The organism is Oscillatoria sp. CS-180 (assembly GCF_028330965.1).
GTDB lineage: Bacteria > Cyanobacteriota > Cyanobacteriia > Phormidesmidales > Phormidesmidaceae > Halomicronema.
Genome location: NZ_JAQMUB010000048.1, coordinates 1 through 50,288, shown reverse-complemented (window position 1 = coordinate 50,288; position 50,288 = coordinate 1). Strand labels below are relative to the sequence as shown.

43 protein-coding genes and 1 pseudogene are annotated in these 50,288 nt (G+C 51.5%); 19 read left to right on the top strand and 25 right to left on the bottom strand.

Annotation, left to right across the window (positions count from 1 at the left end):
* Window positions 1-465 precede the first annotated feature (465 nt).
* Both PN498_RS28505 and thiO read right to left on the bottom strand, forming a co-directional pair.
* Window positions 466-1,311: a thiazole synthase gene (locus PN498_RS28505; protein ID WP_334312250.1), complete on the bottom strand. Its 846-nt coding sequence runs from the start codon at window positions 1,309-1,311 to the stop codon at window positions 466-468.
* 102 nt (window positions 1,312-1,413) lie between these two features.
* Window positions 1,414-2,436: pseudogene (gene thiO / locus PN498_RS28500) on the bottom strand (glycine oxidase ThiO); the annotation flags it as partial.
* A 419-nt stretch (window positions 2,437-2,855) separates the two neighbouring features.
* On the opposite strand from thiO, the gene PN498_RS12280 reads away from it, so the two are divergent.
* On the top strand, window positions 2,856-3,491 hold the full coding sequence (locus PN498_RS12280) for a dioxygenase family protein (protein ID WP_272063082.1): 636 nt from the start codon (window positions 2,856-2,858) through the stop codon (window positions 3,489-3,491).
* 27 nt (window positions 3,492-3,518) lie between these two features.
* On the opposite strand, the gene PN498_RS12275 is transcribed toward PN498_RS12280, so the two are convergent.
* The 3 genes from PN498_RS12275 to pheT all read right to left on the bottom strand — a co-directional run bounded on the left by PN498_RS12275 (window position 3,519) and on the right by pheT (window position 6,782).
* Window positions 3,519-3,878 (bottom strand): hypothetical protein, encoded by a 360-nt coding sequence (locus tag PN498_RS12275; RefSeq protein WP_272063081.1) that lies wholly within the window; start codon window positions 3,876-3,878, stop codon window positions 3,519-3,521.
* Window positions 3,879-3,953: 75 nt separating this feature from the next.
* Window positions 3,954-4,295, bottom strand: a complete 342-nt coding sequence (locus PN498_RS12270; protein WP_272063080.1) for a 2Fe-2S iron-sulfur cluster-binding protein — start codon at window positions 4,293-4,295, stop codon at window positions 3,954-3,956.
* A gap of 39 nt (window positions 4,296-4,334) precedes the next feature.
* Window positions 4,335-6,782, bottom strand: a complete 2,448-nt coding sequence (pheT, locus tag PN498_RS12265) for a phenylalanine--tRNA ligase subunit beta (protein WP_272063079.1) — start codon at window positions 6,780-6,782, stop codon at window positions 4,335-4,337.
* Between the two features lie 819 nt (window positions 6,783-7,601).
* On the opposite strand from pheT, the gene PN498_RS12260 reads away from it, so the two are divergent.
* Entirely contained in the window at window positions 7,602-9,227 is a 1,626-nt protein-coding gene (locus PN498_RS12260; protein ID WP_272063077.1) for a serine/threonine-protein kinase, read from the top strand.
* Between the two features lie 37 nt (window positions 9,228-9,264).
* On the opposite strand, the gene PN498_RS12255 is transcribed toward PN498_RS12260, so the two are convergent.
* The 3 genes from PN498_RS12255 to PN498_RS12245 form a co-directional block, all read right to left on the bottom strand.
* Complete coding sequence (locus PN498_RS12255) at window positions 9,265-10,275, bottom strand: WD40 repeat domain-containing protein (protein WP_272063075.1); 1,011 nt, start codon at window positions 10,273-10,275, stop codon at window positions 9,265-9,267.
* A gap of 293 nt (window positions 10,276-10,568) precedes the next feature.
* Window positions 10,569-10,811, bottom strand: coding sequence for a helix-turn-helix domain-containing protein (locus PN498_RS12250; RefSeq protein WP_334312249.1), 243 nt, complete (start codon window positions 10,809-10,811; stop codon window positions 10,569-10,571).
* Window positions 10,812-10,940: 129 nt separating this feature from the next.
* Window positions 10,941-11,426: a 2TM domain-containing protein gene (locus PN498_RS12245; RefSeq protein WP_272063074.1), complete on the bottom strand. Its 486-nt coding sequence runs from the start codon at window positions 11,424-11,426 to the stop codon at window positions 10,941-10,943.
* Between the two features lie 193 nt (window positions 11,427-11,619).
* Between PN498_RS12245 and PN498_RS12240 the strand changes: the two genes are divergently transcribed.
* Entirely contained in the window at window positions 11,620-13,029 is a 1,410-nt protein-coding gene (locus tag PN498_RS12240) for an amidase (RefSeq protein WP_272063072.1), read from the top strand.
* An 18-nt stretch (window positions 13,030-13,047) separates the two neighbouring features.
* On the opposite strand, the gene PN498_RS12235 is transcribed toward PN498_RS12240, so the two are convergent.
* Window positions 13,048-13,524 carry a Uma2 family endonuclease gene (locus tag PN498_RS12235; protein ID WP_272063070.1) on the bottom strand — a complete coding sequence of 159 codons (477 nt, stop codon included), beginning with the start codon at window positions 13,522-13,524 and terminating at the stop codon, window positions 13,048-13,050.
* 35 nt (window positions 13,525-13,559) lie between these two features.
* Between PN498_RS12235 and PN498_RS12230 the strand changes: the two genes are divergently transcribed.
* Window positions 13,560-14,186: a type I restriction endonuclease gene (locus tag PN498_RS12230; protein WP_272063069.1), complete on the top strand. Its 627-nt coding sequence runs from the start codon at window positions 13,560-13,562 to the stop codon at window positions 14,184-14,186.
* 45 nt (window positions 14,187-14,231) lie between these two features.
* Here PN498_RS12230 and tadA read toward each other — a convergent pair whose 3' ends face one another.
* The 3 genes from tadA to PN498_RS12215 all read right to left on the bottom strand — a co-directional run bounded on the left by tadA (window position 14,232) and on the right by PN498_RS12215 (window position 17,161).
* Complete coding sequence (gene tadA / locus PN498_RS12225; RefSeq protein ID WP_272063085.1) at window positions 14,232-14,729, bottom strand: tRNA adenosine(34) deaminase TadA; 498 nt, start codon at window positions 14,727-14,729, stop codon at window positions 14,232-14,234.
* Between the two features lie 64 nt (window positions 14,730-14,793).
* The gene (locus tag PN498_RS12220) at window positions 14,794-16,281 is read right to left on the bottom strand and encodes a DEAD/DEAH box helicase (protein WP_272063067.1); all 1,488 of its coding nucleotides are present in this window, start codon (window positions 16,279-16,281) and stop codon (window positions 14,794-14,796) included.
* Window positions 16,253-17,161, bottom strand: a complete 909-nt coding sequence (locus PN498_RS12215) for a tetratricopeptide repeat protein (RefSeq protein WP_272063066.1) — start codon at window positions 17,159-17,161, stop codon at window positions 16,253-16,255. The genes PN498_RS12220 and PN498_RS12215 overlap by 29 nt, the downstream gene beginning before the upstream one ends.
* Before the next feature lie 828 nt (window positions 17,162-17,989).
* Between PN498_RS12215 and PN498_RS12210 the strand changes: the two genes are divergently transcribed.
* From PN498_RS12210 to PN498_RS12200, 3 genes are all read left to right on the top strand, one after another.
* Window positions 17,990-19,600 carry an ATP-dependent DNA ligase gene (locus PN498_RS12210; protein WP_272063064.1) on the top strand — a complete coding sequence of 537 codons (1,611 nt, stop codon included), beginning with the start codon at window positions 17,990-17,992 and terminating at the stop codon, window positions 19,598-19,600.
* A gap of 389 nt (window positions 19,601-19,989) precedes the next feature.
* On the top strand, window positions 19,990-21,066 hold the full coding sequence (locus PN498_RS12205; protein ID WP_272063062.1) for a glycosyltransferase: 1,077 nt from the start codon (window positions 19,990-19,992) through the stop codon (window positions 21,064-21,066).
* On the top strand, window positions 21,063-22,148 hold the full coding sequence (locus PN498_RS12200) for a glycosyltransferase (RefSeq protein ID WP_272063060.1): 1,086 nt from the start codon (window positions 21,063-21,065) through the stop codon (window positions 22,146-22,148). Before PN498_RS12205 ends, PN498_RS12200 begins: the two co-directional genes overlap by 4 nt.
* Here PN498_RS12200 and PN498_RS12195 read toward each other — a convergent pair.
* Both PN498_RS12195 and PN498_RS12190 read right to left on the bottom strand, forming a co-directional pair.
* Window positions 22,102-22,956 (bottom strand): glycosyltransferase family 2 protein, encoded by an 855-nt coding sequence (locus PN498_RS12195; protein ID WP_272063059.1) that lies wholly within the window; start codon window positions 22,954-22,956, stop codon window positions 22,102-22,104. The two genes, PN498_RS12200 and PN498_RS12195, sit on opposite strands and share 47 nt — an antisense overlap.
* Window positions 22,953-23,672, bottom strand: a complete 720-nt coding sequence (locus PN498_RS12190; RefSeq protein ID WP_272063058.1) for a hypothetical protein — start codon at window positions 23,670-23,672, stop codon at window positions 22,953-22,955. Before PN498_RS12190 ends, PN498_RS12195 begins: the two co-directional genes overlap by 4 nt.
* A 771-nt stretch (window positions 23,673-24,443) precedes the next feature.
* Here PN498_RS12190 and PN498_RS12185 point away from each other — a divergent pair.
* The 3 genes from PN498_RS12185 (at window position 24,444) to PN498_RS28590 (ending at window position 28,595) form a co-directional block, all read left to right on the top strand.
* Complete coding sequence (locus PN498_RS12185) at window positions 24,444-24,923, top strand: nuclear transport factor 2 family protein (RefSeq protein ID WP_272063057.1); 480 nt, start codon at window positions 24,444-24,446, stop codon at window positions 24,921-24,923.
* 181 nt (window positions 24,924-25,104) lie between these two features.
* Complete coding sequence (locus PN498_RS12180; protein ID WP_272063055.1) at window positions 25,105-25,839, top strand: carbonic anhydrase; 735 nt, start codon at window positions 25,105-25,107, stop codon at window positions 25,837-25,839.
* Between the two features lie 1,064 nt (window positions 25,840-26,903).
* Window positions 26,904-28,595, top strand: coding sequence for an MGH1-like glycoside hydrolase domain-containing protein (locus PN498_RS28590; RefSeq protein ID WP_442951416.1), 1,692 nt, complete (start codon window positions 26,904-26,906; stop codon window positions 28,593-28,595).
* A gap of 105 nt (window positions 28,596-28,700) precedes the next feature.
* Here PN498_RS28590 and PN498_RS12170 read toward each other — a convergent pair whose 3' ends face one another.
* On the bottom strand, window positions 28,701-29,795 hold the full coding sequence (locus tag PN498_RS12170; protein ID WP_272063052.1) for a precorrin-8X methylmutase: 1,095 nt from the start codon (window positions 29,793-29,795) through the stop codon (window positions 28,701-28,703).
* A gap of 67 nt (window positions 29,796-29,862) precedes the next feature.
* On the opposite strand from PN498_RS12170, the gene PN498_RS12165 reads away from it, so the two are divergent.
* Window positions 29,863-31,845, top strand: coding sequence for a heavy metal translocating P-type ATPase (locus tag PN498_RS12165; protein WP_272063050.1), 1,983 nt, complete (start codon window positions 29,863-29,865; stop codon window positions 31,843-31,845).
* A gap of 73 nt (window positions 31,846-31,918) precedes the next feature.
* Here PN498_RS12165 and PN498_RS12160 read toward each other — a convergent pair whose 3' ends face one another.
* The 4 genes from PN498_RS12160 to PN498_RS12145 all read right to left on the bottom strand — a co-directional run bounded on the left by PN498_RS12160 (window position 31,919) and on the right by PN498_RS12145 (window position 36,067).
* Window positions 31,919-32,605 (bottom strand): response regulator transcription factor, encoded by a 687-nt coding sequence (locus PN498_RS12160; RefSeq protein ID WP_272063049.1) that lies wholly within the window; start codon window positions 32,603-32,605, stop codon window positions 31,919-31,921.
* Window positions 32,562-34,040: a sensor histidine kinase gene (locus tag PN498_RS12155; RefSeq protein WP_272063048.1), complete on the bottom strand. Its 1,479-nt coding sequence runs from the start codon at window positions 34,038-34,040 to the stop codon at window positions 32,562-32,564. Before PN498_RS12155 ends, PN498_RS12160 begins: the two co-directional genes overlap by 44 nt.
* On the bottom strand, window positions 34,037-34,471 hold the full coding sequence (locus PN498_RS12150; RefSeq protein ID WP_272063046.1) for a DoxX family protein: 435 nt from the start codon (window positions 34,469-34,471) through the stop codon (window positions 34,037-34,039). Before PN498_RS12150 ends, PN498_RS12155 begins: the two co-directional genes overlap by 4 nt.
* Before the next feature lie 279 nt (window positions 34,472-34,750).
* On the bottom strand, window positions 34,751-36,067 hold the full coding sequence (locus PN498_RS12145; protein ID WP_272063045.1) for an NAD(P)/FAD-dependent oxidoreductase: 1,317 nt from the start codon (window positions 36,065-36,067) through the stop codon (window positions 34,751-34,753).
* 853 nt (window positions 36,068-36,920) lie between these two features.
* Here PN498_RS12145 and PN498_RS12140 point away from each other — a divergent pair.
* The gene (locus tag PN498_RS12140; protein WP_272063044.1) at window positions 36,921-39,113 is read left to right on the top strand and encodes a sensor histidine kinase; all 2,193 of its coding nucleotides are present in this window, start codon (window positions 36,921-36,923) and stop codon (window positions 39,111-39,113) included.
* 69 nt (window positions 39,114-39,182) lie between these two features.
* On the opposite strand, the gene PN498_RS12135 is transcribed toward PN498_RS12140, so the two are convergent.
* The 3 genes from PN498_RS12135 to PN498_RS12125 all read right to left on the bottom strand — a co-directional run bounded on the left by PN498_RS12135 (window position 39,183) and on the right by PN498_RS12125 (window position 41,860).
* Window positions 39,183-40,787 (bottom strand): mechanosensitive ion channel family protein, encoded by a 1,605-nt coding sequence (locus PN498_RS12135; RefSeq protein ID WP_272063043.1) that lies wholly within the window; start codon window positions 40,785-40,787, stop codon window positions 39,183-39,185.
* 107 nt (window positions 40,788-40,894) lie between these two features.
* Complete coding sequence (locus tag PN498_RS12130) at window positions 40,895-41,044, bottom strand: hypothetical protein (protein ID WP_272063042.1); 150 nt, start codon at window positions 41,042-41,044, stop codon at window positions 40,895-40,897.
* A 207-nt stretch (window positions 41,045-41,251) separates the two neighbouring features.
* Window positions 41,252-41,860: a glutathione S-transferase family protein gene (locus PN498_RS12125; RefSeq protein ID WP_272063041.1), complete on the bottom strand. Its 609-nt coding sequence runs from the start codon at window positions 41,858-41,860 to the stop codon at window positions 41,252-41,254.
* Window positions 41,861-42,150: 290 nt separating this feature from the next.
* Between PN498_RS12125 and PN498_RS12120 the strand changes: the two genes are divergently transcribed.
* The 4 genes from PN498_RS12120 to PN498_RS12105 all read left to right on the top strand — a co-directional run bounded on the left by PN498_RS12120 (window position 42,151) and on the right by PN498_RS12105 (window position 44,449).
* Window positions 42,151-42,384 (top strand): photosystem I reaction center subunit IV, encoded by a 234-nt coding sequence (locus tag PN498_RS12120; protein ID WP_334312248.1) that lies wholly within the window; start codon window positions 42,151-42,153, stop codon window positions 42,382-42,384.
* A gap of 129 nt (window positions 42,385-42,513) precedes the next feature.
* Window positions 42,514-43,362 (top strand): DNA-formamidopyrimidine glycosylase, encoded by an 849-nt coding sequence (locus tag PN498_RS12115; protein WP_272063040.1) that lies wholly within the window; start codon window positions 42,514-42,516, stop codon window positions 43,360-43,362.
* A gap of 55 nt (window positions 43,363-43,417) precedes the next feature.
* Window positions 43,418-43,639, top strand: a complete 222-nt coding sequence (locus tag PN498_RS12110; protein WP_272063039.1) for an NAD(P)H-quinone oxidoreductase subunit O — start codon at window positions 43,418-43,420, stop codon at window positions 43,637-43,639.
* A 138-nt stretch (window positions 43,640-43,777) separates the two neighbouring features.
* The gene (locus PN498_RS12105; protein WP_272063037.1) at window positions 43,778-44,449 is read left to right on the top strand and encodes a YdcF family protein; all 672 of its coding nucleotides are present in this window, start codon (window positions 43,778-43,780) and stop codon (window positions 44,447-44,449) included.
* A gap of 52 nt (window positions 44,450-44,501) precedes the next feature.
* Here the strand turns inward: PN498_RS12105 and PN498_RS12100 are convergent, their stop codons facing one another.
* Window positions 44,502-44,915 (bottom strand): hypothetical protein, encoded by a 414-nt coding sequence (locus PN498_RS12100; RefSeq protein WP_272063036.1) that lies wholly within the window; start codon window positions 44,913-44,915, stop codon window positions 44,502-44,504.
* A 748-nt stretch (window positions 44,916-45,663) separates the two neighbouring features.
* Between PN498_RS12100 and PN498_RS12095 the strand changes: the two genes are divergently transcribed.
* Both PN498_RS12095 and PN498_RS12090 read left to right on the top strand, forming a co-directional pair.
* Window positions 45,664-47,619 (top strand): protein kinase family protein, encoded by a 1,956-nt coding sequence (locus PN498_RS12095; protein WP_272063035.1) that lies wholly within the window; start codon window positions 45,664-45,666, stop codon window positions 47,617-47,619.
* A gap of 49 nt (window positions 47,620-47,668) precedes the next feature.
* Window positions 47,669-48,253 (top strand): tRNA-(ms[2]io[6]A)-hydroxylase, encoded by a 585-nt coding sequence (locus PN498_RS12090; protein WP_442951415.1) that lies wholly within the window; start codon window positions 47,669-47,671, stop codon window positions 48,251-48,253.
* Window positions 48,254-48,257: 4 nt separating this feature from the next.
* Here the strand turns inward: PN498_RS12090 and PN498_RS12085 are convergent, their stop codons facing one another.
* The gene (locus PN498_RS12085; RefSeq protein WP_272063033.1) at window positions 48,258-48,878 is read right to left on the bottom strand and encodes a DNA-3-methyladenine glycosylase; all 621 of its coding nucleotides are present in this window, start codon (window positions 48,876-48,878) and stop codon (window positions 48,258-48,260) included.
* A 272-nt stretch (window positions 48,879-49,150) separates the two neighbouring features.
* Here PN498_RS12085 and PN498_RS12080 point away from each other — a divergent pair, with 272 nt between their 5' ends.
* On the top strand, window positions 49,151-49,780 hold the full coding sequence (locus PN498_RS12080; RefSeq protein WP_272063032.1) for a TetR/AcrR family transcriptional regulator: 630 nt from the start codon (window positions 49,151-49,153) through the stop codon (window positions 49,778-49,780).
* Window positions 49,781-49,845: 65 nt separating this feature from the next.
* On the opposite strand, the gene PN498_RS12075 is transcribed toward PN498_RS12080, so the two are convergent.
* Window positions 49,846-50,288: serine hydrolase (locus PN498_RS12075; protein ID WP_272063031.1), on the bottom strand; the 443-nt coding region annotated here is incomplete at its 5' end.

Here is a 50,288-nt window from a genome sequence, read left to right as displayed (position 1 = left end):
GTTTCCGTCCCCTTGCGGGGTAGTGGGAGGTTGAACCCTACACTCAGACAGCAACTGTTTTGGGTGGAGCGTTTCCGTCCCCTTGCGGGGTAGTGGGAGGTTGAACCGGCTAATGGCTGGGTTCGCATCAGTGCTGAGTCTGTTTCCGTCCCCTTGCGGGGTAGTGGGAGGTTGAACCCCCCTCGATCTAGAACCCTTGCATAGCAAGGCTTTGAACACCCCAAATCTGAGGGGGTCAATTTCGAGGCAGAATAGTTGAGAATTGCTGTCAATAACCCCTCCTCAGAAAGGGCTGAAACCCTTGCACGGAAAGCAATCTGAGGGGGTTGACGACGTTATGCGGTTTTCAAGGATCGGCAGACCCCCTCAGATTTGGAAGCCTTTGCTTAAGAATAGCCGCTTGACTGAGATTGTCAATTCCAAAGGCATCATTTCGCAATATTTTGCGGTTTTATCCCCTTGACGCTATTCAGTAATGCGGCCAGCTAGGGGGGAGCTGGCGCTGGCGTGGGATTGGATGGGGATGCGGCCTGAGCGGTAGGCGAGTCGTCCGGCGGTGGTGGCTAGGCCCATCGCGTGCCCCATGAGGACTGGATTTTGGGCTTTCGCGATCGCCGTATTGATTAACAGAGCGTCGGCTCCCATCTCCATGGCGGCGGCGGCTTCGCTGGGGGTGCCGATGCCCGCATCCACAACGACCGGAATTGTGGCATTTTCGATGATGATGCGGATATTGGCGGCATTGCGGATGCCCTGACCTGAGCCAATGGGAGACCCCAGGGGCATTACTGTCGCACAGCCGACCGCCTCTAACCGCTGCGCCAAAATCGGATCGGCATTGACGTAAGGCAACACGGCAAACCCTTCTTTCACCAGCTGTTCAGCCGCTTGCAGGGTGCCAATGGGGTCCGGCAGCAGATACTTCGCGTCGGGAATCACTTCGAGCTTGACGAAATGATTGTCTTCCTGACCCAGCAGCTTGGCCATTTCTCGGCCCAGTCGCGCCACCCGAATGGCCTCTTCAGCAGTTTTGCAGCCCGCTGTGTTGGGCAACATCCAAATGCGGGACCAGTCCAGCGCTTCTGCCAGTCCTTCGTGACCGGGGGCATTGGTTTGCACGCGACGGACGGCCACCGTCACAATTTCGCTGCCGCTGGCCGCGATCGCCTGCCGCATGGTCTCAAAATTCGCATACTTCCCAGTCCCCGTCATCAACCGAGAGCGAAACTCACGTCCCGCAATCACCAGGGGCGCATCTTCAGGGGTCGGGGTGATCTCTAAGGCCGAGGGAGACGGATCGAGAACTTGCATGGGCTGTTGAGGTAAAGGAACAGGCAAAGACGGCGACGCAGGCCGTTCAAACCGCTGCCATGAAAAAGACTCTAGCAAGGAAGACGATTTTTTGTCTAAGACCCAGTCGGCAACCATTTCAGCGGTAATGGGCATCAGCAAAATGCCATTGCGATGGTGGCCAGTCGCCAAGGTGAGATTGTCGCAGGCGCTAGGCCCCAAAATCGGTGCCTGATCAGGGGTTAGAGGCCGGAATCCCCACCAGGTTTCTTGTACGGGAAAGGTTTCGAGCCGGGGGAATAGCGTGGCGGCCTCGTGAAACAGGTGCGCCAGGCCCGCTACGGTGATGCCGGGCGTGAACCCCACGGCTTCGCAAGTGGCTCCCAAAACAATGCGACCACTGCGCCGGGGCACGATGTAAATGTTGTCCCCAAACAGGACTCGCTGTAGGGGCAGCGGATCGGGATGATGAGGGGGGACTTGAATGGCGGCCATTTGTCCCTTCAGGGGGGAGACCGGAATGGGCAGCAGCGCGTTGGACCAAGCTCCCGTCGCCAGAATGTAATGCCCTGCTTGCAGATCACCTACCGAGGTCTGCACCTGCTGCACCCGACCGTTTTGCTGCACCAAACCGTGCACGGTGACGCCTTCCTGAATCTCAACCCCGGCATCCAGGGCGGCAGCCCGCACCGCCTGCGAGAGCGCTTGAGGATCAACCTGACCCTCTTCGGGATACCACCAAGCCCCCGCGATCGCCTCACTCAGGCCAGGCTGATAGTGCCGTGCTATCTCGGGTTCTAGCCAGCGACCGTGCGCTGAAGCGCGATCGTGCCCCTCAGCAGGTCGGGTGAATTGCGGCGCGAGAATACCGCTAGGCCAATAGCCAATGTCTTGTCCCGTCAAACTTTCGAGCTTTCTAACCCAATCAGGATAGCGATACAGGCTGTGTTGGCACAGCTCCAATAGCGGACCCGGAGGCAAATGTTCGGCTCCTGGAGCCAGCATCCCCGCCGCTGCATGACTCGCCGCCTCCGCAAAATCGCGACTCATCACCGTCACGGAAACCGATCGCTGCCGTAACTTAAGGGCGATCGCTAAGCCAATAACGCCGCCGCCTACAATCAGGACATCTGAAGCCCCTGCCATGTCATTCTTCTATCCCACAATGCTGAAGTGCATTTCTCGATCGTAGTCGAACATGAGCACTTGCAGGTCTCAAGATTCCATAACTTTCTCGCTCGTAGGGTGAGCTGCATCGTCAGGCACTGTCTACCCTACCGTACTCCAGTAGGGTGGGCAGTGCTACCCCTTGGGCTTTGAGGTGGGCACTGCCCACCCTACGCCTTTTTGGAATACCGATTTTACGCAGGAAGGTAATCGTGCATCCAAACCAAAATAGTGAGCCATGTCGGTTGGGCATCGCCTACCCTACTGTGTCATTGAGTTCAGTACCTTCAGAGTAGAGCGATCGCTCCTGTAGGGCTGGCACTGCTACCCCCACCCCTAGGCTTTGAATTGTTCATCATGGTTAATGACCCAATAGCGTTATCGTCAGGACAAATAAGATGTCACACCTGAGAGTCCACCAACCCAGTCGTCGCGCCATGTTGCGAACGGGTTCGCTGATGCTGACCTCTTTTGCGTTAGCAACCTGTAGTCGTAACGTTCGGTCGGCATTGCGAGCGGTAAACCCATCGCTCCGGGGCCAAAATTTGTCACCAACCCCGGCCTGTGGCGACGAACCAACGCCATCACAAACCGCCGGGCCGTTTTACCTGCTGCATTCTCCACAGCGCACCTCACTAATAGAGCCGGGCTTGGCAGGGACGCCAATCATTCTGAGCGGACAGGTCCTGTCAACTCGCTGTGAACCGATCGCCGATGTGCTATTAGACTTTTGGCACACTGACCCTCAAGGTGAATACGACACCAGCGGCTATACCTTTCGCGGACGCCAGTTCACCGATGCCAAGGGCTACTATCGCCTAGAGACCATTCTCCCCGGCCTCTATCCAGGACGGACTCGCCATATTCATGTGCGGGTGCAGGCCCCCAATCAACCAGCGTTCACAACGCAGCTTTATTTTCCAGAAGAGCCGCTGAATCAAGACGATTTTCTCTTTCAACCCGAGCTATTAGTCGCCCTTGAAGCCAACGGCGATCGCCCACAAGCACTGTTCAACTTTGTCGTGACCGGATGATTGTCGAGGTTTGTAGATGTTCCGGGCCTACCACAGCGCAGGAATCGCCTCGCGATCGCGGGGAGGCACTGGCTGCACGGGCTCGATGGTTGGCTCAGGCTCAGGCTCAACAGCGGGCACCTCGTCATCAAAAACTTCCGGTGCGTCGTCTGGAACCTGGGCCGTTGGCGGAGCACCGATAACCTCTCCATCGGCTGAAACTTGACGGGTGACGTTCTGACCTGCGTCTTGGATACTGGCAATGTCGTCATTGTTCAGCGAGTCAGAGACAGCCCTATCCCTTGAATCATCTGTCGCTCGTTGCAGCGTTTCCTGACTGTTGCCAATGCCGTAAATCGTTGCTATGGCAACCAGTCCCAAAATAGCGGCCAATAAATACCGACTCATTTGTGAAGTCTCCTCACAGACACGCACCCATTTCCAGCAGAACTACCCTCATCATAGTTCTGATTTACTTAATGATCACGCTTTTTCAGGTGTCCAAACGGTTTCAGCGCCCTGACCCCAAAATTCATCGTACTTGGTAACGCGAATGTCCCCTAAAACCCGAGTTTGACAAGCGAGACGTAAGTCCCGATCAGGATTATGGGGCGGCAGGGCACGACGGGAGCGATCGCGCCAGTTCGCCTCTGAAACAGGACCTTCAATTTGGACAGCGCACGTGCCGCAGGTGCCAATTCCCCGGCAGTTGATGATCTTAGCCTGACCATTATGAAGATCAACGCCGTGCTTCAAAAGCTCCGTACGCAGGTTAGCGCCTGTTTCGCACTCAAAGGTTTTTCCCTGGGCCGTGATCGTAGGCATGTTCCCTCTCGCTTATTCCCTGCTATTCCTACCGAGCCACTAGCTTCTGAGAGCCACCTTGAACTGCTTCTCTAGGGTGGCTCTCACCTTTTGGTGAACGGGTTCAATGTCGTCGTCCGTCAGGGTTCGATCCAGAGCGCGATAGACCAGGCGAAAGGCCAAGCTGCGCTGTCCCTCGGGAACGGATTCTCCCCGATATTCATCAAACAAGGTGACGGAGTTCAGCAATTTGCCGCCCGCTTTGGTCATGGCTTTCTCCAGATCGGCCACCGTGACGCTGACCGGGGCATAGAACGCAATGTCGCGATCGCTAGCCGGGAACATCGAATAGGGGCTGAACTTCACCGCTTTATGCTTAGCCGTCGCCAGACAGGTCACAAGAACAGACCAGTTCAGCTGAAAGACATAGACTTCGTCGGGCAGATCCTGCTCCTGGCGCAGTTGGGGATGCAGCTGTCCGAAGGTGCCCAGCCGCGTTCGTCCCCGCACCCAGAGAGACGCCGTGCGGCCTGGATGCAGGCGCGAATCATCATGGTCAGCGCGATAGTCAACGCTGAGGCCCAGCCGCTGAAAAACGGATTCCAGCACACCCTTGGCTTCAAACCAAGTGAGGGGTTCGGGGCGATCGCTCGTCACCCACTTGCCTTGTCGCGCATCACCGCCCAAAATTCCCCCAACGACTTCCGTTTCTTGAGTTGCATCTCCCTCTATCCAGAAGATACGGCCAATCTCGAACCCGTTTAGAGGCCCGTTGCCTTGCTCCAGATTGAATTTGAACGCTTCTATCAAGCCGTTAATGAGATCGGTGCGAAGCGCAGAATATTCCGTGAACAGCGGATTGGCTAAGACGACCTGATTCTCTGTTTCGGGTTTGGTCAGCGAATAGTGAATAAGCTCCGTTAATCCCGCTCCTCGTAAGGACTGGCGGAGTCTTTGCGCTAAGTCTGCTTCTAGGGACAGCGCACCACCAATGGCCGCTTGGGGCAGGGTATTGGCAAAGTAGTTGTAGCCGTAGATGCGGGCAATTTCCTCGATTAAGTCAATCTCGCGCTCCAAGTCCCGATAGCGGAATGCCGGAATCGTCACCTGCCACACCGTGTTGTCAGCGTCCTTCTCAACGGAGCACCCCAACGTTTCCAGCACGTCCTGAATTTTCTCGGTTGGAATCGGTGCTGGGGTCTCTGTTCCCAAGTTGACCACGTGTCCTAAAACGGCGTGAACTCGCTTCAGGCGCAGGGACAGAGTGCGGGTGGGCGTGATTTCTCCGACGGGGGTCCGGTCTGTGACTTGTGAGACAATCCGTGCGCTGGCCAGGGTTTGCATGAGATGCAGGGCGCGATCGCACGCCAAATTCAGTTCTGCCGGATTGACACCGCGCTCGTAACGGGCTGAGGCTTCCGTCCGCAATCCCTGACTGCGAGCCGATCTACGGATCACGGCTGAGTCAAAATAAGCGGCTTCCAGAGTGACTGCCGTCGTATCATCAAAAACTTCAGTCTCCTCACCACCCATGACGCCCGCCAACGCCACAGGCTGATCGTTAGCGGTGATCACCAACGTTTCCGGCTTGAGCGATCGCTCCTGGCTATCCAAAGTGGTCAGACGTTCGTCGGATTGACCAAAACGGACGCTCAAAGCATAGTCGCTGCTGCCCGCCACATGAGCTAGGCGATCGCGATCAAAAGCGTGCAGGGGCTGCCCCCATTCCAGCAGCACGTAGTTGGTGATATCGACAATGTTGTTGATGGAGCGAGTTCCCGCCGACTGCAAGCGCTGTTGCAGCCATGCTGGGGACGGACCAATTTTGACGGCCTCTAAAACGGTCGCAATATAGATTGGACAGGCTTTGGGGTCCGATAGGGAGACCGTGACGGCTGCTGAGGAGGTCTGAGGTTCTGGGCTGGGAGCGATCGGCATTTTCAGCTCGGCTCCCGTGATGGCGGCCACTTCCCGCGCTAGTCCGACCATGCTCAGGGCGTCGGCTCGGTTTGCCGTTGAGGTGACGTCTAGCACCACGTCGTCCAAACCCAACAGGGGCCGAACGTCGCTGCCCAAGGCTAAATCTGCTTCTTCAAAGATATGAATGCCTTCAGACTCTTTCGCCAAACCCAACTCGGCCAAGGAGCAAATCATGCCGGCTGAGAGCACACCCCTGACTTCTCGGGGTTTGATTTTAAGATCAGGCGTGGGCAAATAGGTGCCAACTTTAGCGACTGGAACGTAGGCATCCGCCCGGACATTGGCCGCACCGCAGACAATCGTTGAAGGCTCATCTGCGCCAATATTGACCGTACAGAGGCTGAGTTTGTCTGAATTAGGATGAGGCTGTCGGTCCGTCACGTAGCCAATAACGACACCCTCGGCCCAAGTTCTCCTATCCTCAATATCTTCGACCTCAAAACCAGCCATCGTCAGAGCATCAGCTAGCTCCTCTGGCGATAAGGTGATGGAAACTAGGTCTTTTAGCCAGTTCAGAGAAATCCGCATCGTTTCTTTTGCGTGTCGTTAACAGTTGTCAAACCTTAGTCCTGAGGCGATCGTCTCCTCAGACTTCACCTCAATGATAGGTATTCTTTAAGGACTCTTCATACTCAGGCCCCCAAGTCCCAGCAATCACGCTGAGATAGAGGCTGTTTCCACAGTTCTTGCCTCACCTAATTTACACCTTTCGTCAACCTATCGATGCTGGCAATAAGCCCCAACGGTCACGTCCTGGCTCCTGGACTCCCAACGACTAGTACCGCTACGCGGAATTCAAAGTTTAAAGTTCAAAATACTCTGCGAGAAGAGCAAAGCTCTACAAAACTAAGGCAGATAAGCTTTCCCAGGGTTTTGAATGGTGAGCCTATTGCTGCCACAGCGTTGTGGACAAAGCGGCTTACATCAATAGAAATCCAGCGAACTGTGTGTTTTTTGAAACTAAAGCCCCGTAAAACAACGGAACTCAGAGTATTGTTGAAGACCCCAGGAACTTCATCGAACAAATTTTTCAACTTCTCAAAAAATACATGTTCATACTGTCAATCTCACAGTTGTGAAAATCTTGCAGTTTCTGGTATTCAAACTTCACCGGAAACTTAGGAAGGGCATAGACCCCCTCTAGGAACATGGGAATAATTGAGTTAATGTAACGACACTTACGTTAGTTTTCATGATGAGGCTATTTACACCGCGTATAGATAGTTGTGTAGATAGCATGGAGTTGAGGGTGAATCGTATACAGTTGAGTATTATTCGTTTGAGTATTATTTGTTCAACGAAGACTCCTGGTTATGTTAGACGGGCAAACATTGCACCTCGGGTCGCATGAGTAGTTATTGCACCAATCTGGACTGCCCAAAGCCCAAAAACCCCCCCCGCGTTACCCATTGTCAGGCCTGCGGCTCTTTGTTGCGTCTGCGCGATCGCTACCGTGCTTTGCGGGCGCTGGGTCGGGGTGGATTTGGTGCGACTTTTTTGGCCCGCGACGAGTCTCTTCCAGGTCATCCGCTGTGTGTCATTAAACAACTGCGTCCCTCTGCCGATGCCCAGCACATCTTAGATATGGCTCGGGATCTGTTTCAACGAGAAGCGAAGATTCTCGGCAAAATTGGCAATCATCCTCAGCTGCCTCGACTGCTGGATTACTTTGAAACCAATCAAGAATTCTTTCTGGTTCAAGAGTTTATCAACGGTAAGACACTACAACAGGAAGTCAGGCAAGGCGGTCCCTTCAGCGAAGCGGGCGTGCGCCAGTTTTTAAGTGAAGCCCTGCCGCTGATTCAATACGTTCACGAAAGCAAAGTCATCCACCGCGACATCAAACCCGCAAACCTAATCCGTCGAGATGAAGATAAAAAGCTAGTCTTGATTGATTTTGGAGCGGTTAAAGACAAGGTCAATCCCTCTTCTGAAACGTTGGACCAGACGACGCTTACGGCCTACGCAATTGGGACTCCGGGCTATGCGCCTCCTGAACAGATGGCAATGCGTCCTGTCTATGCTAGTGACCTATATGCCATTGGGGTGACCTGCATTTATCTGCTGACCGCAAAGTCACCTAAAGACTTGAACTATGACCCTACGACTGGGGAAATGATGTGGCGCGGATTAGTCCATGTGAGTGATCACTTCGCTCAAGTGCTGCAAAAGATGCTGGAAATTTCGGTTCGTCATCGCTACCAGTCTGTCGAGGCCATCCTGCGAGATCTTGACCTAGAACCGTATATGGACAGTCTGGCCCAGAACATGGCCTTCCCTAATTCTGGCAATGGACGAAACGACCCCACTGCTGACGGCAATCCAGCTTACCGAAATCTGCGAGAGAAGCGATCGCCGGTACAGAAGGAGTCTCCATCGTCTCGTATGGCTGCTGCTATCCGAGCGCGACGAGAACGGGCTAGTTCACGCAGTTCGTCTAATTCTAGAAATCTCAATACGGTTAATGGGTATGGCATGAACAGCGTCATTCGGTCTAGGGGCGATCGCACGACGGGCAACACCCGTTCTGGAGGCACAGGAAAGCTGAGTGCCGACGCGCTCAAAGATTCCTACGGCAAGGGCAGACGCGACTTTTCCATGTTGACGCTCACCTCAGTGGATCTACAAAGGGTGTCTTTGAGCGATGGTAACTTTTCTGATGCCAAGCTCCAGAAAGCTAATTTTCAAAATTCGGACCTGAGCAATGTCAACTTTGGTCGTGCTGACCTAACGAAAGCCTCTCTACGAGGCGCTAACTTAGGCCGAGCCTATTTCAGTAGTGCTAATCTCCAGAATGCCGACCTCAGAGGCGCAGACTTGAGCTACGCTACCCTCCTAAAAGCCAACCTTAAGGGAGCTAATCTCTGCGGTGCTGATTTGACGGGTGCTCGCATCACCGACGATCAGTTAGCCGTTGCTCGAACCAACTGGTCCACCGTATATCCCAATGGCAAACGTGGACTCATGCGTTGATTCCCATCTCCATGTCTGTGCTGCTGTCTTTCCCACGTCACGTCCGTGTCCAGATCCTGACCTCGCCGTTCCAGCCACCACTCACGATAGTGCGACTGTCTTGGGCAAAGACCGCTGACCAGACCCAGCCTTCATGACCTTCCAAAAGGCCCACTAAGCGACCACTGTCGATGTGCCAAATGCGGACCGTCTTGTCATTGCTAGCGGTGACTAGCAGCTCACCATCGGGGCTGAACGTGACGCAATTGATGGGGGCAGAATGGGCCTTGAACGCCGTGATTTGACGACCGCTATTCAGTTTCCAAAATCGGACAGTGCGGTCTGCTCCTGCGGTTGCCACTAGCCAATTGTTAGGGCTGATTGCCACAGAGTGAACCTCTGCTGTATGACCCACTAGATTGTGGTTCGTCCCCCGACCCGTCAATCGATGAATCCTAACTTGATGATCCTGTCCGCCACTGACCAACGTTGAACCGTCTGGGCTAATCGCGATCGAGCGGACCCAGTGCTCGTGCCCTATCAGTGTTTTGAGCGGATTTGACTGTCCGATTTGCCAAACCCGTACCGTCTTGTCTTGACTGCCGCTAAAAAGATAGCGACCGTCTGGGCTAAAGGCGATCGCTCGAATCCAATTGGTGTGCCCTTTCAGAACATCCACCAGCGATCGAGTTTCTACATCCCACAGTCGAATAACGTCATCGTTGCAGGCCGTGGCTAACAGCTTGCTATCAGGACTAAAGGCAACACAGCGAACCCAGGCGGTGTGTCCTTCCAGCAGAGTCACCAATTCCCCTTGGGGATAGCGCCATAGAGCGACTTTAGTATCGCCGCTACCGCTGGCAACATATCGGTTATCAGAACTAACGGCTATGGTTCGGACCCAGCTCCGATGCACGTCCAGCGTTTTTGTGCAGCGCCATCCTCCCAAGGCCAATAAGTTGAGCGATGACGACGATAGGGATTGTTGCCTCAGAGAACCGGTCTCTGAAGAGACAGTATGAGTTTCAGGAGAGGTGGGCGCTAGCTTTGTTGAATGAGGCAGCATCATGGCGGATGAGTTCACTTAAATACAGAGAGCTGTAGCCATCTAGGCCTGTGCACCCAATAGCATCCGAGTGCTTAGCGCCTGGCCAGATGGTTCACCGTCTGGTCCTAACGGAACTGCGACGGCTACATCAACGTTTCGAATAAGCAAAAGTCATCAACAAGCCGAGTCTGGGAAACCCACAAAATACAGTTTCACCAATTAACGGGGATACGAATCTACTTTCATGGGAAAACTACACAATCCCAGAAGACGATTCCGTAATTTTTGCCAAGCTAAATTAAAACTGAGCCTGTCTACGCTTCGTTCAGAATAGGAACCAGATAGAGCGCAATGAAGGCTTTGGCTGCATTTGGATCGAGCTGGTTAAGCGATCGCACAATCTCTACAATGGTTTCTCCGGTGGGGTCTGTGCGTTCGTGTACCCAACGATAAACGACAGTGCGTTCCATCCCCATCGTGACGGCTAGTTTATTTTGACTAATGGAGTACGTCTCCAAAGTTTCCTTCAGAGCGCGTCCAGCTCGTCCCATTCTCATCAATTGCCTCTACGTGGATCTATTACAGTCAGTCAAGTCTCTGTATATGTATTACAGATTAACTCTTTATAGAGGTTATTGGTGGTTAGCATAGATAAAAGACAATAGAAACGGCTAAGCCTTAGGCAATTAAGTTCCTATCAGCCAATCCATAAAGCGACTAAACGAGCGCTTGATTTGTTCTCGTCGCCGCCATTTTTCAAAGCTACGGCGATGCTGTTGAGTGTTGGGGTAATACGTTTGCCAAGCATGTAGGCTGAGTGCTGTTCCCCAGAAGAGAAGACAGTAGAGTGCCCAAGAGAGACTACCGTCTGCCAGCCAGTTCAATCCCAGCAGCATGAGATTGACAATCACAAACCGAATGAGGTGGCTTTGAAATCGCTGTCGTTGAAATTGGTTAAAGGCTTCTAAGTCGTCACTTTCGACCCGCTGAAGCTGCCACTGCTGCTCTGCTTCAGTCAGCGTGCCCGCCGATATTCCAAGCTCTTCTGCAATTTCAAATAGCTGGGTACGGGTCAGTTCACCTTCTTCGGTATGGCGGGCGATCGCAATTTGGAGAATGGCCTGAGCGTCTTCGGCCTGGTAAATAGCTTGCTCGTCTTGGGTTGGGGACATTGTCATCAGGTCAGTCGTGCCGATGAATAGTGGCGAACTTACGTACACCTTCAGTTATAAATAATTTTGATAGAAATGGGGGAAAGACAACATCGATTCTTTAACTCTTGAGTCATAGCGTTCCAGGATGCCTAGCTCCCGTGTTACCGTTTGGCGGTCGATTGTTGTTCCTATCTACATCTGAACTTCATTCATGAACAGGATAGATCTCGCGTTCGCACCAGCACTAGAACAGGCTCGCTTAATCCGAAACAAAACCGTTTCTCCCCTAGAGCTGACTCAACTCTATCTAGAACGCATTGATCGCCTGAATCCTATTCTGGGCAGCTATTTCACAGTGATGACCGAAGCTGCGATCGCAGATGCTCAAGCCAAAACTGAACTGCTGGCTACTACGACAGAAACGCTGCCGCCTTTTTTCGGGGTACCACTTTCAGTGAAAGACTTAAATCCGATTGCCGGAGTCCCCTGTTCTTACGGTATTGCCGCTGCCCGTAACCGCATTGCGGAAAGAGATGATGGCCTGATTTGCCGCCTGCGAGAGGCTGGATTCGTCATTTTGGGTAAGACAGCGACCTCTCAGCTCGGCTCCTTTCCCTACACGGAACCCCCAGGCTTTCTCCCGACCCGCAATCCTTGGAACCTAGCCCATACGCCGGGGGGGTCCAGCGGTGGGGGCGCATCGGCATTGGCAGCAGGATTATGCGCGATCGCTCAGGGGTCTGACGGTGGTGGTTCTGTTCGTGGCCCAGCCTTTTGCTGTGGTCTGGTCGGCCTCAAGCCTTCCCGTGGGCGAGTCAGTTTTGCTCCAGTGGGTGAACGGCTTGAGGGTCTGGCCACTAACGGCCCTATTGGCAGGACAGTAGCCGACACAGCAGCCTTTTTAGACGTTATGGCCGGTTATGTCACTGGGGATCCCTATTGGCTGCCGCCGCCTGAAACCTCTTTTTGGGACGTCACCCAAACGGATCCGCCATCGCTCAAAGTGGGCGTAGTGACCGCAGTGAATCCGATTGGTGAAGCAGATGCTGATTGCAAGCAGGCAGTGCTCGACACAGCTCAGCGTTTAGAAGCGCTGGGTCATGCGGTTGAGTCACTTCCGCCTCCCGACCTGACAGAGCTGATTGAACCCTTCACCATCGCCTGGCAGTGTGTCCTAGCAGAGGCAAATGTGCCCTTCTTCGTTCTAGAGAAGATGAATCGTTGGCTCTGGTGGCGAGCTTGGCGTATCCGTAGCGGTCAGTACCTACGGGCTATCAGCAAGCTTCAGGTTGTCTCTCGCAGAATCGTGGAGACCTTTCAGGACTATGACATTATTTTGCTGCCAGTCTATCTGAATCCGGCCATTCGGGTCGGCGAGTGGCAATCCCTTCGGTGCGGACAGATTTTGGAAAACATCATCAATTGGATTGCGCCCTGTCCTCCCTTTAACGCCAGCGGTCAGCCGGCGATCGCCATTCCTACAGGCTTTACTTCAGCCGGTCTGCCCCTTGGCGTCCAACTGGTCGGGCAGCCTGCCGCCGATGATACCGTATTGGCGCTGGCCGCTCAGCTAGAGCGAGCCAATCCCTGGCAACATCACCGCCCCAAGCTGGCTCTATGACTGTGTTCTGGACTTTCGCTACTGGCTAGCCCATGCTCTCAAGGCCCGTCGCAGAGCCAACCGGCCTTGATGGCGGTGTTGCTCAATGAGGGCTGGCAATGCTCGAATATCCAACCCACAGTTATCAGGCTCAATCCCAGCTTGTACGGCGTGCCGTCGCCAGGTCGTGGAGCCATAGCTTTCGTAGCTGCGTTCTAGCGACTCAGCAATATCCTTGACGGCATCCTCAATGGTTTCTTTGAAATACTCGTGTTCTGGTGATGGAGCCATGATTTCCAGAATGCCATTGTCGTATGCAATGCGTGTACCGCGATGCGGTCCGAGTTCATCTAGAACAGACTCAAACTCCGCCCAGTCCACATCATGGAGCAGCAAGCGCTGACCGATAGGCACTTCTAATTGGCGAAGCTGTAGCGTGACCATTGCTGTTGTCGCCGACGAAAGGATGCCTTTATCATAAGGGACTCGCCAATTAGCCAGCGGCGATTGGTTCATTGCGACGGCCAACCTCCTCCTATTTGTCAGCTGCCATGCAAGTTCAGCAAATTTCGTCTCAAATTAACCTGCGTGCTCTTCAGCAAGACTTTGGACTTGTGAAAACAACCCACGCCAGTTTCTTTACTGAATGGCAAACGGAACTTCCCGCTTTGACAGAACCCTCAAAGCTAGCACTCGCCCATATCCGACAGAATTTCACGTATCAGTTGGAGTGGGGGCAGCTCTCCGAGAACCTCGTCAAAATGGTAGTGCTGTCACCACTGCTTGATTTGGCAGACTTTTATCAAAGTGAATTTCGAGTGCAGGATGAAGCGAGCGTTGATCTCACGGTTGAAGATCAAGATGTGGTCTATCGTGGCAAGATTGATGTCCTAGTTTGTAGTGGTCAACTCTGGATCTTGGTCCTGGAATCGAAGCATGCTCGGTTCTCGCTGATTAATGCCATTCCTCAATGCCTTACTTACATGCTGGCTAACCCTAACGGGCAATCTCCCGTATATGGATTAGTAACGAATGGTAGTAACTTTCGCTTTCTTAAGCTACAACGCACTCATTCGCCAGAATATGCTCTATCGGATGAACTCCTATTTGATCGAGGGGATGATTTTGAACAAGTGCTCCAGATTCTCAAGAAGCTAAAAACCTCTGTCACAGGCTAGTCAGAGTGGCAGAGCACTTTGATCTGTCTGTTTCGTAGAGGCAAGCTATAGCCTTTCACCGTTGGTGTTCCGGCGTCGCTGAGTAAACCACTGCTGAAGTTGTTCTCGGCAGCGCGACTCTAAGACGCCACTTAGCACGGCTAAACGGTGATTCGATGCGGGGCTGTCAGGAATATTCAGCACTGATCGAATGGCTCCTGTCTTTAGGTCATCCGCTCCGTAGACCAGCAAACTAACGCGGCTAAGGGCGATCGCACCGGCACACATGGGACAAGGCTCCAGCGTCACATACAGCGTACAGCCCGTAAGATTCCAGTTGCCCCTTATCTGCCCTGCCTGCCGCAGAGCTAACACCTCAGCGTGAGCCGTCGGATCATGCCCCCGCTGCCGATAGTTTGCCGCCTCTGCCACCAGGGTGTTCTCGTCATCTACTACAATCGCCGCCACAGGCACCTCTCCCGCCTGCCCTGCCTCATCCGCCAATGCTAGCGCTCGTTCCATCCAGGCGCAGTGTCGCTCGTAGGTTGGGTCAACGTAGTGCATGAGCCGATTGGTAGCCAAGGTATTGCCCTGAGAAGTGGTAAACGTCATTCACTTATCCGTTCATCTACTCTTTCTGCTCGTCTACCCAATCCCCTTCCTGCTCAGCTGCTTTGGGTAATGGGTCCGATGCCTTAGGATAGGGCTTCCGAGAGGGTAATAGCTCCAGCTGTCCTATTTTGCGTTGGGGCGGCTGACTGCGGCGGCGGCGGGAAATACCTTCCTCGGTAGTTTCTTCCGCAATCACTTCGTAAAGAACAGCCTGCTTTTGCCCAGAACCTTTACGAAGAATGCGACCTAATCGCTGAATGTATTCCCGGGTGGAGCCTGTACCCGACAGCATGATGGCAATTCGCGCATCGGGCACATCGACCCCTTCGTTGAGCACTTGGGAGACAACCAAGGTCGGATAGTCGCCGCTGCGAAATTTCTCCAAAATTGACTGACGTTCCTTGACGGGGGTCTGGTGGGTGATTGCGGGAATGAGGAAATCTTGAGAGATGCGGTAGACGGTAGCGTTATCTGCTGTGAAAATCAGGCAGCGCTCAGGATAGTGTTCCGCCAAAAGGTTGCCTAATACGCGGAGTTTGCCTTCGGTCCCCAAGGCGATCGCTCGTGATTCTCGATGAGCCAGCATTGCCCGTCTGCCTGCCTGAGACTTAGCGCTGGCTTGAACAAACCGCTGCCATCCCTCCAGACTACCCAGCCAAATGTTTGCATTCTGCAAGAATTCGTTTCGCTGCTGAATCAAAGCCTCATAGCGCTTTTGCTCCTCGTCATCAAGAGCAACCTTAATTTGAACAATCTCGTAGGGCGCAAGGGTGCTTCCGGCTAAGTCTTGGGGCTGCTTCTCATACACAATGGGACCCAGCAGCTGATCCAGATCTGCGTGGCGACCATCAGCACGATCCGGCGTTGCTGTGAGTCCCAGTCGGTAGGGCGCAATGGAATACTCGGCGATGACGCGGTTGAAATCACTCGGCAGATGATGGCATTCGTCGCAGATGAGCAGCCCATACTGGTTGCCCAGGGTCTCCGCGTGAATGGCTGCACTATCATAGGTCGCGACCAGAATAGGAGAGCGATCGCGCGATCCTCCCCCTAACAGCCCAATCTCGATATCTGGAAACGTTTTTAGTAGCTGGTCATACCACTGATGCATGAGATCCAGCGTTGGCACGGTGATCAAGGTGCTGCGTGGTGTTGCCTGCATGGCTAAATGAGCGAGGTACGTCTTTCCTGCAGCGGTCGGCAATACCACAACACCGCGCCAGCGATTAGTTACCCAAGCGTCCAGAGCGGCCTGCTGATGGGGATAGGGTTTGTAAGGGGTTGTTAGTTTGAGGGGAATCGGCTCAAATTGAGTCACTTTGTCCGCAAAGTTGACTTGCTCTGCTCGCAGCGCTTCCACCAGAGGACGATACTGGTGTGCCGGAATGCGGAATCGCTCAATGCGATCGTCCCACGTGGCAAAATCAATCCACGCTCTACCTTTAGGAGGCGGATGCAGAATTAAGGTGCCACGGTCAAACGTTAAATGCGGAGTTCGGGCCATCGACCAGCAAAGAATACTGCCGATATTCTAAAGAGTCTTTGGCACTCTCTTTGCGTTCAATACCGTTTTGTAGCAAAGACTGCATGGCTTTACTTTTAAGTACAGCGCTGAAGCTGGGGTCATTTCGCATCATTACCCGATAAAGGCTTGGGTTAACAGCCATCGCGTTCCGCAACCACCGCGCCGCCTGCTCTGATTTTCCCTGTAGGGCATACGTCGCTGCTTTGCCATACCAGGCATTGGCATTGGGCACCCGATATCGCAAAGATTGCTCAAAACTCAGAAGCGCGTCGCTGAAGCGGTAGAGTTTGTTGAGCATGAGGCCACGATAGGTCCAAGCATAGTGACAATCTGATTGGATGGAAACCGCAGTATCCAGACAGCTCAAGGCATCGTGATAGCGACGCATGGCGGCCAGCGCGATCGCTCTGTCATACCAAGCGCGATAGTTATTCGGCTCTAACTGAATGAGCTGGTCAAAACTATCAGCTGCTTCCTGATACTGATTGAGTCGTAACAGAGCATTACCTCGGTTCGCCCAAATGGAGGGATTGTTATCATCCAGCGTGATGGCCTGATTAAAGCTGTCTAGAGCCGATTTAAAGTTGTATTGCTTAGCCTGCACAATCCCTTGCCCATGCCACGCCGAACACTCTTCCGGCGAAAGCTGAATGGCTTTTCGGAAGCTATTCAAGGCCGAATCATAGCGTTTCAGAATGCATAGGGCATAACCGTGATTAATCCAAGTAGACGTGTCCAGAGGATCAGCATCAAGCACGCGATCGTACTTCTCAACAGCCGCTTGATAGTGTTGGATATCATCGGATGTGCTGGCTTGGGTGTGCCAAATTTGAGAGACCTGAGTACGGAAAACAGTCACGGGAATAAATAGGGATAACACTAGATTTAGTCGGGATTAGGATCAACCTCCCTTGGCTGTTGTCATAAATCCTCGCAATCATAGGTTCTGACCCATTTCTTGCAACAGAATAGACGCCAATGAGGAGTGACTAAGCTGTATTCGAGTATCGATCACAATTTAGCCTCAAACCCTAAGCTGCGAGTCGGTTTCGAGAAAGTCTTCTTGATTTGTTTATGCAAGTTTTAGCCTCATACACAAAACCAAAAAAAAACGGGGCTTCTTAGCTCTGACACGAGATCAAATCTCAACAATAGAGGACCACTGAGTGAGTCCTTCAAATCCCCAAACACCGGGAACTTTCAGAACTTTAGTCTTTCCCAAATCTCATGCATAAAAAGCTAAAACTAGACCCAGATGGCATGGCTTTTAATGACCTAGTTCTTAGAGGATGAACATACTGAGGTCGGAGCCGTCTCTGGGTCACCAATATTTTTGGAATCTTTCAGATAAGGCGGCGTTGGATTCACAGAAAGTTCATGAAACAACTTTATGAAGACAGCACGGTTACCTCTTTAAGCAGTTTGAAGCTTCATGGCGGCCTCCGCTAGATTCAACAGTCTCCAAATCCCCACGACAATTCTGTCCCTTTTGCTTGAGCGACAGTTTGAGTCATCTAGTGCTTTGTCAACAGCATCCGAGTGCTTAGCCCATAGCCCAATGGCTCGCTTCTTGTCTTAACGGACTTAGCGATGGCCACAACATGCTGAGTCTTCTTCGTGCCCTAATCGTTATTTGCTCAAACTGGCGTTAGGGTAACTACATAGCCTAGAGCCTCCCCAAGCAGTTATGAAGCGGTTTACTGAGCTTTTTCAAGCGATTGATGCCACAACATCGACCAATGCCAAAGTAGATGCAATCCGACAGTACTTTGCTGAGGAAGACGCTGCGAATGCAGTGTGGGCACTTTATTTGTTGTTGAACAAGACGAGGCGACGGTTGATTACGTCGCGAGTGCTGCGGGATGTCTATTTAAGTATTTCCAACATCCCTGAATGGCTTTTCAAGGACTGCTATTCCCATGTGGGGGATTCTGCTGAAGTCATTGCTTTATTGCTAAGGGACACTCCTCTTGAAGGACAGTTGGCATCAGATATTCCTTTGCAGGAATGGATGGAGCAAATCATTCCTCTGGTGAAGGCAGTAGAGACAGAGGAAGAGCGTCATGAACTGATTGTGTCGTGGTGGCGATCGCTCAACGACTATGAGGTCTTTGTGCTAAACAAAGTGCTCACTGGAGCCTTTCGTGTGGGGGCCTCTGCCAAGTTGGTGATTAAGGGACTGGCAGCAGCCTCAGGGATTCCTGAAGCGGTTCTGGCCCATCGCCTGATGGGAGAATTTGAGCCTACTGTCGAGTTTTACGAAAACTTGCTCAGTGAAGAAGCGATTGAAGCGGCTCCCAGTCAGCCCTATCCGTTCTTCCTCGCATCTCAAATCGATGAAGAGAAGTTCCGTGAAGAGGATCATCGTCAGTGGTTGGCGGAATGGAAATGGGACGGCATCCGTGCTCAAGTCATCAAGCGAGCTGATGAGGTCTTCATTTGGTCACGGGGAGAAGATTTGGTGACAGAACAGTTCCCCGAGGTAGTGGAAGCGTTTCAGTCATTTCCTAATGGGCATGTGCTAGACGGTGAGATTCTCTGCTGGCAGGGCGATCGTCCCCTCACGTTTAACCATTTGCAAAAGCGTTTAGGTCGCAAGCGGGTGACCAAAAAGGTGATGGCAGAGAGTCCAGTGCGCTTTATTGCTTACGACCTGATTGAGCACACGAGTCACGATATTCGGGAAAAGCCGCTGCGCGATCGCAAGGCCCTGCTGCTGGAACTGCTCGACAAAAATCCCGATGACCGTATTGATCGATCAGTGGCTTTAGAATTCAGCTCATTTGAAGACTTGGAAGCCATGCGGGCGCGATCGCGTGAAGCAGGAGCAGAAGGACTGGTCATCAAGGCTTGGGACAGTCCCTATTTGGTGGGTCGCAAGCGCGGCTACTGGTGGAAATACAAAGTTGATCCTATGACGCTGGATGCCGTACTGATCTACGCCCAGGCGGGTAGCGGCAAACGAGCCAATCTCTTTACGGACTACACCTTTGCGCTATGGAAGGGAGACGATTTAGTTCCTTTCGCCAAAGCCTATTCCGGCTTGGATAATGAGGAGATTGAAAAGCTCGACCGCTGGATTCGTCGTCACACGATTGAACGATTTGGTCCCGTCCGCTCGGTAAAGCCTACCCATGTATTTGAAATCGGCTTTGAGGGCATCTCCGAATCTAAACGCCACAAGTCTGGGATTTCGGTGCGCTTTCCCCGCATCCTGCGCTGGCGGACCGATAAACCGATTGAGGAGGCTGATACCCTAGCTTCGGCCCAGGAGCTTTTGAAGGCCTATCAGCAGTAGAGCCGACAGATTTTGTAGGCACTTTTACCGGTTATTAAAATGCTGTCAATAGGATGCCTTTCCAAAAGAATAAAGGCATGGGCGATCGCAAACCATAAAAAGCAGATCGAGATGGATAGAGCAGATTGCTTCAAAATCAATGGTTCTCAATCTAAAGCTATTTGACTCGTTGATCTAACGCCACCATCAAAGTCCATCAAAGCTACCTCTGAAGGGAGATAGCCGCTTTAAATAAATTATTTTATAGTGTTTTAACAATCTTTATTTTCGAGATTAATGGTCATTAGGAATCGCCACTAATCTAGTTTCCTGATCAGACTAAAAGCTGTCGATTGCTTGTTGGAAAAGCATCGATAGTAGCTGATTGTGCCGTTCCAAGGATGCTTTGCGTGAAAATAGCTATTATTGCTCATTCCCATTACCCTATTTCTGAACCTTTTGCAGGTGGTTTAGAAGCCCATACTTTTCATCTCACAAAGCAGCTGCAGCTGTCTGGGCATAAGGTAACGTTATTCGCTGCTAGTGGATCTGATCAAACGTTGCCAATCGTTCCTTTTTTAGAGCCAACAGCAGTTGAACACTTTTCACCAAAACATCAAATTGTCGAGTACCGAGAAAATCGATATTCGGCACTGATGGATTTTTTGAAGCACAGTGATTTTGATGTCGTTCACAACAATAGTTTGCACTATGTTCCCTTGGAAAGAGTGAATGAATTGCCTATGCCTATGGTGACCGTACTGCATACGCCGCCATTTCCGAGTCTGGTATCTGGATTTAGGGCTGGGATGAAGGCTAGAAATCACTTCGTGATCAGTGTTTCAAAATCAGTTGCCCATGATTGGCAAAACAAACTGCCACAGCTAAAAACAACGTTGATTTATAACGGTGTTGATACTCGCTATTGGCTACCGTTTGGTCTGCCCCGAAAACAGGCTATTTGGGTCGGTCGGATTACTCCCGAAAAAGGAACCCATTGGGCTATCAAAGCGGCCAGTTTAGCCAACATTCACCTCAACATTTGTGGGCCGATTCATGATGCCGACTACTTTAACCAACAGGTCAAACCCCGACTCAACAAACAGACCGTTTATTTAGGGTGCTTGGATGCTCACACACTGGCGCGAGAAGTTGCGCAAGCCAGCGTTTTGTTATGTACTCCCTGTTGGGATGAGCCTTTTGGGTTGGTCGTTGCTGAGGCTTTAGCCAGTGGTACCCCCATTGCTGGATTCGACCGGGGAGCCTTGGCCGAGGTTTTAACACCAGAAACGGGAGTGCTAGTTCAAGAATGTGTAACTAGCTTGGCGATCGCCATCACTAAGGCTCAACGGTTATGTCGTCACGCCTGTCGCCGCCGAGCGATCAGACTATTTTCTTTAGACACCATGGTTCAGCGGTATGTCGAACTGTATCAAACGCTAGCAGCGAAATCTGCTCGTCGTTTCACCGCGACGGCTGCTCTATGAACACAGACACGCTCTTTTATTTTGTGAATGCTGACGGTTCTGGGCATACGCGCCGTGCTGAAGCTATCCTCAGCCATCTATCCATACCGACGGTGATTGGCTCCGAAAAACCTGAATTGTTCGCCGCGTCGTCATCCACCCTCACCCTTGTGAAGATTCCCTCGATGCGGGCGCCGGGCGATCGCCTGCTAGCGGACGATGTTTTGCATGTTCCCTATGGTCGCGATCGCGCCTATCTAGAGCGGGTTCGGGCCATTGCTGAAACCTGTCTGCACTACCGTTGTCGTCTAGCTGTGATCGACGTTTGCGTGGAAACGGCCCTACTGATGCGCCTTTGTGGCATTCCCTATCTGTACATGCGCATGAGCGGTCGCCGGGATGATGCGGCTCATCTCCAGTGTTACCGCGCCGCCACGGGTTTGATTGCCAGCTACCCTCGCGCCTTTGAAGAACCTTGGGTACCCGACTGGATGCGGGCTAAAACGCATTATGGAGGGGGCATTTTCGTTGCGCCAGAGGCAGTCCAACGACGGGCCTTGTCTTCCCGACCCTACATTCTTGTGATGCGGGGTAAAGGTATGAGTCAGCTCACATCATCGGCGATCGCCCAAGCCGCCTACCACATTCCAGAATACGACTGGATAGGTATTGGGTTTGATGCCCCACAAAGCGGCTCTAACTGGCAGATTTTGCCTTACGTGGCTGAACCAGACGCCTATTTGCAACAGGCTGATATCGTCATTGCCAACACCGGGAACAACAGCGTACTGGAAGTAGGCTATTGGCAAAAACCATTCATTACCCTACCGGAATGGCGCTTTTTTGATGAACAAATGGCCAAGGCTGAACAGTTGGCTCAGCATCATCTGGCCGTCGTGATGACCGACTGGCCTAACGCTGCTATTCAGTGGCGATCGCTCATCGAACAGGCAAAAGCGCTCTCAGTTGATGGGTGGCCGACAATCTTGTCGGATCAGGGTGCTCGGCAGGCGGCGGGCTACATTTCACAAGCTTTTGCCCAGCTACAACCCGACGCTATTGGCGAGCCGCCATTACCGCCGCCGCTGATGGCGGTGCAATGATATCAATCCTGTCAGCAATAGCCGTCCAGTGAATATAGCCCGCTTCAACAAATTGCTGTAGCCATTTTTCCATCGGCCACCAGCCCCATTTGTGATAGAAAGCCGTAGCATTTTTCACGATGTCGTGAAAGTGCTGTAAGGGTGGCGAATAGTGAGGATGGTGTTGATGATAAGCCTCCGCTCCTCCAGCCCAAACTAGCGGCACGTCTGCTGCTTTGGCCGCAAAAGCAAAGTCAGTATCTTCGGCACCATAACCCTGAAATTGCTCGTCAAACCCACCAATCGTCTCCCAGGTCGAGCGCATGAGGGCAAAGCTCAATGACCAAAAAAGAGGATAGTCATCCGTTGGGACTAACTGGTCAGGGGCAGGGTACATCCGGGCCGGGTGGGGTTGACCCCATTGGCGAAGGTCATCATACTGCCAAGTTTCCGGCAGCGATCGCGGCAAGTAGCAGACCCCTCCCATCGCGATCGCCTCAGGTCGTTGTGTAAGAGCGGTCTGATAGCCCTTCACCAAATCAGGTGCCGGAATACAATCCACATCCAGAAAGATGAGGTGCTCTCCCTGAGCGGTTACTGCTCCATGATTGCGAGCTGCTGCTAACGGCAGCGCAGTGGCAGAGTTGTGCACCATAGTTCCCACATAGGTCCCCTGAAAAAAATCCGGGGGGGCCTGTATGGGCTCATTCATATGCACGACGACCACCTCCGTCGGAGACTGGGTTGACTGCTGCACGCCTCGTAGCAAGTTGACCAAATGACGCTGACGATTTTTTACCAGCACCACAATGGCAAGGGAACTCGTCATGCCAGTGGTCCTTGATGAAAGCTAGCCTTTTCTGCTAAACGTCGTGCTTGTTGAGCTTGGTTGAAGACATTCTCAGCGTCTGTCAGCATGACGCTAGCTGAAGGAGGACGCATGTCCCACTGAACTTCCGACAGAAATAACAGCGTACCCGCAATGATAATCCCGGTGAACAAGAACGGCAGGGTGCTGAACGTGGGCAACAAGACAATTCCAATCCCATGAATGAGTCCCGCTAGCAGAAAAGTTCGCGATCGCAAACCGATCCCAGTCACTCCGTAGCCGATGGCGCTGATTCCCAGCCACAGCTGGCACAGATTCAATACAACCCAGCCCCAACCCAGAAAAATACCTGCATCTGTTAGCACTACCCCCAAGAGCATTAGCAATACCCAGGCATACACAACCCATCGCAATTGTTCGACACGGACCCAAAACCATGCCAAGGCGGCCATAGCCACTATGCCAATCACAGTCAACCCAGACCACAGCAGTGCTTGGCTATACCAATTCACCTGAGAAAATTGAGCCACGGTAAAAATAATTGCTGTAATCCAGCCCCATATCATAAAGGTTTGGTCGATCCGGGTGTAAGCCCCCGAAAATAACTGAAATTGCCCTAGCCGCCATTCGATTCGAAGCAATCCCCGCAAGTCCTGCACGTCCAATGCTTCTTGCTTGCAGCGGATCAGAGGCTCAGCTGAAGTGAAAAAGCTCATAGCGGTTAGCAGCTTCCCTAAGGTTTAAGAATAGTCGCGACATAAGTGTCTATAAACCTTACTCTAAAATCTATCGTCAGATAGAGGAAATAGGGATGCTGCGGTTTTGTCAGTTCGGTTAACGACATGGCAAAACTATCGCCAACATCGCATGGCTGTTTGCCTAAAACCTCATTAATCGACTATGGGGGTGGATTTAGGTAGCGTTAGCGGCGTGCGGTGGGAGCTTTGGGCAGGCTAAAGTCTACTCTATGTAGGAGATGAACTCTTTCAACCCTTTTGCGTTCTGCCATATGGGTTGACTTGCAAAAATTAATGCACAGAGCACGCATAGAGAAATAGGGCCAAAGCGATCAAGCACCCTAGCCCCAATAATCATTTAGCTATAAGAACACTAACTCAGCTCACAGCCTACGACCGTTCTGATGGAGGGTTTCGCCTCCCTTCGGCTGCAATGAAATGGAGGAAGCGACAAAAACTCCATAACCGCAGTTAATTGACCTGACTATTCCACTGCCTGTATTCCTGACGCCGCTCTCCTTCGGAACACAGTACTAGACCACAACGGCAAAACGTCTATGCAGTGCGAATATATAAACACCATAAGCTGGATATGCTCTGAGGTAATCTTCAGAAAGACAGGACCTCGTTTAATCTGTTTTCAGTAGAAAATTTCAGTTCATAACGCTTAGCCCTATGTCGTTTTGGGTAAGCCTAAACCTTCGCTAAGGAAGATCTTATTTGGGTCACCTTAGAGATATAGTGGCTCAAATGTTTAACAGACTTCTCTTGGGTTGGTTGGGAGGACTGCTGATATGGGGATACGCTGCTATCAGCGGCATCCACTGTCCTGAAGCAGCATCGTTGCCATCCCCATTTGACAGCGTGATGGCCGATTCTCTTGTTAACACCTTAATTTGTGATGCGATCGCCGCTTGGGAAAACGGTGACGCTGAGCAGTTTGCCAATCTGTTTACTGACACCGGTGAATTTATTGTGCCTGGAGATCGTTGGGTAGGCCAAGAAGCGATCCGACAGGTGACTGCTGATTTTTCTGCTGAGCATTCTGTCAAAATCGACGTGCATCAGATGATCGTTCAGGATCAGCGGATCGCTATTGAATGGTCATGGCAAGAAACGAACCGAGCCACTGGAGAGAGCAGTCGTGCCGATGACGTCATTGTGGTTACGATAACTAACGGGAAGATTCAACGATGGCGAGAATATATCGATACTCAATCGCCATCGTAAGGAGTCACCGCAATGGACCCCAGCGATCGCCTCAGGGGAAATCTCAATCTTTGTCCTTTTGCCCTGGGCTGCATTTAGGATAAAGAATGAAAAGGCTTTCCTGACGGAAAATTCCTGATAGCAGTTGGAAAAACGCAATCATTTCACTATGGATCGGCGACGGTTTTTGAGAATAGGGGGCATGGCAATCGCTTCCGTCGGTCTAACCTACTGGCCGCAGAGCAAGGCATTAGCCGACGACAGGATATGGGGATATGGGGACAACAACGGTCCAAAGCAGTGGTCCCAGTTGACCCCGCAGTATGCCTTGTGCCAGACGGGAACCCGCCAGTCTCCCATCGACCTGCAAGCCGAGGCCACAATCGAACCGATCACCGTCGAAATCCACTACCAGCCAACACCACTGACCATTTTGCATACGGGACAAACGATTCAATTGGTGGTTGATAATGCCAGCTACCTTAGTCTCGACAATCGGGACTACTCTCTACAACAGGTTCATTTCCATCACCCCAGTGAGCACACCCTATTCGGCAAACCATTTCCAATGGAGATGCACTTTGTCCATGCCGATGCAGCCAACCATCTGGTGGTATTGAGTGTCTTTTTGAAAGAAGGACCGGAAAATATCGAGTTGCGACCCATTTGGCGAACCATGCCGTCCCAGAAAACGCCGGCTCAGGTGATTTCCAATGTCCAGGTTGATTTGGAGCATTTGTTACCCCAAGGCCGTCGCTGCTTTCGCTATGACGGATCGCTGACGACTCCACCCTGCTCAGAAATAGTCCAGTGGATTATTTTTCAGGATGCGATCGCAATTTCCTCGACTCAGCTCAAAGCGTTTGCTAGTCTATTTCCGACAAATGCTCGGTCTGTGCAACCGCTCAACCAGCGTTCTGTCCTGCAATCTTTATAGGTTCAGCCCCCTACTCCCTTGTTCCTCACTCATGGAGACCCCCAATGACGCCCGAACATCAGCGCTTACAGGATACTGAAGGAGCAGGTACACCCTGGAAAAAATGGGGTCCCTATTTGAGCGATCGCCAGTGGGGAACAGTGCGAGAGGATTACAGTGCAACGGGGTCAGCGTGGGATTATTTCTCTCACCAGCAGTCTCATCAACGAGCCTATCGCTGGGGAGAGGATGGCATTCTGGGGATTTCTGACGAGCAGCAGCGGCTCTGTTTCGCGATCGCGCTTTGGAACGGCAACGATCCGGTGTTGAAAGAACGCTACTTTGGCCTTACAGGAAATCAAGGTAATCACGCTGAGGACGTCAAAGAATACTATTTTTACCTCGACAGTACGCCGACCCACTCTTACATGAAGGGGCTGTACAAATATCCTCAAGCGGCTTACCCCTATGACGAATTGGTCGAACAAAATCAGCAGTTGAGCAAACACCAACCCGAGTATGAGCTGTTAGATACGGGTGTCTTTGCAGAGAGTCGCTATTTTGACGTGTTCGTAGAATATGCCAAAGCTTCCCCCGAAGATGTACTTATTCAAATCACCATAGTCAACCGAGGACCGGAAACGCAAACGCTGCAAGTCTTGCCGACGCTCTGGTTTCGCAATACCTGGAGTTGGGACGTGGAGGCCCAAAAACCCCGCATCAAGTTAGCGGATACGCGCTCAGAGGTCAGCACATTAGAAGCCATCCATAGCGACTTAGGCTCTCGCTATCTCTATTGTGAAAACTCTGCCAAGGAACCAACCCAGAGTCCTCTGCTGTTTACTGAAAACGAAACCAATTATCAAGCCATTTATGGTTCTAAAAACCCGTCTCCCTATGTCAAAGATGCGTTTCATCGCTATGTCATCAATGGCGAGACGGACGCTGTGAATCCCGACAGCATTGGGACCAAGGCTGCAGCCCAATACACCTTACAGGTTGCTCCCGGAGAAACTCGTTTCGTTCGTTTGCGATTCAGTGACGTGTCCTCTCTCGCAGAACCGTTTGATCGCTTCGAAGCGCTGATGCAGCAGCGGCAGCAAGAAGCAGATGCCTTCTATCAGGCTGTGACTCCGTTTGATATCAGTGCAGAAGAGCGTTCTATCCAGCGTCAGGCCTTCGCAGGGTTAATGTGGGTCAAGCAGTTCTATGCTTACGACGTTTCTCGTTGGCTGAAGGGTGATCCCACCATGCCACCGCCACCCATGGGACATCAGCAGGGGCGCAATTCTGAATGGCAACATCTCGACGCCAACGACATTATTTCCATGCCCGACAAATGGGAATATCCCTGGTTTGCGGCTTGGGATACCGCATTTCACTGTATTCCGATTGCTGCCATTGACCCAGACTTTGCCAAGGTCCAACTCGATATCATGACGCGGGAATGGTACATGCATCCGAATGGTCAGATTCCTGCTTATGAGTGGGCGTTTGGCGATGTCAATCCGCCTGTCCATGCGTGGGCTACCTGGCGCGTTTATAAGATTGAAGAGAAGCTGCGCGGCAAAGGCGATCGCCTCTTTTTGGAGCGAGTCTTTCAAAAACTACTGCTGAACTTTACCTGGTGGGTGAACCGCAAAGACGCTGGGGGCAACAACGTTTTCGAAGGGGGCTTTTTGGGACTGGACAACATTGGTGTGTTCGATCGCAGTGCCCCTTTGCCAACAGGCGGCTACATGGAACAGTCGGACAGCACTAGCTGGATGGCGATGTACTGTCTCAATATGCTGACAATTGCTTTGGAGCTAGCCAAAGAGAATATGGTCTACGAAGACATGGCGACCAAGTTCTTCGAGCATTTCATCTATATTGCGGACGCCATGAACCACATCGGCCCGGATCGAACTCAGCTGTGGGATGAAGAGGATGGGTTCTTCTACGATGTGCTGCATTTTTCAAACGGCGATCGCCAGCGCTTAAAAATTCGCTCCATGGTCGGGCTCATTCCTCTCTTTGCAGTCATGACGCTAGAGCCTGACCTGCTGGAACAGGTTCCCGGTTTCAAAGCACGCTTGGAATGGTTTATCCAGAACCGTCCCGAGCTGAAGAAAAACGTTGCTTGTATGGAAGCCCAAGGTCTGGGAGCACGGAGACTGTTGGCCCTCTGCTACGCCACCCGAGATCACGTTGAGCCCCATGATAAATTACGGCGCATTCTGACCAAACTGTTAGACGAGTCAGAATTTCTCAGCCCCTATGGAGTTCGGGCATTGTCTCGCTACCATGCTGAGCATCCCTATCACTTCAAGGCCAACGGTCAGGACTTTTACGTTCACTACGAGCCCGCTGAATCAACCAGTCGCTTGTTCGGTGGTAATTCCAACTGGCGGGGTCCGGTCTGGTTCCCCGTGAATTATCTGCTGATTGAGTCATTGCAAAAATTTCATCACTACCTAGGCGATGACTTCCGGGTAGAGTGTCCGACCGGATCGGGAAACTGGATGAACCTGTGGGAAGTTGCGTCGGAGCTATCGCGGCGGCTGACGACTATCTTTTTGCCAGACGATAAGGGCGATCGCCCCCTCTATGGCGGCCCTGGTCCTTTTCAGTCAGATCCCCATTGGCGTAATCACATTCTCTTTTACGAGTATTTTCATGGTGATAACGGCGCAGGCATCGGAGCCAGTCACCAAACGGGTTGGACTGCCCTCGTCGCCAAGCTCATTCAGCAACAGGGACGGTATAGCCCTAGCCATGCTACTGAAGGCCATTGAGAAGGCAAAATGGATTGCTTTTATAGCGGTATGCATTTGAGTCAAGCACACCCCATTCCTTGCTCCCTCAATAGTTTGACGGTGCTGGAGATTTTCTTGTATGACTCAGCCCAGGTAGCAATGACAATCGGGCTTTTCAATCAGCGATGCAGCAAGGCGATTGAAGGCAACTGCTGCTAAGAGTCCGCCTCCCAATGTTCCCTCTACGGTTAGGTAAGGAATATTGAGCTGCATCAGTTGACGCTTGGCGGCAGGGGCATGGCTAAAGCCGAGGGGTAGGCCAATGATGAGTGCAGGCTGACGATGGTCTTTAGAAACCGCCTCACACAGCTTGATCAATATTGAAGGGGCATAGCCCACAACCCAAATGTTGCCGTCGATTAGCTGACAAAGTCGCTCCTGACTGTCTGTTGCTTGCCAGAAGGTTTGCTCAGCATCGGCAACGCTACTAATGTGAGGATTTTCTAGCAGTGTCGTCCATTGGCAGCCTAAATGGACCAGCCGAGTTTGATCCAGAGTATTGGTCACTGCTGGCACATCGCCAACAACGGTGCAGCCCCTCTGAAGAGAATCGCGAGCTGCTTTGATTGCCCCTTTACTAAAGCGGACAAACGCTGCCAGGCTGACATCGCCGCAGGCTAGAACCAGGTGAGACAAAACATCTACCTCGATTTCGGGGCGTTGGGACAGATCGGGGAGCAATTGCTGGAGGGCTTCGCGAAAGTTTTCAGGATGGTCAGATGTGGCAGCGTCGAGGTGATGCCAGAGATCTTCGCTGAGGGATTGAGCACTTTGGGTAGCGGCTTCCAAGAGCCGAAGCTGAGCGATCGCATCTGCCTGCATCGACTGACAGCCGCGATCGCGTCCCAGCAGACTTTCCAAAGCGGTTGCGGTTTGCCGCAATTTAATGAGTCGCTGCAAAACCGTCTGATACTGCTGCTGAAGCTGAGATAACAGCGAATTCGTCCCGTTGAACTCAGCCTGTTCGGTCAACATCTGTTTGATGTGGGAAAGCTGAAAGCCTTGCTGTTTTAACGCCACAATGCGCCTGAGTCGCTGCACATCGGTATCGCTATACAGTCGATAGTTGCCCTCGGAGCGCTCTGGCTGCGGCAGTAGCCCAACCTCGTGATAGTGCCGCACCATACGAGGCGTAATGCCGTGGCCGACAGTTTGAGTGAATTCTTTGATGGTCAACATAGCCTTGACTTTAACATCGATGTCAAGGTTTATTCTGATGTCCCTGACACAATGAACTTTAGTTGGTATGGCTCACAGTTTTCCTACCCCTTGGCAGCGGCGATTTCAGAATGGGTTGCAGACGTATCCGGAGGCGATCGCCGCAGCGACCTGTGGACTACTGACACTCCTAGGTTGGTTATCGCTGGCTGGGAATTGGATTGGCAGTGGTATTTGGATCTTATTGGCAGCTTATGTAATTGGTGGGTTTGATAGTGCCCGAGAAGGATTAACAACGTTGTGGCAAGAGCGGGAACTAGATGTTGACCTGTTGATGATCGTGGCAGCAGTCGGGGCGGCCATTCTCGGTTTATGGCAGCAGGAGTACTACCTGCTGGTGGATGGCGCAGTGCTCATTTTGATCTTTGCCATCAGTGGCGCCCTCGAAAGTATTGCCATGCATCGGACCGAGCGTAATATCCGCAGTTTGATGCAGCTTGCGCCTGATCGAGCCAGAGTGATTTCGCAGGGCCAGGAGCAGATGGTGGCCACGCAGCAGTTGCAGGTAGGCGATCGCATCTTGATTAAACCAGGGGAACTCATTCCGACGGATGGCCTGATTCAGGACGGCCATAGCACTGTGAATCAAGCACCCCTCACCGGGGAATCCATTCCAGTAGAGAAGGCGATGGGTGATGAAGTGTTTGCCGGCACTATTAACGGTAATGGGGCTTTGACCGTGAAGTTGCACAAGCCGCCGGAGAGTAGCCTGATTCAGCGAGTGATTCGATTGGTGGAACAGGCTAAAACCTCAGCTCCGCCATCCCAACAGTTTTTGGAAACCTTTGAGCGGGGGTATGCCAAAGTCATTGTCGGCGTAGGGCTACTGCTGGCGTTCCTGCCACCGTTGCTGTTGCAGTGGAGTTGGGAAACCACGATCTACCGCGCCCTGATTTTTTTAGTGGTGGCTTCACCCTGTGCGTTGATGGCGGCGATCATGCCAACATTGCTGTCCGGCATTGCCCGAGGGGCACGCCAGGGCATCTTGTTCAAAGATGGGGCGCAGTTGGAAACGATAGGTCAGGTGCAGGCGATCGCCTTCGACAAAACAGGCACCCTCACTACTGGCATCCTTCAGGTCAGTGACGTGATTCCTGCCCCAAGCGTTGAGGCGAACCGAGTGCTGCAAGTTGCGGCCTCTTTGGAAGCCTATTCAGAACACCCTATCGCGGAAGCTGTAGTACGGGCCGCCCAAAGGCAAAATTTATCCTTGCTCCCAACTCGCGCAGTCCAGGCAGAAGTCGGGCAGGGGATCTCTGGCACCTTGGAAGGCACTGCCGTGCGACTTGGAAAATCGGCATTCGTTGGGGCCAATGCATCCCTAGCAGCCGTAGGCACAGCTGCACCAAAAACCGTTGTAGAACAAAGGGAACCTGCGTCCGAACTGCGTCAGGCAAGTCAACGGCTCGAACGGGAAGGGAAGACCGTTATTTGGATCGGTCAGCAACAACGGGTACTGGGCCTACTTGCTGTTGCCGATCAGGTGCGCCCGATGGCTCCTAGCTTGCTCAACAACCTTCGACAACTGGGCATCCATGCCACAGTCATGCTCACTGGCGACAACGACGTTACGGCGCAAACCGTTGCTCAGTCCGTCGGCGTTGACACCGTTTATGCCAATCTCTTACCCGAAGACAAAGTTGCGGCTATTCAACAACTGCAACAGCACTACCACACCGTGGCGATGGTCGGCGATGGTATCAATGATGCCCCGGCGCTGGCTCAGGCTTCGGTCGGCATTGCCATGGGGGGCGCAGGCAGCGATGTTGCTCTGGAAACTGCCGATATTGTTCTCATGGCCGATCGCCTCGAAAAGCTGGAGCAGGCCATTCGCATTGGCAAGACGTCACAGCGCATTATTCGGCAAAACATTGCGATCGCCCTGACCTCCATCGCCCTGCTGATGATTGCCAATTTTCTCGGTGAACTCACCCTACCTGCTGGGGTTCTAGGCCACGAAGGTTCGACGCTATTGGTGACCTTGAATGGATTGAGACTGCTGAGAAGTTAGATCATCCTGTCAGGTCGTCATGCAGCAAGCAGCCTCCAGCGCTGTAGCTGTTTGTCGAGGCCGGTTTAGCCCCTCAAGGCCGATTCGTTTGACGCCTCAATCGATAGCCCATGCCACGTACCGTTTCAATGTAGCCATCACCAAACTTACGACGCAGGTGGCGAATATAGACTTCGATGATGTTGGATCCGGGGTCGTAGTCGTAGCCCCAGACGCGGTTTAGCAGCTGCTCTTTGCTCATCACCTGCATAGGATGCCGCAGCAGCACTTCTGCTAATACAAACTCTTTGGCAGATAGCTCGACTCGGCGATCGCCCACCCAGGCTTGTCGCGTCAGCAGGTTCAACGACAGGTTATCAACAGTGAGGACGGTTTCAGATGGAGTAGCGGTCTGCAAGTGGCGATCGCGCAGTTGCACCTTGATCCGCGCGAGCAGTTCTTCAAATCGAAAGGGTTTGGTCATGTAGTCGTTTGCACCACCTTCCAGTGCCATCACCGTATCGTCTACACCATCACGAGCTGTAAGCACAATAATGGGCAATGTCTCGCCCTGGCCGCGAACTTCTCGCAGCACCGCAAGACCATCTTTGCCAGGTAGCCCCAGGTCAAGAATGAGCAAATCAAAGTCGTTGCTGCTGGCTAGATTGGCAGCCTGATTTCCATCTTCAACAACCAGCGTCGTGAATCCGTGAGCCTTCAGGCCGGCCTTGAGAAAGTCAACGATATGCGGATTGTCTTCCGCGATAAGAATGCGATTCATGGGTCAACGATTCAAACGGTAAAACGGGTGGTTCAAGGGGCAAAATCAGAGTGAATGTGGACCCTTTGCCAAGCGTACTGGATAGCTCGACTCGACCACCGTGGGCAGCAACGATTGCAGTCACAATCGATAGCCCTAGTCCAACCCCTTCGAACTGACGGTTGTTGTCGGTAGCCCGAGTAAAACGTTCAAAAATGCGAGTCTGGTCCTCAGGGGCGATACCTTCACCAGCATCGCGTACCCATACCCGAAACTCATCCCCGACGACGGCAGATCCCAAAGCAATGACGTCTCCGGATCGAGTATGACGCACGGCGTTTTGCAGCAAATTCATCACTGCCTGAGAAAAGCGCTGACGATCAATAGTGACTGGATAAAGCCCCTTCGCTTCTAGCCGCCAGTCGCGATCAGGATTCAGCGATCGCGCTTTTAGATAAAGCTCCTCCGTCAGCCAATCTAGATCTTCTGGCTGCAAGATAAGAAAATCAGGACGCTCGGCTTTTGCAAGTAGCAGCAGGTCATTCACCAGGCGATTCATCTGCTGTAGTTCATAGGTGATCAGCGTAATGGTTTCGGCCTGTTTTTCAGGACGGTAGGCCAGGATTTCAAGTTGTCCCTGAATGACCGTAATTGGTGTCCGTAGCTCATGACTCACGTCTTTAAGAAACTCTTGCTGCTCATCGAAAGCATTTTGCAGGCGATCGAGCATATCGTTGAAGGTCGCTGTCACGGCTGTAATTTCGTCAGAGCCTTGAATTGGAATGCGCTGAGTCATGTCAAATTCTGTGATCTGGCGGGCCGTTTGGTTCATCAGCCGCAACGGTCTCAATAGCCGTCCTGCTGTAACCCAGGCAATCAAGAAGAAGACACCCAGTACGGCGGTCGAAACCTTGAGGACCAGCCCAATGGCCCCTGTTCCCGACTGGTAGGCAATCGTTTGATCTTCGATCGCAACAAAAACCCCTCTGACTTCATGATCGATCACTAGCGGCTCAGCAGCGTAGGCAATGTTTCGATGCTCCCCTTGTAAGCGCTCTTGTTGAGGCGCTGCCAAACTGGCCCAGGTCGCCTTCAGGGTTGGCTCTTGGGCTAGCCAATCCGGTAAGGACTCACTCGCTCGATAAAACTGTCCGTCAATAAAGGTGAGCACCGATTCATCTTCAGCGGGAATATGATTGTCGACAATTTGGTCAAATAGGGCTGCGACGTCCTGCTGGGTGGGCTGCTGAGTGGTTAATGGCTCAGCTGTTTGCTGAAACCGCTGTACCTCTTCGGCTAAAGCGGCGTCGGCTTGCTCAAACAGGCGATCGCAGTAGATTTGCCGCGTTACCCAGACTGCTATGCCCGTAGTCGAAACGGCAAGCAAAAAGTACCAGGCCAATAGGCGAATACGAAAGCTCCCAAAAGACATCAACCACTCAGACAGGTATTTCATCGCAGGACTTCCTCCTGTTCGTGAAGCTCAGTGTAATAAGCGGGGGCAACGGTGGAACGACTCAGGCTTACAGGCCCTGATCCGTAGGCTACCACCATCAGTAAGCCACCAATAATGGCTAGATTTTTCAAGAACTGGATAAGCTGTGAGGGATCCACAATGGGATTGTGAAACACGAGCGTAGCCGGAATCAAAAACGCTAGGAGTAGACCGGCACCGATGCGAGCTTTGTATCCCAGAATGAGCGAGATGCTACCCAGAAAGACAAAAGCAATAGTGGAAAGGGTGACTAAAGGTGCTAGGGGTAAGCCAGCATTTGCAATTTGCTGCTGTGTTCCCGAAAAGTCAGAAATTTTGCCGATACCGCTGTGAAGAAAGATGATTGCGATCGCAGTGCGGGCCACTAGTGGAACGTATTTTTGTATAAGCATGGAATTTTCTCCTAACTGTTAGGTGATGGGTCAGACATTGAGTAACAATTGCGGTCAAAACATCGTGTCGGTGGAAAGATTAAAGCACTCTAAACCTCAGGCTTTGTACCTAAGACTTGATGCAATGGAGCCAGGATCTGTCATCGGTATTTGGCGCTTAAATGCTCTATTTTAGAGGCGGTTTTAGCCCCTAGCTGACCAACGGAGGGCTGAGCAATGGAGGATGGACGCCAATAGTGCTTGTGCCACGAGGCTTCTGGAATCGATAGATGACGCACCCTAGCTAGTGCAGGTACGGGTGTGGGAGGACGGTCTTGAAAAGGCTGCTTTGGGTGTGAGAATAAGCCGAATGGGGCGATCGCCATGACCGTAGCCGTGCAGCCAATTCAGCAGCACCATCAACCGATTACGAAATCCGGGTAGGTAGACCAAATGAACGCTGAGCCACATTAACCAGGGTAGAAATCCCGTCAGCAAGATGGGACCAATTTTGCCGACGCCTGCGTAGCCACCAATGATTGCCAGCCGTCCTTTGTTGAGATAGCGGAACGGCTGCGGCGCTTGCCCACGCAACTGACGACGAATATTGCGAGCGACGGCAACGCCCTGCTGTAACGCTTCTGGGGCCACACCCGTCAGGGGTTTACCGTTTTGCTCACCATAGGCCAAATCGCCGATGGCATAGACGTTTTCACGGTCGATGAGTTGCAGGGTCGATTGAACTTTCAGCTTGCGCTTAGCCGCCGTTTCAGGAACAGTCTCTGCTGTTGGCAGGGCCGCTTCTAAACCTGCTGCCCACACCACGGTTCCAGCAGGCAGCAATGAGCCGTCAGAAAATTCGACCGAGTGTTCGGTTATCCGGTTTACCCGGGTTTGGAAATGAACCTTGACGCCAAGCTTACGCAGCTTGCGTGTGGTGTAGTGTCCTAGTCGTGCGGGTAGGTTAGTCAATAAGTTATTACCCGACTGCACCAGCACAATTTGCATTTCGCGCCAGTCTAAATTGGGATAGTCGTGGCGGAGCGATCGCTGTAGCTCTGTCAGCGTACCCGCCATCTCAACCCCTGTGGGTCCGCCGCCCACTATCACAAAGGTCAGAAGCTGCTGCCGTCGCGTTTGAACAGGCTCTTGTTCAGCCTGTTCAAACCGTTGCAGGATATGGTTTCGCAGCGCTACAGACTGGTCTAACGTTCTCAACGGAAAGGCGTGGTCAGCGGCTCCAGGTACTCCCAGGTATTGAGTTTGACTGCCTGTTGCCAGCACCAGATAGTCATAGGGCAGTACCGAATTTACCGTCTCAACGACCTGATGTTCAAAATCAATTTTTTTTACATCGGCCATCAAGAAGCGGGTGAGAGCCGTTCGTCGCACCACCGTTCGCAGGGGATAGGCAATACTTTCAGGTTCGATTTGAGATGCTGCGACCTGATATAGCAACGGCACAAACGTGTTGTAGTTGTTGCGATCGACCAGCAACACCTCAGCGCCACTGTGGGCTAAAGACTGGGCTACCTGCATGCCCCCAAAACCGGCACCTACGATAACGACTCTGGGGGGACCGCTTGAAGGCGTTGAAAATCTGGAGGGAATGAGCATGGGTTGACTGCCTCAAGTGAGCGATGGTCTTAGCATCGCGAGTCAGCTCGTGCTCTACCTGAATTCAAGCTGAAAAAAAATTCAGGCTGTAAAAAGACGTGATCTGACAGTGCAGCTGTGTTGATCAATCTACCCAGAGTGTGGCTCAGCACCTCTTTGAGCAGGTTGTAGACCAAGTGGTAATAAGGAACTGTTCTCACTGTCTAACCCTTTGTCCCCTAATTTTTGCGATGGGGCTTGACTCAACAGGTAGGATGTTTTTCCAAAGAGTATGTCAAGTTTGCAATTCCCCTGTATCGCCCTCTTATTCCTCTTCTCGTAAGCTTGGGAAGAGATGTAAAGTGAGGGTTGCAAGGGATATGCTCTTTGTCTCCCTCTCATGCAAGACCCATGACAAAAATCAAGTCTGATTGAGTGTTTTCCTCAAAAACAGGGAATAGTGATTATGTGGTTTTGACGAGGAGCAATGCATTTATTATGAAATTCCCTGATGCTTATCGGTGAAAAGTCCGTATTCTTACAGTAAAGATGTTAGTCTCAGACCTTTTGGTCTTTCTCTGTAATTACCCTTAGGATATGCCTTGTTAGGCAGTTTGAATTTCGTTTGTGAGGGACAGTCCTGCTCCTAAATAACTAGCCCCCTACCCATAGTGGATAACCCTCATTTCTATCTAGCTCTCTAAACTCGTTTGAAATTTGTAGTCTGGGATTGATAAATCTCACCTAGAAGCAGCCTCTCAAAGCCTCCCCTCAGCCTTCTGCATCGGTTTCCGTGACTACAACTGTTGTTCAGTCCTTTACCGGGAATGGCCCAAAGATTATTACTGTGAAATCTATTTCACCATTGAGGAAAGTGTCTGATCCCCTGCCAGCACCGCCGACAATTTTGGATACCATCGCTGACCCGGTTTTTGTCACGGATATTCGTGGGGCCTGGGTATACGCAAACGATGCCTGTTGCAATCTATTGGGTTGTTCCCGAGACAGTTTGCTCGGGCAGCAGGACAATGCATTGCTCGCTAAATCGGGTCTAGACACGCTGAAGCAATTGCAGCAGCAAGCTTTTACCACCCAAACGGGTCAGGAGCAAGAGATTGCCCTACGAAACGGGAAAGATGAGGTTCGTATTTTGTCCGTCAAAATCAGCGTGCAGGCTGAACAGGGACAATCTCTCCTCATGACTCACGTCCTACGAGACATTACCCGTCGTGTGGAAGCTGAACAGCGGTTGCAACAGGAATCTCGTAGAGAGCGCCTGCTAGGAGCGATCGCCAAGCACCTGTTACAGTCCATTCGCCCTGAAAACCTACTAGAGTGCAGCATGGAAGAGCTGCGGCGGTTTTTGGAGGCGGATCGGGTGCTGTTTTACAGCCTACGGCCCAGTCGCACAGGCGTGATTGCCGAAGCCGTTGCGGATGATCAGTATTCTTTGAAAGGCATTTTGCTGGACCAAACCTGTTTTGATGCTTCCCAGCTCGACGAATATCGCCATGGCCATATTCAAATTGCTGAAGACCTGGACAACTGCGACCTGCCTGACGAGCAGCGTGTTTACTTAAAGGCAGTTAATGTTCAATCTCACATTGCGATCCCCGTGGTGCAGGAAACAACTTTGTTGGGATTGATCTGTGTTCACGACTGTAGTCATCCACGACCCTGGCGACAGTGGGAAGTGGAGGCTCTACGCGATGTGGCTACTCAGGTTGGGAGCGCGATCGCCCAGGCCGATCTCTATACTCAGGTGCGTAAACTGAATGCCGAACTGGAAACTCAGGTAGAACAGCGTACGCGGCAGCTACAGCAAGCCTTGGACTTTGAAGCGACGCTCAAACGCATTACTGATCGCGTGCGCGATAGCCTGGACGAATCTCAAATTTTGCAAACAGCCGTTGAGGAACTGACCGGAGTCTTGGGAGCAAAGGGATCCAACACGGCTTTATATGATTTGGAACAGGGAACTTCCACGATTTATTACGAATACAACGAGTCCTTGCCACCCTATCAGGGACGGGTTGCGCAAATGGAGGCCTTTCCCGAGGTTTACCATCAGCTGTTAGACGGTCAATATTTTCAGTTCTGTTCCAAAGAACCCAATCCTGTGCGTGGGCATGTGGCGATGTTTGCCTGCCCGATCCGAGATGATCGGGGCGTCTTGGGCGATCTCTGGCTGATCAACGAGAAGGATTATGAGTTCGAAGAACAGGAGATTCGCTTAGTCCAGCAGGTTGCTAATCAATGTGCGATCGCGATTCGTCAAGCTCGACTTTATCAAGCAGCCCAAGCTCAGGTGAAGGAACTAGAGCGACTTAACCACCTGAAGGACGACTTTTTGAGTACGGTTTCCCATGAGCTGCGGACCCCCGTTACCAGTATGCGAGTTGCGCTACAGCTCCTTGGCGTCACCCTCAATCAAGAGCTTAATCTTAACGATGAACTCCAAAAGCCCAAAGTGAGCCAAAATCGCGTTGCTCGCTATTACCAAGTCTTGAGGGAGGAGTGTGAACGAGAGATTAGCTTGATCAATGATTTGCTGGATTTACAGCGCTTGGACGGCGGCAATCATCCCATCACTCCCCAGCGGATCAATTTACAAAGCTGGTTGGTTGGCATTGTCAATGGGTTTCACGAGCGAGCGCAAAGTCGCGAGCAAGTATTGTCAATTCATCTGCCCGACGAACTGCCGCAAGTGGTGAGCGATCAAGCAAGCTTAGAAAGGATTTTTGTGGAGTTGTTGAACAATGCTTGCAAGTATACGCCGCCGGGATCAGCAATTTCGGTAACTGCGGTGGTGGAACAGGAGGATCAGGTCAACATTACAGTCTCCAACTCCGGTGTTGAAATTTCACCCGCAGAGCTACCTCGAATTTTTGACAAGTTTTACCGAGTGCCTAGCTCTGATCCCTGGAAGCAAGGGGGAACTGGGCTGGGATTGGCGCTTGTGCAAAAGCTGCTGTGGCATATTGGGGGCCATATTGAAGTTGTGAGCAAGTCATCAAAGACCTCTTTTATGGTGACGCTGCCGACGGATATGACGTTAGCGCTCTGATGTTGTCAGGCGCGTTGCTGCATCAGGTATAGCCGTCTTGTCCTGACGGAAGAGGCGACGGCTATAGGGTTAGTTTGAGTCTTCTGCAAAAGGGGTTGATAACCCTGAATTACCGTCTGAGAGATCGATGGGTAAGTTGCCGCTGCGGACGTGAAGATCTCTTTGGGGAAACGGAATCTCGATCTCATGTCTTCGGAGGACTGACTCGATCGCAAAGTACAGATCACTTTTGATGACTAATTGCTTTGGCGGATCTGCAATCCACACGAGGAGTTCAAAATCGAGTGAACTGTCTCCAAAGCCCTTGAAGAATACCAACGGTGGCGGTGTTGACAGCACTTGCGGATGCTGATAGCTGACGTCGACCAGAACGTCTTTGACTATTTTGGGATCAGAGCTGTAGGCAACACCGACGGGTAAACGAATACGGGAAACTGGGTTGCGATGGCTCCAGTTAATAACTTCCTGATCTAAAAAACGGGAATTAGGGACGATGATCGAAATTTGATCCAGCGTTTTAATTTCTGTGCTGCGGGCACCAATTCGCTCAACGGTGCCTTGAAATTCACCAAAGGCAACAAAGTCACCGACTTGGATAGGTCGTTCAAACACTAGGACTAAGCCGCTACCAAAGTCCTTGACGATTCCTTGCAAACCTAATCCCACACCCACACCCAGGGCACTGGCAATCAGGGCTAGGGAACTTAGATCAAGGCCCCAAATTTGCAACAGCACAACTGCTCCGACAAAGATCAGGCTGTATTTAATTAGAACAGAGATGGCCTCGCGTGAACCGCGATCAATCCCTGTGAGACGCAAGATGCGCGATCGCAAAAAGTTAGTAATGATGCCTGAAACGACAACGATGCCTAGCAAAAGCCCGAAGAGTATCAGTAGGCTCAGCAGTGAAAATTCGTTTTGTCCCAGCCGGAGATTGGGTTCCAAAAATCCGACTAATGCTTGTCGTCGCAGGAAATAACTGCCACGGCGCGTAAACGGAAACAAGTTTGTTAGATAAGTCGTAACGCCAAACCATAGAGATAGACGAACTAGCGTCAGCAATGAAGACAACAGTAAATTGAGTCCTACGGGTGGCGTGTTGCCATCATCCTGGGGGGTCGTTATGCTCTCGATCAAAGGCCGTAGCAGTCGCCGCCAAACGTAGCCCATTACCCGGTTGAGGATCAGCGCAACAATCAGGACGCTAATGGAAATGACTATTCGCTCTCGCAGAAAACCGCGACTCCGCTCCTGCTGAGCAACGTCTAAAGCTTCATTGAGGACTTGGGTCCATACGGCTGCTTGTGATCGTGGCGAATCGGCATTATTGAGTGCGGCATCATCTTGAGTGACGGTCATTAGGTAGCGCCCGTTCACCAGGATGACGGGAGCCTTGTTACGGATATCTGTTGTCGCAATGAGTTCGTCGTTGGACGCCAAAAACTCTTTCAAAGACGTGCTGATGGTTTCAGCACGCTCATCAGCATTAACTTGATTTGTGCGAGCTACTTCAAAGACTGGGCGGCCATCTAAAACGACAGGCGCCTCGTTGAGTGCGGGAAATTGGGAAGCGCTCGGACTTGTGAGCAATAGCCAGAAGGCGATCACCAAAAGTAGCCCTTTAAGCGATCGCAATTTTTGTTGCCAATGCTTCAGCCAACAGTAACTTCTCAAAGCATCTATCTCCTCAACAGCCGTTTTCAAGATGCCCTCAACTCACCTTTGCAGTTCTAACCTAAACTCACTTTTTTGGAGAAGGTCTATTACCAAAAACGACCACTTTATCGGCTGTAATATTGTCTTCCTGGAGACTGCTCACAGTGCATGCCATTCAGCAGTAGAGCCACCACAAACGCTCGGATCGTCAGTCCTACGATGCCTGCTTTCGCTAATCCAACAGCCAAAATTGTGAATAAGCAAACCCAGGGCATAGAGCTGATCAACCGTTAGTCCGGTACCGCTGCGCGGAATTCAAAATTCAAAATTGAGAATACTCTGTGAGAAGAGCAAAGCTCTACAAAACCAAGGCGGATAAGCTTTCCTAGGGTTTTGAATGGTGAGTCTATTTCTGCCGTGGTGTACTAGGTATCGTTCATCGCTATGAGAACAACATCTAGGCTAAACCCGTCTTGAATGGTTTACTTCTTCAAAGCCATGCCAGTTTGAATGGCCGGACGTTGTCCCAACGTTTCAGTCCAGCGCTTCAGATTGGGATGCTCATCGAGAGTAAGTCCCTGAAAATCATAGGTCATTACCCAAGGATAGGTCGCAATATCGGCAATGGAATAAGCCTTACCTGCAAGATAGTCGTGTTGGCTCAACTGCCTATCCATGACGGAAAACAGTCGCAGCGTTTCAGTACGATAGCGCTTGATGCCATACTCATTGTCGGGCGCAGACCGCTTGAAGTGGCTGTGCTGCCCCATCATAGGCCCGACACTCGCCATCTGAAACATCAACCATTCCAGTACCTGCATCCGAGGCTTCATGGCCTGCGGCCACAATTCGCTGCCCGTCTTCTCTGCCAGATAAATCAAAATCGCCCCTGATTCAAAAACAGTGATGTCGGTTTCGGTATCCACAATCACTGGGATCTTGCTGTTAGGATTAAGCGCTACGAACTCAGGCGAAAACTGCTCATCCTTAGAGATATCCACCATCTTCACGGTGTAGGGCAACTGTATTTCCTCAAGCAGAATGACGGGTTTGCGGCCATTGGGTGTCGTAAACGTGTAGAGATCAATCATGAGTGGTGTTGATAGTAGAACAATAACCCGCAGAAGCGATCGCCCTGCATCAGGCGAACAACCAGACCTATTTTGGCATCGGACAGTCGATTGCTAGCCTGTCAGTCGATAGATGCTGGCCATCATCAATTCACATTGTTTCGTATGTTTCAAGTTGTTTCAAAACGCCGACTAAGAAGGGGTGTGGCAACAAAACTTAAACCCTGACAGGTCAGTAACCTGATGCTTCCGTAGTACGCTGTTTAACGAGTCATTCGTTGATAAAACTCGTTTTTCAAGAGGACATATTCATGGTTCAGCGTGGTTCTAAAGTCCGCATCCTTCGGAAAGAATCTTACTGGTATCAGGATGTCGGTACCGTTGCAACTATCGACCAAAGCGGCATTCGCTACCCGGCTGTTGTTCGTTTTGACAAAGTCAACTACGCCGGAGTAAACACCAACAACTTCGCACTAGATGAATTAATAGAAGTGGAAGCGCCTAAGAAAAAAGCCAAAGCTAAAGCCAAAGCTGAAGCTGAATAGCGTTTAGAGAAAGCGCGCAGTATGGGGTGAGAGCAGAGAGTTGCTAAAGCTAAAGCCCTAAACTCGATATGTTGTCTGCGGCAAAAGGTTAGCAAAAGGTTACTCGTATTTGGCTGGATTGTAGACATTGTGCCGGAGCTACCTGAAGTTGAAACCGTTCGTCGCGGGCTGAATCAAGTTACTCAGAGCGCACTCATTCGGGGTGGGCAAGTGCTGTTACCCCGCAGTATTGCCCACCCCGGTTCTGTAGAAGCGTTTTTAGACGGTGTGGCCGAAACCACATTGCTGGCCTGGAATCGTCGAGGAAAGTATTTGCTGGCAACGCTCCAAGCTGCTAATGGCGAGCCAGCAGGACATTTAGGGGTTCACCTGCGAATGACAGGGCAGTTGCTTTGGATGCCTTTCCAAGAACCCATGTCTAAGCACTGCCGCGTGATATTGCATTTAGATAAAGCGCATGATTTGAGGTTTATCGATCAGCGGACCTTTGGCCGTCTCTGGTGGGTTCCAGCACAGCACAGCATCGAATCCATCATTACCGGCATTGCTGCTTTGGGGCCAGAGCCGTTGAGCGATCGCTTTTCCCCTGATTACCTTTACACGGTCACCCGCCGCCGCCATCGCCCCATCAAAAATGCCTTATTAGATCAAGCCTTAATTGCTGGCATTGGCAATATCTATGCGGATGAGGCTCTTTTCTTGAGCGGCATTCGCCCCACGACCCTCTGTGCCCGTTTGGGTCGCAAACGAATTGTTCGCTTACACAACGCCATTCAAAAGACGCTAGAAGCCGCAATTGCCCAAGGCGGCACGACCTTCAGCGACTTTCGGAATGTCCACGGCGTCAACGGCAATTACGGAGGCATTGCCAATGTGTATGACCGGGAAGAACAACCCTGCCGCGTCTGCGGGACCCCAATTCGTCGGATTAAATTAGCCGGACGCTCTGCCCACTTTTGTCCTCAATGTCAGCGTTGAGGGGGCAACCGTCTACAATAAGTTAGAGACGATACTTGGAAGGTGCGATCGCGACATGGCAGCGAAACTAAAGCGGGGCGACCTCGTTCGAGCAGTCCGTGAAAAACTCGAAAACAGTGCTGAATCGACAGCCAGTGATACCCGTTGGCCTCCCTATCTATTTGAGACAAAAGGCGAAATTTTAGAAACACGCGACGACTATGCTCTCGTCATGTTTGGGCATGTGCCGACTCCTAATATCTGGTTACGCCTCGACCAACTGGAAAAGTTTGAGTAAGCCATCCCGTACAATTCACCACTAGTCATGTTTCCTACAGGGACGGGAGGAACGTCCTAATCCAAACGGTCCGTTTTTGACCTTAACTGGGCAATCTGACAGCATTCATGTCTTATCGCGAAATGCTGCCATAACCTCATGTTGATGTTCAAGGGATTGCTTCGTTTAAAGGGAGGGCTACTGCTGCTGCTATTAGTCCTGACCTGCTGGACCAGTAGCTTAGGCACGCAACTCTATCGCCATGCCCAGCAGCCCATCGACGCGATTTTGGTGTTAGGTGGCAGCATTCGCAGGGAAATGGTTATCGCTGAAACCGTTGCGCAAGGCAACAGCCTTCCTATTTTGATTTCTCAAGGGTCTCAACCTCCTTGCATTCGCCTTCTGTTTGAGCGAGTCTCAGCTCCCCTCAGCACTGTCTGGCTGGAAACCTGTGCCGACTCCACGTTTGATAACTATCGATACAGCCTGCCGACCCTGCAAGCGTGGCAGGCTCACCATGTTCAAATTGTGACGTCACCTAGTCACAGCCCCAGAGCCAACTGGTTGGCAAAAATTCTGTTGGGCAGCCACGGAATCTGGTCTGAAATGCGTCTCGTTCAAGAGACGGGTGTTCCTGGCAATGTTGAGAATCCACTTAAAACGATCGCCGATGTGGTGCGATCGCTGGGATGGGCCCTTATTAGTCAGGTCTACAGCATCAATTGCGAAAGCGTTTTCCCTTTATCGTCAGTGGATTTAACGACGTGGAATGAACAAGGATTTACTTGTGAGCATCAGGCTGACATAGAGATGGAAAAAAGGGACCCGTAACGGTTTCCCTATCTGTTCGACTGCTCTTCTTTCTACCCTTGCCCATACTTCATCATTCGCCGTCTTCGACCTGTAGCTCAAGGGGATCGACTAAAACGACGGGAATATGTCCTTCAGACTTGCGATCGCTACTCTCCTGCATAGCCTGACTGGTTTGTGCTGGATCAAAGTATCGAGTGAAATCTGCCCGCAGGCGACTATTTTGCGATTGAACCTGTTCCAAAGAACTTTCTGTTTGCTGCAAAAACTGGCGCTGGGTTTGATAGTAAGGAATTAACCGAACGAGTGCTGACAGACCCATGAGCGCAATCACTAAATTCACCGTTAGGCGCCCGGTCATTTCCCATCCCAAAGCTCGATAGCGCGCTGAGCGAGCCTTAGGGTGGCGTTGCTTTTGGCGCTTTTGCCGAAGTGCTTTTAGCCGCTCCGAAGGTTCAACATCAAATATAGGCTGGGGTGCGCTCATAAAATCCCTTGTATTGCTGAAACCAATTGGGCTAGGGCCTAATTCTGCTGAATGGGTCTAAGCCAGTCATCATTATGAAATAAAAATACAAAATTGGATGATGTAAAAGACGGATTAATGACACAATCTTCGAGGCAGTGCAAACCATTTAGACAGCTCTTTTGCAGACCAACGTCTTCCGATACGGATTGAATATAGCCGCCTTGTCACCGTTTCATTTGTGGAAAGAAGTTCGTCTAACTACAAAAGCTTAATGTAGGCGATGGTTTCATATATGTCGTAGGATTGTAGGCGTAATCCCTGACGGCAAGAGCAACGTTCTACAGATGAAGCGTTCAAGGTGCTAGAGGATTCATGAGCGTGTTCCTCTAACAATCCAGGTCAATCAGCAGAGAACGGTTACTTTTATTACATCGGGTGTAGGTTACGAATGATGCCTTACGCTGTCCGTGAAGTTTGTTCAATTACCCGCCATACCCTGGCCGTCTTTGTCTGTATTTTTTGTCAGCGCTATCAGCTTTGAGAGTTTGATGAGTGAGGCTATTTCTCCACATTCAGGGCAATCTAAAGAGCAAGCTTCACCGTAAAGTCTCAAGGACTGTTTATCCTAAGGGTGTATAAAGACATTCCAATCTCATTAAGATGATGTGTCGAATTGTTAAAGTCCTTTCTTCACCTAATCTATAAGCAGTCAATAAATCGCTTCTAGATTGATTGACAGAAAAGTTTGAAGGGATTCATCTACCATATGTCTGCGACTCAAAAGCTCCTTGGAGGGCGGTACCAGATTGTTCAGGTTCTTAGCGCCCATCCGGCGGGTCAGACATTTCTGGCGGCAGATATTCATTATCCGGGACATCCTAGATGTGTTGTCAGGCAGTTACGGCTTCCAACCCGTAACCCGATGACTCGAAAGTTTATTTTTAGCTTGCTTAGAAAAAAAGTTGAGGTTTTGGAGGTCATTGGGCAGCATGAGCAAGTCCCTAGTACGTTTGCTGCCTTTGACTTTGAGCAGAGTTTCTATGTTGTTCAGGAATTCATTCCTGGGCGATCGCTCAAAGAAGAGCTGGTTAGTGGGCAACCGTGGTCGCAATCCGATGCCCTTTACTTTCTTAAAGAAGTTTTACCCGTGGTCGCCTTTGCTCAGGAACGCGGAGTTGTTCACGGCAATCTGAAGCCCTCAAAACTGATCCGACACCAGAAAGATAACCGTCTAGTGGTGTTGGATTTTGGGGCTATCAAAAGTATTAGTCAAAATGTCTTCAGCCGAGATGCTGTGTTCAGTTCGCATCACTCGCCTCCTTCCAGTCGATTCTACCTAGCGCCTGAACAGTTCCAGGGACAATCCACTTTTTGCAGCGATCACTATGCGCTGGGGATGTTGACGGTTCAAGCCTTGACCGGACTAGCTGCTGAAGAGTTACCTGCCGCCCAACATCCTAACTTGCGACAGGAAATTGTTGGGTTGCTAGAGGGCATTCCAGGATTGAGCGTCAATATGATTAGCTTGCTGGCTCGTATGGTGCATCCCAGCCCTGATAGACGGTATCAAAAAGCAACCGATGTGCTGTCAGATATTGAACAAATTGATAGCCAAACCATAGCTGATCTGCCAATCACCATTCAGCCTTCAGTTCCTGCACGACGGATGACACTTTCCGCAACTACTCCCCAAAGGTCATTCACGAGAAAGCTACCGTGGAAAGTTATCGGCGTTGCCGGAATTGCGTTTCTAGCTTTGCTTGCCGGTTTGGTCGCCCTAGAACTTCCGCAGCGATTTTTGGCAAAGCGACACATGCGAGATGCGGAAATTGCAAAGCTCAATGATCCCGACGGGGCTATTAATCGCTATACCCGTGCTATCCAACTCTTTCCTAATAATCCAGAGGCTCTGTCAGAGCGGAGTCAGCTACAGTTCGAGTTGGGCGACACAGAAGCGGCGCTAGCAGATATTACAAGGGCAATTGAACTCGTTCCTCAACATCCAAACTATCTCTACGATCGCGGCAACCTTCGATTTGCAGTAGGTGATGTGCAAGGTGCGATCGAGGACTACACCCAATCGATTAGGCACGACGCGACTTTTACCAAAGCCTATGTGAATCGAGGCAGTGCTCGTGCGGCCTGGGGCGATGATCAAGGCGCGATTGAAGACTACACTCAGGCCCTTGAATTAGAGCCTTCAGCCGAAGTTGAAGCGGCGGCCTATCTGAATCGCTGTTTGTCATATTCCAACGTGGGAGAACAGGTTGCTGCCTTAGATGATTGCTCAGCAGCAATTGGCCTGCGCCCAAGTCACGGTTTAGCTTATCAAAATCGCGGATTAGTTAAGCGGCGTTTAGGTGACTTTAAGGGATCACTACAGGATTACAACATCGCGATCAAGATTGAACCAGACAGCTCCGATTCCTATTACAATCGCGGCCTCACTCGACAGGCCATGGACGATATTCCTGGTGCGATGGAAGATTTTTCCAAAGCGATCGCAATTGATTCCGACTATGTTTTTGCTGTCTATGACCGAGGGCTATTACAAGCTGACCTGGGCAATACTTCAGCTGCGATCACGGACCTTCAGAAAGCATCGCAGCTTTGTTTAGATTTGGGACGCACTGATTGCTACGAAGATGCTCAATACCAACTATCAAGGCTTCAAGCCACCTCCACCCCTCAAGTCCCCGAGGAAAGCACAGAGTTAGAATAAACCTGCGCGAATTAAAATAGAGGATTCAATGGTCGCGGCTCCCAACGCAATGTCTACCATTCAGTTTTTGCAAACGCCAACGTCTCAAGCGTGGCTGGATCAGGCATTGGCAAACCTGGATACGGTGCTGCTCGATCATTCTCACTGTGAACGCAAGGCTGCCGGGGTCGCTCTGAACCTGATGTGTCGCTATCCCTCCAGCGAAAAATTAGTGCGAGCATTGACGGCGATCGCTCAAGAGGAACTCGGTCATTTTGAGTTAGTGAACCAGTGGCTAGAACGCCGCAAGGTGCCTTTGAAGCCTTTGCCAGCCCCTCCCTACGGTGCCGGATTGAGCGCTCAGGTTCGTCGCCAAGAACCCCTGCGAATGCTTGACTCGCTCTTGGTGGCAGCGCTCATCGAAGCTCGTAGCCATGAACGACTCGGTCTCCTTGCTGCCCACTGCCCCGAGCCTGACTTGGCGAAGTTCTACAGCAGTCTCATGGCTTCCGAAGCTCGACACTATGGAGCCTATTGGGTTCTTGCCACCACCTACTTTGATCGAGAAACCGTCAACACTCGTCTTCTCGAACTATCTGAAGTTGAAAGCAAACTCCTCTCTACCCTTCACCCTGAACCCCGAATTCACAGCTGAAGCTCTAGCCCTTTTTCGAGACCGCCGAACACCCCTTCACATACCACCGCCAAGGCAAATCTGCTCCTTGGGTTAGTCCAATGCGGGTCGTCTGCACCATCTTTAGAGTCCCCTTCGCAATCGCCTGTTGCGTAGAAGCTGAGCGCGGCTCTAACCACAATGGCTGACCCGGTTCGAGTTGAATCCCGTTGAGGGTGCGATCGATCTTCAAAGCACGACAAAGCTTCCCAGGGCCCGCCGCGACGCGATCGCGCTTTTTTCGCTGCTTTTCATCCACCCAGGGCGGAATGCTTTCTAAATCAAGGGCACGAATCAGGACTGCACTGGGCACGGTGTCTAAATCTGTGACGACATTGATGCAGTGATACATACCGTAGATGAGATAAACGTAGCAGGCTCCCGGCGGCCCAAACATAACCTCGTTCCTGGCCGTACGGCGACGGTAAGCATGACAGGCTGGATCATCGGGCGCATAGGCTTCAGTCTCAACAATAGTGCCGCGATAGAGGGTGCGATCAGGAAACTGTCTGACCAGCGTGCAGCCAATTAGATCAGGCGCAACTTCGGTAGAAGGGCGGCCCAGCCAAGCCGTATCCAGAAAAGAGTGGGCGTCGGTAGATGTCATTGCTTTACCGTAGCTCAACTGTCGAGAACAATCAGCCACTGTATGGAGACGCGAAAATTCGCGTCCCATCCCTAACCGGATAATGGCTACCGTCCATTCTTCACCCTCATAACTCTTGCCATATCTTACGAAAGGTGTGCTCCCGACACACTTTTGACAGACTTTTGTAGATGAGTGTGAGGTTATATGAATTCCGAACCGCCGTTATGTTTCCCTGATTGCAAAATGACCTAGTGGGATGATCCCCACTTGTTGGCCTCTAGGTTAGTGTCATGGTCGTCCGTTATAAAACGCCTTCGACGAGTGTAGAAAATGAAACTGAAACTCGCATTTTGAAGGCTGCTCAGCGATTGTTTGCTCGTAGGGGATATGGAGGAACTACCACTCGCGATCTGGCACAGGCTGCCGGAGTGGCAGAGGGGACTTTATTTCGTCATTTTGAGAGCAAAAAGGCGATTTTAGTCAGAGTGGCAACGGATGGCTGGGTTGAGTTGTTGACTGATTTGCTGACTGAACTTAGCGAAATGGCGAGTTACAAAGCAATAGGGCAGGTGATGCGGCGGCGGATGGGTAACCTGCCACGCAACGTTGACTTGATGCGGGTTTGTTTTATGGAAGCCCAGTTTCACCCTGAGTTGCGGGAACAGGTGCAGGGCGAGGTGATTGGCAAAATGACGGATGTTACAGAAGCTTTTTTCCAAACCGCTATAGATCGAGGTGTCTATCGTCCAATGGATCCTCGGGTAGTGGCTCGTATATTTTTGGGAATGTTTGCGATCGCAGGCTTCAGCCAAACCACCCTAGGCAGCGATGCCGATTCGCCAAAGGAAATGCAGGCTCTTGCTGAAGGACTTGCGGACATTTTTCTGAACGGTGTGTTGCTTGAGCGCGAGCTAGATTGAGCCATTGGCTCAGACCATGAACAACTCTTCCCGAATTCCCAGGTTCCGATTTTCAGCCCAAGACGCTAGTTGGTCGGAAGCGGAACCTCTTCGGTGGAGTGCTCTAAACCAGGGGTGACCTCGCTGTCCGAATCAGCGGGTGCCCCAATGGACGGATCGACTGGAGTGCTAGGGAAACTATCAGGAACGCCCTCTTCGGTCGGTGAAGTTTCGGCGGTGGGGAATGCTCCACTTCCTGTCGGACTGATGGGCTGATTCATCTCCTGATGAACGCGACCTGAAATCCGTCGAATTAATTCACTGGCCCGTCCATCATTGAAGGGACGAGTAATTAAGACAGCAATTGCATAGCGTTTACCATTGGCGGCGTCTACTAAGGCAATGTCACCCAGAGCGGAGCCAATATCGCCTGTTTTGTTGTAGGCCAGAGCCATTTCATCCCCTAACCCGTCAGGAATAAGGGTGCGGTTGTAGGTCCGCTGCATAATGCCAAGCATGCGATCGCGCG

Excerpts from the sequence above, each read along its gene's own strand:
- PN498_RS28505 (WP_334312250.1), bottom strand. The coding sequence starts at position 1,311 with ATGCAAGTTCTCGATCCGTCTCCCTCGGCCTTAGAGATCACCCCGACC.
- PN498_RS12280 (WP_272063082.1), top strand. The coding sequence starts at position 2,856 with ATGTCACACCTGAGAGTCCACCAACCCAGTCGTCGCGCCATGTTGCGA.
- PN498_RS12275 (WP_272063081.1), bottom strand. The coding sequence starts at position 3,878 with ATGAGTCGGTATTTATTGGCCGCTATTTTGGGACTGGTTGCCATAGCA.
- PN498_RS12270 (WP_272063080.1), bottom strand. The coding sequence starts at position 4,295 with ATGCCTACGATCACGGCCCAGGGAAAAACCTTTGAGTGCGAAACAGGC.
- pheT (WP_272063079.1), bottom strand. The coding sequence starts at position 6,782 with ATGCGGATTTCTCTGAACTGGCTAAAAGACCTAGTTTCCATCACCTTA.
- PN498_RS12260 (WP_272063077.1), top strand. The coding sequence starts at position 7,602 with ATGAGTAGTTATTGCACCAATCTGGACTGCCCAAAGCCCAAAAACCCC.
- PN498_RS12255 (WP_272063075.1), bottom strand. The coding sequence starts at position 10,275 with ATGATGCTGCCTCATTCAACAAAGCTAGCGCCCACCTCTCCTGAAACT.
- PN498_RS12250 (WP_334312249.1), bottom strand. The coding sequence starts at position 10,811 with ATGAGAATGGGACGAGCTGGACGCGCTCTGAAGGAAACTTTGGAGACG.
- PN498_RS12245 (WP_272063074.1), bottom strand. The coding sequence starts at position 11,426 with ATGTCCCCAACCCAAGACGAGCAAGCTATTTACCAGGCCGAAGACGCT.
- PN498_RS12240 (WP_272063072.1), top strand. The coding sequence starts at position 11,620 with ATGAACAGGATAGATCTCGCGTTCGCACCAGCACTAGAACAGGCTCGC.
- PN498_RS12235 (WP_272063070.1), bottom strand. The coding sequence starts at position 13,524 with ATGAACCAATCGCCGCTGGCTAATTGGCGAGTCCCTTATGATAAAGGC.
- PN498_RS12230 (WP_272063069.1), top strand. The coding sequence starts at position 13,560 with ATGCAAGTTCAGCAAATTTCGTCTCAAATTAACCTGCGTGCTCTTCAG.
- tadA (WP_272063085.1), bottom strand. The coding sequence starts at position 14,729 with ATGCACTACGTTGACCCAACCTACGAGCGACACTGCGCCTGGATGGAA.
- PN498_RS12220 (WP_272063067.1), bottom strand. The coding sequence starts at position 16,281 with ATGGCCCGAACTCCGCATTTAACGTTTGACCGTGGCACCTTAATTCTG.
- PN498_RS12210 (WP_272063064.1), top strand. The coding sequence starts at position 17,990 with ATGAAGCGGTTTACTGAGCTTTTTCAAGCGATTGATGCCACAACATCG.
- PN498_RS12200 (WP_272063060.1), top strand. The coding sequence starts at position 21,063 with ATGAACACAGACACGCTCTTTTATTTTGTGAATGCTGACGGTTCTGGG.
- PN498_RS12195 (WP_272063059.1), bottom strand. The coding sequence starts at position 22,956 with ATGACGAGTTCCCTTGCCATTGTGGTGCTGGTAAAAAATCGTCAGCGT.
- PN498_RS12190 (WP_272063058.1), bottom strand. The coding sequence starts at position 23,672 with ATGAGCTTTTTCACTTCAGCTGAGCCTCTGATCCGCTGCAAGCAAGAA.
- PN498_RS12185 (WP_272063057.1), top strand. The coding sequence starts at position 24,444 with ATGTTTAACAGACTTCTCTTGGGTTGGTTGGGAGGACTGCTGATATGG.
- PN498_RS12180 (WP_272063055.1), top strand. The coding sequence starts at position 25,105 with ATGGCAATCGCTTCCGTCGGTCTAACCTACTGGCCGCAGAGCAAGGCA.
- PN498_RS28590 (WP_442951416.1), top strand. The coding sequence starts at position 26,904 with ATGCAGCAGCGGCAGCAAGAAGCAGATGCCTTCTATCAGGCTGTGACT.
- PN498_RS12170 (WP_272063052.1), bottom strand. The coding sequence starts at position 29,795 with ATGTTGACCATCAAAGAATTCACTCAAACTGTCGGCCACGGCATTACG.
- PN498_RS12165 (WP_272063050.1), top strand. The coding sequence starts at position 29,863 with ATGGCTCACAGTTTTCCTACCCCTTGGCAGCGGCGATTTCAGAATGGG.
- PN498_RS12160 (WP_272063049.1), bottom strand. The coding sequence starts at position 32,605 with ATGAATCGCATTCTTATCGCGGAAGACAATCCGCATATCGTTGACTTT.
- PN498_RS12155 (WP_272063048.1), bottom strand. The coding sequence starts at position 34,040 with ATGAAATACCTGTCTGAGTGGTTGATGTCTTTTGGGAGCTTTCGTATT.
- PN498_RS12150 (WP_272063046.1), bottom strand. The coding sequence starts at position 34,471 with ATGCTTATACAAAAATACGTTCCACTAGTGGCCCGCACTGCGATCGCA.
- PN498_RS12145 (WP_272063045.1), bottom strand. The coding sequence starts at position 36,067 with ATGCTCATTCCCTCCAGATTTTCAACGCCTTCAAGCGGTCCCCCCAGA.
- PN498_RS12130 (WP_272063042.1), bottom strand. The coding sequence starts at position 41,044 with ATGCCCTGGGTTTGCTTATTCACAATTTTGGCTGTTGGATTAGCGAAA.
- PN498_RS12125 (WP_272063041.1), bottom strand. The coding sequence starts at position 41,860 with ATGATTGATCTCTACACGTTTACGACACCCAATGGCCGCAAACCCGTC.
- PN498_RS12120 (WP_334312248.1), top strand. The coding sequence starts at position 42,151 with ATGGTTCAGCGTGGTTCTAAAGTCCGCATCCTTCGGAAAGAATCTTAC.
- PN498_RS12110 (WP_272063039.1), top strand. The coding sequence starts at position 43,418 with ATGGCAGCGAAACTAAAGCGGGGCGACCTCGTTCGAGCAGTCCGTGAA.
- PN498_RS12105 (WP_272063037.1), top strand. The coding sequence starts at position 43,778 with ATGTTGATGTTCAAGGGATTGCTTCGTTTAAAGGGAGGGCTACTGCTG.
- PN498_RS12100 (WP_272063036.1), bottom strand. The coding sequence starts at position 44,915 with ATGAGCGCACCCCAGCCTATATTTGATGTTGAACCTTCGGAGCGGCTA.
- PN498_RS12095 (WP_272063035.1), top strand. The coding sequence starts at position 45,664 with ATGTCTGCGACTCAAAAGCTCCTTGGAGGGCGGTACCAGATTGTTCAG.
- PN498_RS12090 (WP_442951415.1), top strand. The coding sequence starts at position 47,669 with ATGTCTACCATTCAGTTTTTGCAAACGCCAACGTCTCAAGCGTGGCTG.
- PN498_RS12085 (WP_272063033.1), bottom strand. The coding sequence starts at position 48,878 with ATGACATCTACCGACGCCCACTCTTTTCTGGATACGGCTTGGCTGGGC.
- PN498_RS12080 (WP_272063032.1), top strand. The coding sequence starts at position 49,151 with ATGGTCGTCCGTTATAAAACGCCTTCGACGAGTGTAGAAAATGAAACT.